The organism is Nonomuraea sp. NPDC051941 (genome assembly GCF_044593615.1).
This window is the reverse complement of the sequence record NZ_JBIUCF010000069.1, coordinates 1-57,671: the sequence shown is the minus strand read 5'-3', so window position 1 is coordinate 57,671 and position 57,671 is coordinate 1. Positions and strand designations below refer to the sequence as shown.

45 protein-coding genes and 1 riboswitch (1 of these 46 running past the window's edge) are annotated in these 57,671 nt (G+C 67.6%); of the genes, 23 read left to right on the top strand and 22 right to left on the bottom strand.

The features are described 5' to 3' along the window. The 3 genes from ACIHFD_RS60890 to ACIHFD_RS60880 form a co-directional block, all read right to left on the bottom strand. A protein-coding gene (locus ACIHFD_RS60890) for a flavodoxin family protein (protein ID WP_397374761.1) crosses the window boundary here: on the bottom strand, positions 1-17 show its beginning. It extends 709 nt beyond the left edge of the window; the window shows 17 of its 726 coding nt (coding positions 1-17); its start codon is at positions 15-17; its stop codon lies beyond the left edge, outside the window. A gap of 307 nt (positions 18-324) precedes the next feature. Next, positions 325-1,176: a universal stress protein gene (locus ACIHFD_RS60885; RefSeq protein WP_397374760.1), complete on the bottom strand. Its 852-nt coding sequence runs from the start codon at positions 1,174-1,176 to the stop codon at positions 325-327. Positions 1,177-2,380: 1,204 nt separating this feature from the next. Then, positions 2,381-2,525, top strand: a riboswitch (TPP riboswitch). Between the two features lie 145 nt (positions 2,526-2,670). Further along, entirely contained in the window at positions 2,671-2,769 is a 99-nt protein-coding gene (locus tag ACIHFD_RS60880; RefSeq protein WP_397374759.1) for a universal stress protein, read from the bottom strand. Between the two features lie 371 nt (positions 2,770-3,140). Here ACIHFD_RS60880 and ACIHFD_RS60875 point away from each other — a divergent pair, with 371 nt between their 5' ends. After that, positions 3,141-3,863, top strand: coding sequence for a hypothetical protein (locus ACIHFD_RS60875; protein ID WP_397374757.1), 723 nt, complete (start codon positions 3,141-3,143; stop codon positions 3,861-3,863). A 101-nt stretch (positions 3,864-3,964) separates the two neighbouring features. Then, the gene (locus ACIHFD_RS60870; protein WP_397374755.1) at positions 3,965-4,828 is read left to right on the top strand and encodes an alpha/beta fold hydrolase; all 864 of its coding nucleotides are present in this window, start codon (positions 3,965-3,967) and stop codon (positions 4,826-4,828) included. Here ACIHFD_RS60870 and ACIHFD_RS60865 read toward each other — a convergent pair. The 5 genes from ACIHFD_RS60865 to ACIHFD_RS60845 form a co-directional block, all read right to left on the bottom strand. After that, positions 4,748-5,164, bottom strand: a complete 417-nt coding sequence (locus tag ACIHFD_RS60865; protein WP_397374754.1) for a hypothetical protein — start codon at positions 5,162-5,164, stop codon at positions 4,748-4,750. The genes ACIHFD_RS60870 and ACIHFD_RS60865 overlap by 81 nt on opposite strands. Positions 5,165-5,208: 44 nt before the next feature. After that, entirely contained in the window at positions 5,209-5,643 is a 435-nt protein-coding gene (locus ACIHFD_RS60860) for a CBS domain-containing protein (RefSeq protein ID WP_363983001.1), read from the bottom strand. Positions 5,644-5,761: 118 nt separating this feature from the next. Then, the gene (locus tag ACIHFD_RS60855) at positions 5,762-5,956 is read right to left on the bottom strand and encodes a DUF1918 domain-containing protein (protein WP_318787210.1); all 195 of its coding nucleotides are present in this window, start codon (positions 5,954-5,956) and stop codon (positions 5,762-5,764) included. Positions 5,957-6,046: 90 nt separating this feature from the next. Further along, positions 6,047-6,448, bottom strand: coding sequence for an archease (locus ACIHFD_RS60850; RefSeq protein ID WP_397374753.1), 402 nt, complete (start codon positions 6,446-6,448; stop codon positions 6,047-6,049). A gap of 3 nt (positions 6,449-6,451) precedes the next feature. Then, the gene (locus ACIHFD_RS60845; protein WP_397374752.1) at positions 6,452-7,843 is read right to left on the bottom strand and encodes an RtcB family protein; all 1,392 of its coding nucleotides are present in this window, start codon (positions 7,841-7,843) and stop codon (positions 6,452-6,454) included. A gap of 174 nt (positions 7,844-8,017) precedes the next feature. On the opposite strand from ACIHFD_RS60845, the gene ACIHFD_RS60840 reads away from it, so the two are divergent. From ACIHFD_RS60840 to ACIHFD_RS60815, 6 genes are all read left to right on the top strand, one after another. Beyond that, on the top strand, positions 8,018-8,350 hold the full coding sequence (locus ACIHFD_RS60840; RefSeq protein WP_397374751.1) for a hypothetical protein: 333 nt from the start codon (positions 8,018-8,020) through the stop codon (positions 8,348-8,350). Positions 8,351-8,421: 71 nt separating this feature from the next. Next, entirely contained in the window at positions 8,422-8,577 is a 156-nt protein-coding gene (locus tag ACIHFD_RS60835) for a hypothetical protein (RefSeq protein WP_397374750.1), read from the top strand. Between the two features lie 338 nt (positions 8,578-8,915). Next, positions 8,916-9,257, top strand: coding sequence for a hypothetical protein (locus tag ACIHFD_RS60830; RefSeq protein ID WP_397374749.1), 342 nt, complete (start codon positions 8,916-8,918; stop codon positions 9,255-9,257). Next, the gene (locus tag ACIHFD_RS60825; RefSeq protein WP_397374748.1) at positions 9,250-9,744 is read left to right on the top strand and encodes a TetR/AcrR family transcriptional regulator; all 495 of its coding nucleotides are present in this window, start codon (positions 9,250-9,252) and stop codon (positions 9,742-9,744) included. The genes ACIHFD_RS60830 and ACIHFD_RS60825 overlap by 8 nt, the downstream gene beginning before the upstream one ends. Before the next feature lie 642 nt (positions 9,745-10,386). Then, positions 10,387-11,502 (top strand): lectin, encoded by a 1,116-nt coding sequence (locus ACIHFD_RS60820; RefSeq protein WP_397374746.1) that lies wholly within the window; start codon positions 10,387-10,389, stop codon positions 11,500-11,502. Between the two features lie 64 nt (positions 11,503-11,566). Continuing rightward, positions 11,567-13,138: an RICIN domain-containing protein gene (locus ACIHFD_RS60815; protein WP_397374745.1), complete on the top strand. Its 1,572-nt coding sequence runs from the start codon at positions 11,567-11,569 to the stop codon at positions 13,136-13,138. A gap of 306 nt (positions 13,139-13,444) precedes the next feature. Here the strand turns inward: ACIHFD_RS60815 and ACIHFD_RS60810 are convergent, their stop codons facing one another. The 3 genes from ACIHFD_RS60810 to ACIHFD_RS60800 all read right to left on the bottom strand — a co-directional run bounded on the left by ACIHFD_RS60810 (position 13,445) and on the right by ACIHFD_RS60800 (position 18,183). Beyond that, on the bottom strand, positions 13,445-14,443 hold the full coding sequence (locus tag ACIHFD_RS60810; RefSeq protein WP_397374744.1) for a glycoside hydrolase family 43 protein: 999 nt from the start codon (positions 14,441-14,443) through the stop codon (positions 13,445-13,447). Between the two features lie 135 nt (positions 14,444-14,578). Beyond that, complete coding sequence (locus ACIHFD_RS60805) at positions 14,579-17,002, bottom strand: glycoside hydrolase family 2 TIM barrel-domain containing protein (protein ID WP_397374743.1); 2,424 nt, start codon at positions 17,000-17,002, stop codon at positions 14,579-14,581. A 185-nt stretch (positions 17,003-17,187) separates the two neighbouring features. Further along, positions 17,188-18,183: a LacI family DNA-binding transcriptional regulator gene (locus ACIHFD_RS60800; RefSeq protein WP_397374742.1), complete on the bottom strand. Its 996-nt coding sequence runs from the start codon at positions 18,181-18,183 to the stop codon at positions 17,188-17,190. Positions 18,184-18,496: 313 nt separating this feature from the next. Between ACIHFD_RS60800 and ACIHFD_RS60795 the strand changes: the two genes are divergently transcribed. From ACIHFD_RS60795 to ACIHFD_RS60770, 6 genes are all read left to right on the top strand, one after another. Next, entirely contained in the window at positions 18,497-21,496 is a 3,000-nt protein-coding gene (locus ACIHFD_RS60795) for a glycoside hydrolase family 2 TIM barrel-domain containing protein (RefSeq protein ID WP_397374741.1), read from the top strand. Between the two features lie 7 nt (positions 21,497-21,503). Next, positions 21,504-22,415, top strand: a complete 912-nt coding sequence (locus ACIHFD_RS60790) for an ABC transporter permease (RefSeq protein WP_397374740.1) — start codon at positions 21,504-21,506, stop codon at positions 22,413-22,415. After that, the gene (locus ACIHFD_RS60785) at positions 22,409-23,344 is read left to right on the top strand and encodes a carbohydrate ABC transporter permease (RefSeq protein WP_397374738.1); all 936 of its coding nucleotides are present in this window, start codon (positions 22,409-22,411) and stop codon (positions 23,342-23,344) included. The genes ACIHFD_RS60790 and ACIHFD_RS60785 overlap by 7 nt, the downstream gene beginning before the upstream one ends. 38 nt (positions 23,345-23,382) lie before the next feature. Beyond that, a complete protein-coding gene (locus ACIHFD_RS60780; protein WP_397374737.1) occupies positions 23,383-25,044 on the top strand; it encodes a hypothetical protein in 1,662 nt (553 codons plus the stop codon). Positions 25,045-25,052: 8 nt separating this feature from the next. Then, complete coding sequence (locus ACIHFD_RS60775; RefSeq protein ID WP_397374736.1) at positions 25,053-27,356, top strand: glycosyl hydrolase family 95 catalytic domain-containing protein; 2,304 nt, start codon at positions 25,053-25,055, stop codon at positions 27,354-27,356. Between the two features lie 357 nt (positions 27,357-27,713). Next, complete coding sequence (locus tag ACIHFD_RS60770) at positions 27,714-27,923, top strand: hypothetical protein (RefSeq protein WP_397374734.1); 210 nt, start codon at positions 27,714-27,716, stop codon at positions 27,921-27,923. Positions 27,924-28,072: 149 nt separating this feature from the next. On the opposite strand, the gene ACIHFD_RS60765 is transcribed toward ACIHFD_RS60770, so the two are convergent. From ACIHFD_RS60765 to ACIHFD_RS60750, 4 genes are read right to left on the bottom strand one after another with little or no spacing between them, the layout of a single operon-like run. Beyond that, positions 28,073-29,689: a beta-xylosidase gene (locus tag ACIHFD_RS60765; RefSeq protein WP_397374733.1), complete on the bottom strand. Its 1,617-nt coding sequence runs from the start codon at positions 29,687-29,689 to the stop codon at positions 28,073-28,075. 42 nt (positions 29,690-29,731) lie between these two features. Continuing rightward, a complete protein-coding gene (locus ACIHFD_RS60760) occupies positions 29,732-30,616 on the bottom strand; it encodes a carbohydrate ABC transporter permease (protein WP_397374732.1) in 885 nt (294 codons plus the stop codon). Next, positions 30,600-31,553 (bottom strand): carbohydrate ABC transporter permease, encoded by a 954-nt coding sequence (locus ACIHFD_RS60755; protein ID WP_397374730.1) that lies wholly within the window; start codon positions 31,551-31,553, stop codon positions 30,600-30,602. Before ACIHFD_RS60755 ends, ACIHFD_RS60760 begins: the two co-directional genes overlap by 17 nt. Before the next feature lie 41 nt (positions 31,554-31,594). Next, positions 31,595-32,911 (bottom strand): ABC transporter substrate-binding protein, encoded by a 1,317-nt coding sequence (locus tag ACIHFD_RS60750; RefSeq protein WP_397374729.1) that lies wholly within the window; start codon positions 32,909-32,911, stop codon positions 31,595-31,597. A gap of 185 nt (positions 32,912-33,096) precedes the next feature. Between ACIHFD_RS60750 and ACIHFD_RS60745 the strand changes: the two genes are divergently transcribed. Together ACIHFD_RS60745 and ACIHFD_RS60740 are read left to right on the top strand one after the other, a co-directional pair. Further along, entirely contained in the window at positions 33,097-34,140 is a 1,044-nt protein-coding gene (locus ACIHFD_RS60745) for a LacI family DNA-binding transcriptional regulator (RefSeq protein ID WP_397374728.1), read from the top strand. A gap of 295 nt (positions 34,141-34,435) precedes the next feature. Beyond that, positions 34,436-35,866: an endo-1,4-beta-xylanase gene (locus ACIHFD_RS60740; protein WP_397374727.1), complete on the top strand. Its 1,431-nt coding sequence runs from the start codon at positions 34,436-34,438 to the stop codon at positions 35,864-35,866. Positions 35,867-35,954: 88 nt separating this feature from the next. On the opposite strand, the gene ACIHFD_RS60735 is transcribed toward ACIHFD_RS60740, so the two are convergent. The 3 genes from ACIHFD_RS60735 to ACIHFD_RS60725 all read right to left on the bottom strand — a co-directional run bounded on the left by ACIHFD_RS60735 (position 35,955) and on the right by ACIHFD_RS60725 (position 41,337). After that, the gene (locus ACIHFD_RS60735; RefSeq protein ID WP_397374726.1) at positions 35,955-38,663 is read right to left on the bottom strand and encodes a glycosyl hydrolase family 95 catalytic domain-containing protein; all 2,709 of its coding nucleotides are present in this window, start codon (positions 38,661-38,663) and stop codon (positions 35,955-35,957) included. Positions 38,664-38,948: 285 nt separating this feature from the next. After that, positions 38,949-40,304, bottom strand: a complete 1,356-nt coding sequence (locus ACIHFD_RS60730) for a lectin (protein ID WP_397374724.1) — start codon at positions 40,302-40,304, stop codon at positions 38,949-38,951. A 343-nt stretch (positions 40,305-40,647) separates the two neighbouring features. Then, positions 40,648-41,337: a FadR/GntR family transcriptional regulator gene (locus ACIHFD_RS60725; protein ID WP_397374723.1), complete on the bottom strand. Its 690-nt coding sequence runs from the start codon at positions 41,335-41,337 to the stop codon at positions 40,648-40,650. A 193-nt stretch (positions 41,338-41,530) separates the two neighbouring features. On the opposite strand from ACIHFD_RS60725, the gene ACIHFD_RS60720 reads away from it, so the two are divergent. From ACIHFD_RS60720 to ACIHFD_RS60705, 4 genes are read left to right on the top strand one after another with little or no spacing between them, the layout of a single operon-like run. Then, positions 41,531-42,808, top strand: coding sequence for an ABC transporter substrate-binding protein (locus ACIHFD_RS60720; protein WP_397374721.1), 1,278 nt, complete (start codon positions 41,531-41,533; stop codon positions 42,806-42,808). Between the two features lie 4 nt (positions 42,809-42,812). Further along, a complete protein-coding gene (locus ACIHFD_RS60715; RefSeq protein WP_397374720.1) occupies positions 42,813-43,775 on the top strand; it encodes a carbohydrate ABC transporter permease in 963 nt (320 codons plus the stop codon). Further along, positions 43,775-44,602, top strand: a complete 828-nt coding sequence (locus tag ACIHFD_RS60710; RefSeq protein ID WP_397374719.1) for a carbohydrate ABC transporter permease — start codon at positions 43,775-43,777, stop codon at positions 44,600-44,602. Before ACIHFD_RS60715 ends, ACIHFD_RS60710 begins: the two co-directional genes overlap by 1 nt. Before the next feature lies 1 nt (position 44,603). Beyond that, positions 44,604-45,767: a mandelate racemase/muconate lactonizing enzyme family protein gene (locus ACIHFD_RS60705; RefSeq protein WP_397374718.1), complete on the top strand. Its 1,164-nt coding sequence runs from the start codon at positions 44,604-44,606 to the stop codon at positions 45,765-45,767. Positions 45,768-45,940: 173 nt separating this feature from the next. On the opposite strand, the gene ACIHFD_RS60700 is transcribed toward ACIHFD_RS60705, so the two are convergent. Beyond that, complete coding sequence (locus ACIHFD_RS60700) at positions 45,941-47,443, bottom strand: arabinofuranosidase catalytic domain-containing protein (RefSeq protein WP_397374717.1); 1,503 nt, start codon at positions 47,441-47,443, stop codon at positions 45,941-45,943. Between the two features lie 286 nt (positions 47,444-47,729). Then, positions 47,730-48,467, bottom strand: coding sequence for a FadR/GntR family transcriptional regulator (locus ACIHFD_RS60695; protein WP_397374716.1), 738 nt, complete (start codon positions 48,465-48,467; stop codon positions 47,730-47,732). A 337-nt stretch (positions 48,468-48,804) separates the two neighbouring features. Between ACIHFD_RS60695 and ACIHFD_RS60690 the strand changes: the two genes are divergently transcribed. Genes ACIHFD_RS60690 through ACIHFD_RS60680 form a run of 3 tightly spaced genes read left to right on the top strand, consistent with a single transcriptional unit; the run spans position 48,805 to position 55,766 of the window. Next, the gene (locus tag ACIHFD_RS60690) at positions 48,805-51,189 is read left to right on the top strand and encodes an RICIN domain-containing protein (protein ID WP_397374715.1); all 2,385 of its coding nucleotides are present in this window, start codon (positions 48,805-48,807) and stop codon (positions 51,187-51,189) included. 60 nt (positions 51,190-51,249) lie between these two features. After that, a complete protein-coding gene (locus tag ACIHFD_RS60685; RefSeq protein WP_397374713.1) occupies positions 51,250-54,069 on the top strand; it encodes a carbohydrate-binding protein in 2,820 nt (939 codons plus the stop codon). 11 nt (positions 54,070-54,080) lie between these two features. Beyond that, complete coding sequence (locus ACIHFD_RS60680) at positions 54,081-55,766, top strand: ThuA domain-containing protein (protein WP_397374712.1); 1,686 nt, start codon at positions 54,081-54,083, stop codon at positions 55,764-55,766. Positions 55,767-55,848: 82 nt separating this feature from the next. Here the strand turns inward: ACIHFD_RS60680 and ACIHFD_RS60675 are convergent, their stop codons facing one another. Both ACIHFD_RS60675 and ACIHFD_RS60670 read right to left on the bottom strand, forming a co-directional pair. Next, entirely contained in the window at positions 55,849-56,781 is a 933-nt protein-coding gene (locus ACIHFD_RS60675) for an aminoglycoside phosphotransferase family protein (RefSeq protein ID WP_397374710.1), read from the bottom strand. A 56-nt stretch (positions 56,782-56,837) separates the two neighbouring features. Continuing rightward, a partial coding sequence (locus tag ACIHFD_RS60670; protein ID WP_397374709.1) for an alkaline phosphatase family protein occupies positions 56,838-57,671 on the bottom strand: 834 nt, incomplete at its 5' end.

Below are 57,671 nucleotides of genomic sequence, written 5' to 3'. Positions count from 1 at the left end.
CCGTTGACTGTCATCATGACGGTTCCCTTCGATGCGGGCCAGGTGCCTCCGCAGGCAAGCTTCGGGCCATGACCTGTTCTTCGGCCAGCAGGCTCGCCGCGACCAGCGGGCGGTCTCGAGCACAACGCGAGTGCCGTCGACTTACTCGATCTCGGTAGTGGCTCCGGCGATCGCGTCGGGGTAGAGCCGCCCGATCACCGGCCCAGCTCCCGTAGCGTCGTCGAACCGCTGCCGCCAAGCACCTGATAGCGGTCACGAGCCGCCGTTCATGGCGTGGGAAGCTGGTTCATCGCCGGCGTCGGCGAACCACTCAACAAAAGAGGGTCAGTGGCCAGGTTGATCGTCGCCACGGCGGCGGACCACGGCGACCGGGCAGTGAGCGTGGTGCAGCACGCCGTGGCTGACGGAGCCGAGCACCGCTATCCCACGCCCGCGATTGCCCACCACGAGCAGGTCCGCGTCTTTGGACGCCTCAGTGAGCGCCGCGACCGGATGTACGGAGGTGATATCCGCGATCGCGTCGACGTCAGGGTGTTCGGCCCGCCAAGGGGTGAGCCGATCGTGGACGAAGTCGTACTGGGCTCGTTGCAGCCGGTCCCAGTCGAGCGAGACCGCGTGAATGGGGACGGCGTAGGCGTAGAGGACGTGCAGCGGCACTCCGCGCAGGGACGCTTCGTTGAAGGCGTGGGCCAGGGCGGGCTCTGAGGAGTCGGTCTCGTCCAGACCTACCACGAGCCGCCCATGGTCAGCCGCGATCGAGCGTACGACGACGATCGTGCCGTGGGCGTGGCCCGCCAATCGCAGGCTGACCGAGCCGAGCAACGCGCTGGCGAATCTACTCCGGCCGCGCGAGCCGACCACCAGTTCGGCGGCCGGCTCCGCCTGCGTCCGCAGCTCGGCCACCGGCGATCCGATCTTCACCTTGGTGGCGACCTCGATGCCGGGCCAGCGGGCCATGACAGCCTGGGCCTTCTTCTCCAGCATGGCCTCGGCGGCCTCCCTGAGGTCCTCCAGCAGGCCAGGGATCGGGAAACGCGGAAGTTCGTAGGAGCCGTGTTCGATCACATGTACGAGCTCAAGCCGGAGCCTTTTGCGCGTGGCATCGGCAGCAGCCCAAGCGATGGCGGTGTCGGCGCCCGGCGAGTCGTCAGTCCCCACGACGATGACGTCGTTCATGGTTGCGCCTTTCGCTAGCCGTTGAGGACGTCGTACGGGCCCTCTGCCCGAAGCGTGGCAAAACCACGGCAAAGATCCTCAAGGCCGGCCGTTCACCCGGAGTCGTCCGCCTTCGGTGAGCTGAGGCCTGATCTCCCTTGTGAACAGGAGGTCGAAGGGCCCGCTGAGGTCGGGTCATATGCCCCTGTCGTGAACCGTTGCCTCGCCGGAGGCTGAACAATAGGGGGAGGTGCATGATGAGGCGCGCGAGTCAGTGGGTGTTGCTTCGAGTGCGCCGGTACTGGCTGGGACGGAATCCGCTGCGTCGTCGCTCCGATCGGCTGGAAGCGGCAGCTGTGGCTGCCACGTTGATTCTGCTGCTGTTCAGCGTCTGGCCGGCCGTCGTCGTGGGGCGGTCGGTCTATGAGAGAGGCCTGCAGGCCGAGCGAGCCGGCCAGGGCGTCCGCCAGTCAGTGACGGCGACTCTGACCCGGGATGCGCCGTACACCCTTCCTACCGGAGGTGGCGAGGATGGCGCGGAGCCGGGATCACACGCTCCCGCGCGGTGGATGGCTCCGTCCGGTCACTGGAAGATGGGCGAGGTGGCCGTGCCCGCGGGCACCAGGGCGGGTACGTCCGTAAAGGTATGGATCGACGGTCACGGCGAGTTGACCACTCCTCCGACGAGCCACGCGGAAACACTGACGGGCGCCACGGTCGCGGCCTTCCTGGTCGTCGTGGGATCAGCGGCTACCCTGTCGTTGGCCTTCCGGGCCTTCAGAGGGTTGCTCGACAGAGGGCGGTACGCGGCGTGGGACGCCTCCTGGGCGGAGGCGTGCGCGCGGTGGCGCCGCCACAAACCTGACGGGTAGCGCCGTTACGCCTCACTCGGCGTACAGCGAGAGTCGAAGATCAGGTTTGTCCGCCACGGCGATCACGACCAGCGGGCCCTTGGCGTACTGGACGAGGGCATGGCTGACCGATCCGAAGAACGCGCTGACGTACGGCGATCCCGCTCGAGATCGGAGAGAACGACGTGGAAGTCCTCTCCGGAAAGCCCAGATCGCTAGCCCTGATGCCCAGATCGGCGGGTGCCTTACCGTCCCTGAGGCGTTCCCGGCCGACCCGGGCTTGGGCCGCGGCGCCAGGGCCATTGGTCCTCAAAGAGAAGGACTTTCGTCCCTAGCGAGACGAACCGGACGGCGGGAGGTTGGTTTTAGGCCTGTGAGACGAGCGAGGGAGTCCGACCTGAGAGCCTCGATGGAGGATCAATGGAAGGGCTGAGAGGTCGGAAAGCCGAAAGACTGACCGGCGACCCCTAGCCACCTGATCCGGACCATACCGGCGAAGGGAGAGCGCCTCACAGGTCTTTGTCGTGTGCAGCCCGGCGACCCCTAGCCACCTGATCCGGACCATACCGGCGAAGGGAGAGCGCCTCACAGGTCTTTGTCGTGTGCAGCCCGGGGAACGCTGACCACCGGCTCCATTAAGCAAAGCAACGACCCCCGAACGTGTTCAGTCGGCTCGGACACGTGGCCGTACGACGGCGACCGGGCAGGATGCGTAGTGCAGGACACCGTGGCTGACCGAGCCGAGCATGGCTGAGCGGATCACCCCCCGGCCTGCTGTGGAACGAACGCCATCTGCGTCACGCCCTGCGCGAGTATGAACGGTTCTATAACCAGCACAGAGCCCACCAAGTCCTGAACCAAGCGGCCCCACTGCGTCCCCTCCCGGATCCGATCACGAATCCCGAGCGATTCATCGCGCTGAACATATGCCAACGGGACCGGCTCGGCGGGGTCCCCTACGAGTGCTCACATGCGGCTTGAGCTGCGTAGATGGGGTTTACGGCAGGCGCAGAGGGGTAGGTTAGGCTGGCCCAAGAGCGGCGGAGAATCATGCTGTATGCCCTCGTAGATCTGCGGCATGCTGATTTTCCCTGGCCGCTGATAATGAGACGTCGCAATCCATGTGGGGATGGGATGAACGACCTGCTGAATCATGTCCTCACGGCCCACGGTGGTTTGGAACGCTGGTCGCAGATCGGTGAACTGAGCGTTGATGCGCAATTCCACGGCCCCTTCTGGAAAGTCAGAGGATTCTCGGATGAGCCTTTTCATGCGAAGCTCACCGCCGAGACGCGGCAGGAGTGGATACGGTTTTCTCCTTGGGCGGCCCCAGGCCAGGATATGATCTTCGATCGCAGTGAGGACCAGGTCTCGCTGGTGGCGGAGGACGGCGGCACCCTGGAGAGCCGGACCGGAATCCGCTCCACTTACGGCGGGTACGACCTGGCATCGCCGTGGGAGTCCCTTCAGGTGGGCTACTTCCTCGGGTACGCCATGTGGAACTACCTGACCACGCCATTCCTCTTCACGTATCCAGGGATGGAGTCGCGCGAGGGAGCGCGGTGGGAGGAGAGCGATGAGACGTGGCGGCGACTGCACGTCAAGTACCCCGACAGCATTGCCTCGCACAGTTCGGAGCAGACCTTCTACTTCGCTGAAAACGGTATGCTCCGACGCCTCGACTACAACGTGGATGTGAATGTCGGCGTTGCCGTTGCTCGGTACGTCGGCGAATACAAGGATTTTCACGGAATCATTTTCCCGACTCGACGGCGAGTCCATCGGAGGAATCCGGATAATTCCGCTTCGGAGAATTGGTCGATCGGGATCGAGCTTGAAAATGTCACCATGAGCTGAATCACCTAGAAGCGGCGATCCCTGGATCGTTACCATTCAGATGGCGATCGATTTTTCAACGTGACGTGGGGGGTGCGTCGCGTGCTCCTGGAAGGCCTGACATGTCCACACTTTATGCAAATACTCCCATCCAGTATGTTGAGGTCGAAGGCACGCGCCTCGCGTACCGGGAGTTCGGGGACCGCACCGGCGTGCCGCTCGTCCTGTTCAGTCGTTTCGTCGGCAGCATCGATGACTGGGATCCCATGGTCATCGAGCGACTCGCCGCCCAACGCCACGTCATCGTCTTCGACAACGCGGGCGTCGGATTCTCCGACGGCAAGGTCGGGGCTGATATCGCGGAGATGGCCGGCACGGCGATTCACCTCATTGAAGAGCTCGGCATCTCCCAGGCGGACCTGCTGGGATTCTCGATGGGTGGCTACATCGCGGAACGCCTGACGCTCACGCGGCCGGACCTCGTGCGCTACCTGATCCTTGTCGGCACGGGCGCAGGCGCCGGCGAAGGAGCGGTGCTCCAGGGTCCCGAGGTCGAGGAGTGGACCAAGTTCGCCCGCAGCATGCAGGAGACGTACGAGGCGATGTGGTTCAGCAGCTCCGAAACCGGCAAGGCCGCCACCGCGAACTACCTGGGGCGCATCTACACGCCTGAGCGACCCGAGCGAGCCAACGTCACCGACGAGGCCGGGGTCGCGCTCCGCAAGGCGGTCAACGACTGGTGGGCCGGCAAGGGCTCGACACTGGGCGAACTGCACAACATCAAGCAGCCCACGCTCATCGTCAGCGGCATCCGGGACGCGATGGTCCCGACGCCGAACTCGTTCCTGATGGCCCAGAAGATCCCCAACGCACAGCTCATCATCTACCCCGACTCGGGCCACGGCTCACTGTTCCAGTACCCGGAAGCCTTCTCGCGGGCGGTGCTCGACTTCATCGCAACCCAGGAGAGCGGCGGCCTTCGCTAACCGCGACCGATCCGCTGGCCGACGGCGCGGCGCGCTTGGTCGCGCCCGGTCGGGCGCGACCACCACGGTCCCGTCCCGCGGCTCCTGCTCACCGAGTGATCCCGTACCAAGTTCCCGGGTGAGCAACGGCACGGCGGTCAGCATCTCCACTTCGACAGCGCAGATGGCCTCCAGCGCGACCGTGTGCGGATCGACCACGATCAGGCGCCACGTCCTGACCGAAGCAAGCGCCTGGAACCGCTCCGCCGTCACCGGGGCCGGCTCGTTGCCCTGGGCCTCGGCGACGGAATCGGCCAGTGCACGGTTGGCCGTTCCCGCCACGATCTGCAGAGTCATCAGTGTCCACCGCCCCGCTGGCAGCGGAGTATCAGGCCGGCGTGTCAGTCGAGTGCGTAAACGCGATGAACGAACTCGGCAAGCTTGTTGTCGGGCAGTTCTTTCGCGAGATCGGCCTCGCTGATGATGCCGGCAAGGCGGTGACTTTCGATCACGGGCAGGCGCTTGACGTGGTTCTGCTCCATCTTGAACAGCGCCTCCTCGAGGCTGGCATCGGCGTCCACCCATACCAGCCCACGAGCCAGTTCCCCGGCGGTGGTCTGGTCGATGTCCCCGCCGTGGGCGCAGCACTGGACCACGATGTCCCGGTCAGTGACGATGCCCTTGAGCCGGTCGTCGTCCCCGCAGATGGGCAGCGCGCCGACGCCGAGATCGCACATCATCTGCGAGGCGACGCGCAAACTCTCGTGTTCGCCGATGCACTGGACCCCCTCGTGCATCACGTCCCGGGCTTTCACTCCGGTTTCGCCTATATCCATCGCTCGCCTCCCGAACAGGGTACGAAGCGCTCTCATCTGCCCCTACCCGTGCTGGTCCGAGCATGGGCAGGCGTGTCGCCGGAAGATGTAAAAATCGTTCGACGAACTTTGGGGTGCCTCATGCGTTCACGTGCTCGACCCTCGCATCGGGCCCTGGGAACACCAGGGTGTCGTGCTCTGAGTCGAACCAGTGCACCATGTAGGGCGGCGAGCCGTCCGTGTGTTCCACCTCGGTGATGACGCCGATCCGGCGCGGATCACTCTCGTGACGGCCCTCGATGACCAGCTTGTCTCCAACGACAGCCTTCATCATGCACCTCCGTTGGTCCTCTCCCCTCAAGGGACGCTCTTCCCACATTCGGCATGCCGACTCCGGAGGCAGGACCCGAGCGTCGGCCGGCGGTCACACGTCAAGGGTGACCGTGCACATCCATTGGTCCCCGCGCTGCTCGAAAGCCAGCCGGTGCAGGGTGACCGCCTTGGGAACCGCCCCGGTCTGCGCCATCGTCTCGACCTCTGCCGTCGCCAGCAGCAGCCCGTCCTCCTCCGGCGTGGCGCGGATGGGAACCTGGCCGGTGGTGTCCATCCGGTAGATCACCTCATCGAGCACGGCGACGAGCCGGTCTTCCGGGCGGCCCGGCGCGAGGCGCACGCGCTGCTCGGCGCACGCGACCCCACCTGCCGTGTCCAGGAAGCTGTCGCTCATGGCGAGGACCGCCTCGGCGATGCACTCCATGACCGTCGGCGCCCAGGCCTGGATGCGGGTGTCGGCCGTGTGTGGCAGCGTACGATGCCCGCGGGTCATCTCTCACCCCTTGACCACGCCCAGCGGCACCAGCCTGGCCACCTTGCGGCACAATCCCGCGCACTCGGCGGCGGTCACGACCTCGTCGACGTCCTTGTACGCGGCCGGGGTCTCCTCGGCCAGGCCGCGCCAGGTGGAGCCGCGCACGGCGATGCCGCGGGCCTCCAGCCGATCGCGCAGTTCACGGCCGCTGATGGAGCGCGCCGCCCGGTGGCGGCTCTGGGTACGGCCCGCGCCGTGGCAGGTGGAATGGAACGCCTCGCCGCCGGGGACGCCGACCAGCACGTACGACGCCGTGCCCATGGTCCCGGGAATCAGCACCGGCTGCCCGACGGCCGCCAGGTCGGCGGGCAGATCTGGATGGCCGGGCGGCAGGGCGAGGGTGGCGCCCTTGCGGTGCACGCACAGCAGCCTGCCGTCGTGCTTCTCGATCTTGGCGAGATTGTGCGAGACGTCGTAAACCAACTCCAGTTCCGCGCCTGTGACCTCGGCGAACGCGCGCCTCACCGCCTGGCCGAGCAACTGACGGTTGGCCCGGCCATAGTTGGCGGCAGCGGCCATCGCCCCCAGGTACGCCCGGCCCTGGGGCGAGCCGACCGGCGCGCAGGCGAGCTGCCGATCCGGAACCTCGATGCCATAGCGGGGCATGGCCACCTCCATCGCGCGTACGTGGTCGGTGCATATCTGGTGCCCGAGCCCGCGCGATCCGCAGTGGATCATCACGCACACCTGGCCGGCGCGCAGCCCGAAGGCGGCTGCCGCCTTCTCGTCGTAGACCTGGTCGACCGCCTGCACTTCCAGGAAGTGGTTGCCCGAGCCCAGGCTGCCCACCTGACCCTGGCCGCGTTCCATGGCCCGCGTGCTCACGTGAGAGGCATCGGCGTCGGCGACCGCTCCGCGGTCCTCGCAGCGCTCCAGATCGCGGGCGACGCCGTGGCCCTGCTCGACGGCGTAGCGGGCGCCGCCGTACAGGATGTTCTCGAGCCGGGCACGGCCGGGCGACTGCCAGACCGCGTCCCTGCTCGGGCCCCGCGGGATCGTGACGTCGAGGAGATCCATCAGCCGGTCGCGGCGCAGCCCTTCACTGTCCACGTCCGCGGCCAGCAGCCGCACCCCACAGGAGATGTCGAATCCGACCCCACCAGGCGAGACGACACCACCCGCTGCCACATCGGTGGCCGCCACGCCGCCGATCGGGAAGCCGTACCCCCAGTGGAGATCGGGCATCCCGTACGAGGCGCCGACGATCTCTGGCAGGGTCGCCACGTTGATCACCTGCTGGAGCGCCTCGTCCTCAGGCAGCAGCGCGCGGGAGGTGAACACGATCCCGGGCACTCGCATGGCCCCATGCCTGTCGACGCGGAATCGATGGGAGGTTTCCTCGACGAGCTCCATCCGGGCTCCTCATGAGGGTCTGGAGACGAAACCTGTCAGACCCGCGGAGCGAGTGACTCCCTCGCCCGCCTCGCGGGCAATGTCCATTCTCCCTCCCGCCGGCTGATCCCCTCAGGGGCGAAAGACCTTTAACCCCGGCCCGTTCGGCCTGATCTGGTCGGCGCAGACGGCTCGGTGCGTGCCATACCGGCGATTTTCGACGCAGACGCCCTGACGCCCCGCTCCTTCTCGAGCGAGCTGGGGCAGGACCGTACGGTCGGAGAGGGCGGCGTACGCGTGATCAATGCGGATGTCGTCCGATTGGCGGATGTGACGCATGAGGAGATGTCCGAAGTGGAGAAGCGCGAGCAGGCCGAGGTGTCGCGCCGTGCTCGCCGCTTTCGTGGCGATCGCGCACCGATCGACCTTGCGGGTCGTACGGTGATCCTGGTTGACGATGGATCGCCACGGGCAGCACCGCTCGGGCCGCCTGCCAGGTGGCTCGTGCGCGCGGGGCCGCGCGAGTGATCTTGGCGGTCCCTGTCGGAACGCCGGACACGATTGAGGGTCTGCGCGAGGACGCCAACGAGGTGACCTGCTTGGAGACGCCTTCCACTCTGTGGGCCATTGGCTCCTGGTACATCGAGTTCACCCAGAACACCGACGAGCAGGTGATCGAACTGCTGCAGCGGGCCGCACCGCCTACCGCCGAGGGCACGGTGTGCAGGATCCGGTCGAGGCGGACGGCGGCGTAGCCGAGGACCCGCTGCAGCTCACGCAGCCGCAGGTAGCGGGCGACGGAGATGGTCTTCTGCGCGCGGCCGACCTCCTGCATGGCCTGGTAGAACCGCCCTGGTCGTGGCCGTGAGGTCGATGAGCCGGTAGGCCTGGGCACGAGAGATCCGAAACTCGCGGCGGCGCACTCATCCCGAGATCCATATCCGCCTGCGGTGCGCACGCCGCACCGCTCGGCCAGGACCGTGACCGCCTGCCGTGCCTCGGCGAGCGGCTGCCCGACTCTAGAAAGGCTAACGGTGTTAGCTTATGATGTCGATATCAGCTAACACCGTTAGCCATTGCGAAGGGAGACGTCATGAGCGTTGAGGCCATGCGGGGCCGGGGATGGGGCGCGTGGGTGCGGTGGGCGGGGTGGGTGCTGCTCGCCGGATTCCTCGGAGCGTTCGCCGTGTTCGAGTCGGCGAAGTACGGGCTGCCGACCACGGCGGCGGCGGTGGCGTTCTTCCTGCTGCCGGATCTGGCCGGCAAGGTCGCGGGCGGGCGGCGCTGGATCGTCGCGGTCGCGAACTCCGGCTGGATTCCGGTCGTGATCCTGGTCGGCTACTCCTTCTCACCGATCGGCTGGCCGCCGCTGTTCACCGCCGGGCTCGGCTGGGCGACGCGGCTCGTAGTCGGACGGGTGGTGCGGCGTGGTTGAGCGTCGCGAGCAGATCGTCGCGGCCGCGTTGGAGCTGCTGGAGGCCGACGGCCGCGAGGCGATGTCCATGCGGAGCATCGCCGAGCGCGTCGGCATCCGGGCGCCGTCGCTCTACAAGCACTTTCCCGACAAGGCGGCCGTCGAGCTGGAGCTGACCGTGATCGGGCTGACCGAGATGACCGAGGCGCTCGAGGCCGCCGAGCCCGGGCTGCTGCCCTGCGCACGCGCCTACCGGAGCTTCGCATTGGCGCGGCCGCACCTCTACCGGCTGACAACCACCAATCCGCTGCCGCGGCTGTTGCTGCCCGAAGGACTCGAGGACCGGGCCGCCGGTCCCATCCTGCGCGCCATGCACGGCCGCGCGGATCTGGCGCGCGCGGTGTGGGCGTTCGCGCACGGGATGGTGATGCTCGAACTCGACGGCCGGTTTCCGCCCGGAGCCGACCTGGAACCCGCCTGGACCGCGGGTTGCACGGCCTTCCAATGAGACATCGGGGAGGCGGCCACGATCCACGACCGGTCCATCGCCGGACGCGTCACCGTTGAGGACTCCTGCCGTTCACCACCGACTCCGGCAGGAGGTAGCCGCCTTGCGGACTCAGTGTGGAGACGGCTACGAAACACGTCAAGACGTAGGCGAATCGGTTCGATTGGGTGGTCGGCGCCCGGGAGGCCTGTGCGCTGGTGCGTCCTGGTCATGCCATGCCGCCACCGGATGAACGTTTCATCAGCTCGCCCGCCGTGACAGTGCGACCGCGCCCGGTCGGCTCTGATCGGCCCGCTTCGGCACGCGGCGGAAGAGAGCGAGCCCTTGACGGATCTTCTCGCGTCATGTTTGCTCCGCCACACCACCACCTCAGCAGGCCGGTGTGGAAGGAGTCCCGGATTGACCAAAACGATGTTAACGCTAACAACGATATCGGGAACCGCCGCCGGCATGCCGAAGGGGACAGCACCCGACCGTGCCCACCGTGGGCCGGTTACGGCGACCACTCAGCACGATCCCAAGTCGCCGATCCACCAAAAGGAGGTCCTCGTGTCCACAACAAGTGGGCCGGAGCGCAAGTACGTTAGCGCGAACATTGCTACTCGATTCGACCCGCTTCCTGACCGCCGCGCCGGATTGAGCATGCGTACGTGGGGACGATGGTGCGCCGCCGCGCTGATGGCCGTGGCCTTGGTGGTGGCGGGTACGGCGATGGGGGCGGGGGTAGCCAGCGCGGAGTCCAACGGCGGGGTGCGGGTCATGCCGCTGGGCGACTCGATCACCGAGGGCACGCAGGTGCCGGGCGGGTACCGGATCGGGTTATGGCAGCGCCTGGCCGCCGGCCGTTACACGGTCGACTTCGTCGGGTCGCAGTTCAACGGGCCGGGCAGCCTGGGCGACCACGATCATGAGGGCCATCCCGGGTGGCGGATCGACCAGATCGACGCGAACATCACCGGCTGGCTGCGTACGTACACGCCGCGCACGGTGCTGCTGCACATCGGCACCAACGATGTCCTGCAGAACTACAACGTGGCCGGTGCCCCGCAGCGGCTGTCCACGCTGATCGACCACATCACCACAGCCGTGCCCGACGCGGACGTCTTCGTCGCCACCATCATCCCGCTGTCCAACTCCGGCCAGGAGTCCGCCGCCCGCACCTTCAACGCGGCGATCCCCGGCATCGTCCAGAGCAAGGTGAACAGCGGCAAACGTGTCCACCTGGTCGACATGCACAGCAAGTTGACCACCTCCGACCTGATCGACGGCATCCACCCCACCGCCGGCGGCTACGACAAGATGGCCGCCGCCTGGTACGGCGCGCTTCAATCGGTATCGGGCAGCATCGGCCAGCCGGGGAGCGGCACCCCTGGTGCGGGCGCGATCAGGGGTGTGGGGTCGGGCAGGTGCCTTGATGTCTCCGGCGCCTCGCAGGCGAACGGCGCGCAGGCGCAGATCTGGGACTGCAACGGTCAGGCCAACCAGCAGTGGACGCCGACCGCGAGCGGTGAGCTGCGGGTCTACGGCGGCAAGTGTCTGGACGTATACGGCGCCGGCACCGCCGACGGCGCCAACGTCATCATCTGGGACTGCAACGGCCAGACCAACCAGCAGTGGCGCTTCAACTCCGACGGCACCATCACCGCCGTGGGTGCGAACAAGTGCCTGGACGTGCCGAACTACTCCACCGCCAACGGCGTGAAACTCCAGATCTGGTCCTGCGGCGGCGCCGCCAACCAGCGCTGGACCCGCTCTTGACGCATGACATTCCGGTGGATCGCCCGGAGATCTCCCCCGACACCCCGGTAGGTAAAGGAATCAGATGCGCAGAATCCTTGGCTTAGCAGTGGCGGCGGTACTCGCGGCCGGCTCCGTCGTCGCGATCGGCAGTGAGACGTCGCCGGCCGCCGCGCTGGACAACGGCCTGGCCCGCACGCCCCAGATGGGCTGGAACGACTGGAACAGCTTCGGCTGCAACGTCAACGACTCCCTGATCCGTCAGACGGCTGACGTCATGGTCTCCAGCGGCATGGCGGCGGCAGGCTACACCTACGTCAACATCGACGACTGCTGGTCCACCAAGAACCGCAACTCCAACGGTGACCTGGTGCCGGATCCGCAGAAGTTCCCCAACGGCATCAAGGCCGTGGCCGACTACGTCCACTCCAAGGGACTCAAGCTCGGCATCTACTCCTCGGCCGGAACCACGACGTGCGCGGGGTACCCGGCCAGCCTGGGCAACGAGCGACGGGACGCGGCCCTGTGGGCGTCCTGGGGGATCGACTACCTGAAGTACGACAACTGCGGTGATCACCGGGGCCAGAACGGGCAGCAGCGGTACACGGCCATGCGGGACGCGCTGGCCGCCACCGGGCGTCCGATCGTGTACAGCCTGTGCAACTGGGGCCAGGAGAGCGTGTGGACCTGGGGGATGCCGGTAGGCAACTCCTGGCGCAACTCCGGCGACATCGCGGCCAACTGGAACTCGATCACGGGCATCCTGGACCAGCAGGTCGGGCTCGACGCGTACTCGGGCCCCGGCGGGTGGAACGACCCGGACATGCTGGAGGTGGGCGTCGGCGGGGTGACGGGGACCGAAGGCCGCGCGCACTTCAGCCTGTGGTCGTTGCTGAACGCGCCGCTCATCGCCGGAAACGACATCCGTACGATGAGCGCCGACACGCGTACGATCCTCACCAACACCGAGGTCATCGCGGTCAACCAGGACTGGGGCGGCAGACAGGGCTACAAGATCAGCGACAACGGCAACCTGGAGGTCTGGCGCAAGCCGATGTCGAACGGCTCGGTCGCGGTCGTCCTGCTCAACCGGGGCACCTCGACCTCGACGGTCTCCACCACCGCCGCCGCCCTGGGGCTGGGGTCCGCGTCCTCCTACTCGGTGCGCGACCTGTGGGCGCACACGACGTCCTCCTCGTCCGGGACGATCAGCGCGTCGGTCCCCGGACACGGGGCGGCCATGTACGTCGTGACCGGCGGGGGCATCGTCACGCCCCCGCCCGCCGGGACGATCAGGGGCGTGGGGTCGGGCAGGTGTCTTGATGTCTCGCAGGCGAACGGCGCGCAGGCGCAGATCTGGGACTGCAACGGCCAGGCCGGCCAGCAGTGGACGGCGACCGAGGGCGGCGAGCTGCGGGTCTACGGCGGCAAGTGCCTGGATGTGTACAACCGGGGCACCGCCGACGGCACCAACGTCATCATCTGGGACTGCAACGGCCAGGACAACCAGAAGTGGCGCTTCAACTCCGACGGCACCATCACCGCCGTCGGGGCGAACAAGTGCCTTGACGTGCCGAACAACGCCACCGCCAACGGCACCAAGCTGACCATCTGGTCGTGCAACGGCGGCGCCAACCAACGCTGGACCCGCGCCTGAGCCTGGCGAAGACGCCCAGGCCACAACGCACGATCTGTCCCCCACGTCAACCGGCGAGCACCGTCCACTCCGTCGACCGACGGCCCTGCGCCGCGACCTACCGCACCACCGACCTGTGGTCCGGCGGCTACCAGGGCGAGGGTCACGGTGATGGCTGTGGCCTGTGCGCGACGACGCCATGAACGGCCGCGTTGGGTGCACCGCTGTGGTGGTGCGCCCAACGCGTCTTGTCCGCCCGGAAGCTCAGCGCCACCATGACCGGCGCGTGGCAAGGGGGCGGAGAGGACTGCGGTCGATCGTGCGTGATCAGGAATCGCTCTCTTGGCCGCCGTAAGCACTCAGCAGCCGGTCGTACTCCGCCCGGGTGAGGGGGAGCACCGAGCCGTGCTTGGCTCCAGGGGGCAGTCGGTAGCTCGTCGAGGGCATCCATTTTCCGGAGTCGAGATCGGTGGTCTCGAACGGGACGTAGTTGCGCCTCCCGAATTCGTCGATGAACATGTACCACCTCTCTTCGGTGTTCGACTTGAACACGGCCGGGCCTTCGCCACGGTCGATCTCCCCGTCGCCGATGCGGTCGGCCAGGAAGTCATAGGTGGTGGAGGTCAGTTCTCGGGACTTCTCGGCGGTGATGAGCTTGGCGCCGGGCACGGAAGGCGTCTGGTCCCGCTCGTCCTTGGTGTAACGGTAGTAGACGCCGTTGTGCTTGATCACGGCCGAGTCGATGACCGCATGCCCTGGATCGTGCCAGATCTCGGGTTCGCTGAACTTACGGAAGTCGGTGGTGGTGGCGTACAGCATCCGGTTGTAGGTCGTTCCGGTGTGGTCTGGGTCGTCCTGGGCGTAGAGCTTCGAGGCCCAGAAGACGACGTACTTGCCGAGTTCTTCGGCGTAGCACGCCTTCGGCGCCCAGGTGTTGCCCGCGGTGTCGCCGGACACCTTGACAAGGCGCTGACCGGTCCAGTTGACCAGGTCCGTGGAATCCCAGACCACGATCGACTTGCTGCCGGTGCGCTCGGCTCTGTCCCAAGTGAGCTGTACCGGGTCCTCGTCGCCGCCGGACGTCAGCAGATCCGTGGCGATCAGGTGGAACCTGTCGCCCTCGGGGGAGCGGATCAGGAAAGGGTCGCGCACTCCCTTGGTGCCGAGGTCGGAGGTCAGGATCGGCTTTCCGGCGTTCAGTTTCCGGTAGTGCAACGGATCGTTGCCGAGGCTGAGCGCCATCCGGATCCGTTCGTCGTCGGAGGCGGGGCTGCCGACGAAGTAGACGAGCAGGTAGCCGGCGTAGACCGGTTTCGGCTGATGCACTAATGCTCCTGAGTGGAGGGAAAGGTCGGGTGCGCAGGGAAAGTCGCCACCACGAAGCGCGGCATATGGCCGTACATCGCTTGGACAGGCCTCGCCTGGTTGACGGGATCAGACGCCGCCCGGTCCCAGGGGTGGTCAGCGACCATGGACTCTCACCTCCTTGACCTCGGCCGGAGCCTCTGGGAACACGAGCTTCACCGCGTGCAGGGAGCGGCCTCGCAGGTCGAACGACATCCGGCGCTCGGTGGTGCCGGTGGCCACCTCCTCGGTGGCCTGTCCATCGGAGACCTTCAGCCGGTACGGCACGGCGTCCGGCTCGCCGAGGAGCACCGTGACGGTGTCCACTCGCCACAGGCCCTCGAGGTCGACGCGGATCCAGGCGCCCGGTCGGTTCGTGGCGCTGATCCAGCCCTCGCCGGTGGAGTAGTCGGTGATCAGGTGCGCCGGACGGTCGGCCAGTGAGCCGCTGCTGAAGACGGGCCGTTTGGCCGACAGCAGGCGCGGGGCGTCGGAGGAGGGCACGAACGAGCGCGAGGGCGGGCCGGGGGCCAGGCGGCGAGGCAGGCCACGCCATGGTTCCCCGCCGACGGCCTCGATGGTCAGCTCCGCCGGGGGCAGCCCGTCCGCGATGGCCCGCAGCGTGTTGGGGCCGGCGAAGTAGGAGCGGAACTCGATCGCGCCGATCCCGTCGAGCAGGCCGCGGTTTTCGGGGGACAGCGTGATCGAGGTTCCGGTGGGGAAGAGGCCGCCGCCCTCGACGACCTCGATGCGCACAGGGCGTTCGTCGGCGACGACGTGGCCCGACGCGTCGAGGAGTTCCACCATGATCTGGGTGTCGTCGGTGCCGTCGGTGGCGATCGTCATGCGGTCCGCGCTCAGCCGCAGGGCGGTCGCGGTGCCGGGGAGCGGCCACGGGGGCGGTTCGATGCCCCGAAGCTCGCGGCGGTACCAGTACCAGGACCGCAGCGGGAGGCGGAAGTAGTCGATGAAGCCCATGCGGGCCATGTCGGGCACGATGCTGCCGTGGTGGATGCCGCACCACAGGGCGATGCCCGACCGCCAGGGGTGCGGGGTTTCGACGCCGTGGGCGTAGCGCGGGCCGTAGGTGCCGGGGCGGTCCTCGACGAGGCTGCCGTACTCGGAGACCAGGTTGGGCCACGGTGGCTTGTGGTAGAGCGATGCCCCGTCGCCGTTGTAGCCGGCCACATCCCCGAGTTCGTCGAAGCCACGGCGCTGGGCGCCGCCCACCGCGGCCGGTCGGGTGGGGTCGAGCTCGTGCACCAGGTCGACCAGGCGACGGGTCAGGTCCTTGGCTTGCGGGATCACCTCGTCGTCGCTGAAGAACACCTCGTTGCCGGTGCTCCACGCGATGATGCTGGGGTGATTGCGGTTGACGCGGATCATCTCTGTCATCGCGCGCAGGCAGCTGTCCTCGAATTCCGCGCGGTCGGCTTCGTGCGGTGGGTAGGCGCTGGCGGTCCAGAACCCTTCGGCGCTCTCCCCGCCGATGCCCCAGAAGGCCAGCTCCGACCAGAACAGCATGCCCTGGCGGTCGCACTCGGCGGCGAACTGCTCGTGGTGGGGGTAGTGCGAGCCGCGGATGAAGTTCATGCCGCTCTCGCGGATGAGCGCCACATCGCGGCGGATGCCGCTGTGGGTCGCGGCGTCGCACCATCCGGCGCGGTCCTGGTGCACGTTGGCGCCGTGGATCGGCAGGTGCTCGCCGTTCAGGAAGAAGCCCTTGTCGGTGGTGAACTCGACGGTGCGCACCCCGAAGGTGGTGACGGCCTCGTCCAGGCAGCGCTCATCCTGGGTCAGGCGCTGCTCCAGCGTGTAGAGGTGCGGCGTGTCGGGGTGCCACAGTCGCGCGCGAGGCAGGGTGAACTCCTGGCGGCACGTGCTCGTGGCTCCGGCCTGTACCGACACGCTCTGGCGTAACCGCAGGGTCGGTTCCCCGGCCAGGTGGATCTCGGCGGTCAGGTCGCCCTCGAAGTCCGCGTCGCCGTCGTTGACCAGCTCGGTGGCCACGTCGATGACGGCGTCGCCGTCCAGCAGCTGTCGAGTGGTGACGAGCGTGCCGTACCAGGCGATGCGGGTGCGCTCGGCGACGATCAGCGCGACGTCGCGGTAGATGCCGCCGTTGAACGTGTGCTCTCCGGCGCGGGGCGCCAGCCGCGGGTTCCATTCGTTGCTGACCCGTACGGCGAGCTGGTTGGCCCCGGCGCGTACGGCGGTGGAGATGTCGATCGCGAAGGCCGTGTAGCCGCCGAGGTGCCGGCCCACCTGCCTGCCGTTGACGTACACCTCGGCATCCTGGAACACGCCCTGGAACTCCAGCGCGAGATGCTTACCGAGATCCTCGGGACGTATGTCGAGGACCCGCCGGTAGACGCCGCGGCCGACGTGGAAGCCGGTCTCCATGAAGTACGGGATGCCGAAGGAGTGCGGCAGGCCGACGTCGTAGAGGTCTCCGTCGTCGAAGTCCTCGGCGACCGCGCCGGCGGGGTCGCCGTAGGCGAACTTCCACGCCCGGTTGATGAGCTCTCTACGACGGGTCATGACGCGTCCGTCCCGGTCTTGACGCGCACGTGCGGGAGAACCCGATGCACGCGACGGACTGTGCTGTTGGGCAAGGGCACGATGAACAGCTCTCCAAAGGGGAATCATGGTGGCCGTGAACGTTCACGGCTACCGTGCGAAGCCTCACCGTAAAGAGCGGGTGCCCATGTGTCAATAAGCGTGCGTCAAGCGGATTCGCGCCACAGCATGTGCGGGCGCACCGTACGCCGCATGGACGGCAGCTCGCGGAAGTCGGCGGCGGCCAGCGCGTCGGCGATGTCCAGTGCGTTGCTCACCAGCGCGTGGCGATCGATGGACATCGTCGTCAACGTCGGATGCACGGCCTCGCCCAAGGTGAGACCGTCGATGCCGCAGATCCGCACCTGGCCGGGGACGTCGATGCCGAGGGCGTGCGAGGCCTGCACCGCGCCGATCGCCATGAGGTCGTTGAAGACCAGCACCGCGTCCGTCTCCGGATGGGCGCCGACGAGTTCGGCGAACGCCCGGCCGCCACCGGCCATCGATTCCTCGCCGATGACGACCATGTCCGCCGATTCGGCCCCGGCGAACTCCTCGAAGTACCCGCGCCGCGGGGAAGGCATGTAGGTGGGGGAGAAACGCAGGGAGTAGGCGGAATCGATCATGCCGATGCGCCGCGCGCCCTTGCCGCGCAGGGCCTCGATCGCTTCACGCACGCCTTCGCGGATGTCGACCTCGACGGAGTGCATGCCGGGCAGGCTGCCGGTCCGCTCCAGCATCACGAGCGGGATGCCGCGGCTGGTCTTGACGAGATCGTCGTCGTCCTGGCCGAAGTGCCCGACGAACAGGTCCACCTGGCCTGACAGCATGTCGAGCGCGCTCGCCTCGTCCTCCGTCTCGGTCGAGGCCATCACCACGTGCCAGCCGCGCTCGGCCGCGGTGTTGAGCAGGTCGCCGGCGATCTCGGTGAAGTACGGGTTGCGGAAGGAGGCCACCAGATACCCCATCGCGCGGGTCTTCTTCCGCACGACCAGGTTGCGGGCGAACCGGCTCGGCCGGTATCCGAGCCGCTGGCAGGCTTCCAGCACGCGCTGCTTGGTCTGTTCGTTGATCTCCCCCATGTCGTTGATGGCCCGGGTCACGGTCTGCCGGGAGACCCCGGCGGCCTGGGCCACGTCGTTGATCGTCACGCGTTTCGCCATCGCCGTCCTAGGTTCGTTGCCTGGGTTGATCGTACTGACGGAACAGGGCCACAAGCCGTCGTTACTCGTGACAACCTGCGGAATCTGCCCGAATACCGACTATTGACAGCCAAACCACCGATGTTTAGGTTGTGTTTCACGCCAGTGTCGTGAACGTTCACGGTACCTGCCTCGTGAACCTTCACGGCACCGGCCCCGCCCCTGCAACCTGTGCCACGGCAGCCCCAGCGCTCCCCCACCCGAAGGGGTGGTTCACCAGGTAGCGGGCGAGCGTGCGGATCCCATCCATCATCTTTCATGGGCCGGTGGAACATTGTCCTTCAGCGAAGCAGACCGTAACGTCTCATCCTTCGAGCCAGGCGCAGGCCGACAGAGACCCCGCGCCAGCTCGGCCAGCAGTGCCCGCTCCATCCCCCTGGACGGTTATTGGACATTTCACCTGGCTCCCCGCCTTCGGGAAATGAGCGACGGCTTCGAGAGTCCTGACTTCGACGATTCCGCCTGGGCCGCGCTGCGGGTGCCCGGGTCGTGGCAGATGGAAGGCCTCCGCAGTCCCGACGGCACCCTGCTGGAGCGCGGGCAGGCGCAATGGGGAAGACCCGCGTACACCAATGTGATCTACCCGTTCCCGATCGACCCGCCTCACCCGCCGGACGCCAACCCGACGGGGGAGTACCGCCGGACCTTCGAGGTGGACAGGCTTGGAGTCACCAGCTGGGTGTTGCGGTTCGAAGGCGTGGATTCGCACTTCACGGTGTGGCTCAACGGCGTGGAGCTCGGCTGGGGCACCGGCAGCAGGCTGCCGACCGAGTTCGACGTGACGCACGCCCTGCGGGAGGGACCGAATCTCCTGGCCGTCCGGGTGCACCAGTGGTCGGCGGCGAGTTACCTGGAAGACCAGGACATGTGGTGGATCTCGGGGATCTTCCGCTCGGTCTCCCTCCTGGAACGTCCAGTGGGTGCGATCGGCGATCACTTCGTCCAAGCCGACTTCGATCACGAGGCAGGGGAAGGCATCCTCCGCGTCGAGAGCGACGTCCCGGCCGTCGTCGACATCCCGGAGCTGGGCGTCACCGGCCTGCCGGCGGGCGAGAGCCTCCGCATACCCGGGGTCAGCCCATGGAGCGCCGAGACCCCGAGGTTGTATGCCGGGGTGCTCAGAAGCGAGGGGGAGTCCATCGAGCTCCGGATCGGATTCCGGACCGTTCGGGTCGTGGACGGGATCATCACCGTCAACGGGTCGCCGGTGCGCTTCCGCGGCGTCAACCGGCACGAATGGCATCCGGAGACGGGCCGCACGCTCGACCCCGAGACGATGCTGGCCGATGTCCTGCTGATGAAGCAGCACAACATCAACGCGGTGCGGACCAGCCACTACCCGCCGGACAGCCGCTTCCTCGACCTGTGCGACGAGTACGGCCTGTGGGTCATCGATGAATGCGATCTCGAAACCCATGGCTTCGGTCAGGTCGGCTGGGATCGCAACCCTTCCGCGGACCCGCGGTGGAGACCTGCCTACCTGGATCGGGTCGAGCGCATGGTCGAGCGCGACAAGAACCATCCGTCCGTGATCATGTGGTCGATGGGTAACGAGTGCGGCGTCGGCGACAACCTGCGGGCGATGGCCGAATGGGCCCGCCGCCGCGACAGCACCCGGCTGATTCACTACGAGGGCGACTACGACAGCTCTTACGTCGACGTCTACAGCCGGATGTATGTGGACATCGGCGAACTGGAGCTCATCGGCAAGGGCGCCGACGAGCGCACGGTGGATGCCCAGGCGGACGCCCATCGTCGCGCGCTTCCGGTCATCCTCTGCGAGTACGCCCACGCCATGGGCAACGGCCCGGGCGGCCTGGCGGAGTACGAGGAGCTGTTCGACCGGTACCCGCGGCTGCACGGTGGATTCGTCTGGGAGTGGATCGACCACGGCATCCTGCAGCGCGCGACCGAGGGCCCCAACGCCGGGCAACCGTTCTACGCCTACGGGGGCGACTTCGGGGAGGTCGTGCACGACCGCAACTTCATCGCCGACGGCCTCGTCTTCCCTGATCGAACTCCGTCTCCCGGGCTGCTGGAGTACAAGGCCGCGATCGCGCCGGTCGTCCTGTCCATCGACGACGACAGCACGCTGACCGTCCGGAGCAGGTTCGATCACATCGACACCTCCGGCCTGGACTTCCGATGGCTCCTCGAAGAGGATGGCGCCGAGCTGGGCCACGGCATCGTCGAAGTCCCACCGGTTCCTCCCCGCGGCACGACCCGGGTCCGGCTCGACGACACCATCGCCGAGCTGGCCGGCGACGCCTCGGGCGAGGTCGTCCTCACCGTTCAAGCGTCGCGGGCCAAGGAACGTGACGGCGTGCCCGCCGGCCACGAGATCGCCTTCGCCCAGCGGATCCTGGCCGAAGCCCGGCGGCAGGAGCACGGCTTCACCGAGGGCCTTCCGATCGAGGTGTCCCACCATGGGTACCGCCTGGGCACCGCCGAATTCGACTCCGACGGGCGACTTGTCATGCTCGGCGAGCTGCCCGTGCTCGGCCCTCGGCTGGATCTCTGGCGTGCGCCCACCGACAATGACCGGGCCTGGCTGGGGCAGGCGAAAGCCTGGCGTGATCTCGGCCTGGACCGGCTCGAACACCGTACCGCCCGGGTGCAGCCAGGGGATGGCGAACTTGTCGTCGAGACGGTGAGCATGGCCGCTGGACGGGAGGCCGGGATGCGGACCCAGATGATCTGGTCCGCGAGTCCCGAGGGCGACCTCCAGCTGCGCCTCCACCTGAGCCCGGTAGGCCGGTTCGACACCGATCTGGCCGCGCTCATGCACGACTCCAGCCGTGTGAAGCGAGGCACCGTACCTCGCCTGGGCCTACGCATCGGGCTCCCCGGCGGTGACGGAACTCTCGAATGGTACGGACTCGGCCCGGGGGAGAACTATCGCGACAGCCGGATGGCGGCCCGGCTCGGCCGTCACCGGGCCAAGGTGGCGGAACTGCAGACCCCTTACGTCTTTCCCCAGGAGAACGGCAACCGCGGGGCCGTCCGATCCGCGGAGATCTCCTGGCAGACCGGCGAACGATTGCGTATCACCGCACCCTCCGGCATTGACGTGACATTGCGGCCCTGGACCAGCGAAGCGCTGGACGCGGCCCGGCACACCACCGACCTGGTCCCGGACGGCAAGCTCTGGCTCAACCTCGACATCGCCCACTACGGGCTCGGCTCGGCCTCCTGCGGCCCCGACGCATGGCCGGCCCACCGGTTGTACCCCCACACCTGCTCACTCCTGGTCCGCCTCGCCCAGGTGCGGTGACGCGGCTATGAAGTGGAGTGCCGCCAGGCGGAGTTTCCGGCGCTATTGGCAGCTCTACCTGCTGATCGTCGTGCCGCTGGCCTACTTCGTGATCTTCAAGTACATCCCGATGACGAACGCGGTCATCGCGTTCAAGGACTACAGCGTCGTCGACGGGATCTGGGGCAGCGAGTGGGTCGGTCTCAAGCACTTCTCGGCATTCTTCGCCAACCCCGTCTTCTGGAAGCTGGTCGAGAACACCTTCCTGCTGTCGGTGTACTTCCTCCTGGCCGGCTTCCCCATCCCGATCATCCTGGCCCTCGCGCTGAACGAGGTCCGGCTGCGTGCCTTCAAACGCACGGTCCAGCTGGTCACCTATGCGCCCTACTTCATCTCCACCGTGGTCGTCGTCTCCATGGTGATTCTGATCCTGTCGCCACGGATCGGGCTCATGGACAAGGCCTTCGGCTTCTTCGGCGTGGACGCGCCCGACCTCCTGGGTGACGCGGACTACTTCCGCCACATCTACGTCTGGAGCGATATCTGGCAGACGGCGGGCTATTCGGCCGTCGTCTACATGGCCGCGCTGTCGGGCATCGACCCCAGCCTGTACGAGGCGGCCCGAGTCGACGGAGCGACGCGCCTGCAGAAGATCGTCCATGTCGACATCCCGGGCATCATGCCGACGGCGATCATCATCCTGATCCTGGGCGTGGGCAACATCATGGCGGTCGGGTTCGAGAAGGCGTTCCTCCTGCAGAACCCGCTCAATCTCGGCAACTCAGAGATCATCGCCACTTATGTCTACAAGGTCGGCCTGCTGAACGCCGACTTCAGCCAGGCCACCGCGGTGGGACTGTTCAACTCGTTGATCAATCTGGCGCTCCTCATCGGGGTCAACTTCGCCGCCAAGCGTGTTACGGGGAGTGGTCTGTGGTGATCGTCACAATGACGCGGATCGCGAACAAGCAGCGTCTCCGTCCCGGCCGGGTCAGGGACTCAGGTGTCGACCGGCTCTTCATGGCCTGCGTCTACCTGCTGCTCGTCACGTTCCTCGCAGTCGTCCTCCTGCCGTTGATGTACATCGTGGCGAGCTCCTTCAGCAGCCCGAACGCCGTCTCGTCCGGCCGGGTGTGGTTGTGGCCGGTCGATTTCTCGCTCCGGGGCTATGAGGTGGCGCTGGGCAATCCGCAGATCGTGACGGGGTTCGCCAACTCGCTCTTCTACACCGTCGTGGGCACGCTCGTCAGTGTCGTTCTCACGATCGCCATCGCCTATCCGCTCTCCCGCAAGGACTTCTACGGCCGCAACGTCATCACCGCGTTCATCGTCTTCACGATGATCTTCGCGGGCGGGCTCATCCCCACCTACCTCGTCGTACAGAAACTCGGCCTGCTCGACACCCGCTTGGCGCTGATCGTGCCGGGGGCGATCGGCGTCTGGCAGGTCATCATCGCCCGTGCCTACCTGCGCAACAGCATTCCCGACTCGCTCTACGAGGCCGCCGAGATCGACGGTGCGAGCAGCCTGCGCGTGCTCTGGTCGGTGGTGCTGCCGCTGGCCAAGCCCATGATCGCGGTAGTCGCCCTGATGTACGCGATCGGGCAGTGGAACGCGTACTTCGACGCGCTGCTCTACCTCAAGAGCGACGAGCTGTACCCGCTCCAGCTCGTACTCCGCAACCTGATCATCCTCAACACCCAGGCCGGCGGCCAGATGGACGCCGCCATCATGATGCAGCGGCAGCAGCTCGCCGACCTGCTCAAATACTCCCTGATCGTCATCTCCACGGTTCCCGTGCTGCTGATCTACCCGTTCGTCGCCCGCTATTTCACCAAGGGAATCATGATCGGCGCGATCAAGGGCTAGCCCGGCGGCCGTCCTTCACCCCCCGAAAGGCATGACCCATGTCCACCCTGCCCAGAAAGCAAGCGGCCCTGCTGGCCGCACTGTCGCTGGCCGCCCTGCCCATTGCTGCCTGCTCGTCGTCCGGCGAGAAGCCCGCAGCCTCGGCAAGCCAGGGAGGAATGACCGAGCTCACGGTCTTCATTCCGCAAGGCGCCGACCAGAATCTCCAGACCAACGCCTACACCAAGCTGCTCAGCGGCAAATTCAAGATCAATTTCAAGTTCCAGACGACGACCTACGACGCCGCCCCTGCGGCGGAGAAGCGGCAGATCTCGCTGGCCAGCGGCGACTACCCCGACCTCTACCTGCTTGTCCCGTGGGTGGATCAGTTCGCCCGGCCCGAGTTGCTCAAGCTCTCCAAGCAGGGCGTGATCCTGCCGCTCAACGACCTGATCGCCAAGTACGCGCCCAACATCCAGAAGGCGCTGGAGACGACCCCCGCCTACAAGACGATGGCCACCGCGCCCGACGGCAAGATCTACGGCCTGCCGGAGTGGAACGACTGCTTCCACTGCTCCTACCAGGCCAAACTCTGGCTCAACACGGCCTGGCTGAAGAAACTCGGACTGTCCATGCCGAAGACGACCGAGGAGATGCGCACCGTCCTGCGGGCCTTCAAGACCAAGGACCCCAACGGCAACGGCAAGGCCGACGAGATCCCGCTCACGGCCGCCACCGGCGATCCGCTCCTGACCTACTTCATGAACGCCTTCATCTACGACCCGCGCGGGGCCGGCGTCGCCGCCTCGACGCTCGCGTTGAACAACGGCAAGGTCCAGCTCCAGGCCGCGCAGGCCAAATGGCGTGAGGGACTGCGCTACATCGCCTCCCTCTACAAGGAGGGACTCATCGACCCGGGTGCCTTCACCCAGAACGGGGACGCGCTGAAGGCCAAGGGGGACAACGCCGACGCAGTGATCGTCGGGGCCGGGACCATGCTCCACCCGGCGCTCATGGTCACCCTGGGCCAGAAGGACGGGCGGGACAAGGACTACGACGCGGTGCCCCCGGTGACCGGCCCCGAAGGAGTCGGCTACACGTCCTACAGCTCGCCCAGCCTTCCGGGCGCTACGTTCGTCCTGACGAACAAGGCCACCGAGCAGGACCAGATCGCCGCCATCAAGATGCTCGACTACATCTTCACCGACGAGGGGCAAGTGCAAGGCCAGTTCGGCCAGGAGGGCGTCGGCTGGAAGAAACCGGATGGCGGCGACGTGGCCCTCGACAAGAACCTGAAGCCCCTGTACGAAGTGATCCCCGCCAAGCCGGGTGCGGCGCCCTCCAACGCCGGATGGGGAGCGCTCACGCAGTACAACAGCACCAGGGCGTTCCGCGACGCCCAGGTCCAGCCGACCGACACCGACAAACCAGAAGGCTACGAGCGAAGGCTTTTCGACGCCACCAAGCTGTATGAGGGCAAGGTGCCGAAGGACCAGATCTTCCCGTCCTGGAACCTGTGGCTCGGCACCGACGTCACCGCCGAGGCCGCGACGCTGCAGACCAACATCCAGAACTACGTGGGCCAGTCCAACCTGGAGTTCGTGACCGGCAAGAAGAACATCGACAGCGACCAGGACTGGACCGCTTACCTGGACGGTCTCAACGGCCTCGGCCTGCAGCGATACCTGCAGATCCAGCAGCAGGCTTACGACGCTCAGTGAGAAACGACATGGACGAACGACACCGCATCCGGCTGGCCGCTCCCGCCGCCGCGTTCCACGATGCCTTCCTCCTGGGGAACGGCAGCCTGGGCGCGACGGTACACGGGCGGGCCGGGGTCGAGCGCGTCGACCTCAACCTCGACACCGTCTGGTCGGGCGGTCCCGGGAGCCCGGAGAGCGGCCCTCCGGCCGGCGAGCTGCTTCCCGAGCTGCGGCAGGCGATCCGCGAGCGCGACCACCTGCGCGCCGACCAGCTCGCCCGCTCCCTGCAGGGGCCCGGCTACACCCAGTCCTACCAGCCACTCGGGTGGCTGGAATGGGGTTACGCCGCGGACCGTCCCCTTGACGGCTACCTCCGCGAGCTCGACCTGGCCGAGGCGGTCACGACCACGACCTATGGGCCGGTGCGGGTGGAGAGCTTCGTCTCGGCACCCGACGCAGTCCTCGTGATGTCGGCCACGGGTGGGGACGAGGTCGCCGCGCCCGCGTTCCGCTCGGAGCACCCGACCATGGAGATCGAGCAGCGGGAGGAGAAAGGCGTCCACTGGCTCGTGGCCACCGGGCGCGCGCCGGCACACGTGCTGCCGAACTACGTCGATGCGGAGCCGGCCGTCGTCTACGCGACCGAGGAGGGGATGGGGTTCGCCGTGGCCGTGGCGGTGCACCGGACCGGCCCCGGAGAGGTGCGGCTCATCGCCGCCGCGGCGAGCGGTTTCCGCGGCTACGACCAGCGGCCCAGCACCGATCGCCGGTCGATAGCCGCCGAGGCCGAGCAGCGGGTCGCGCGAGCCCTGTCCACCGAGACGTCGAAGCTGCGGGCGCGACATCGCGAGGACCACCGCGGCTACTTCGACCGGGCCGATCTGGACCTCTCGGGATCCGGGTCCGAGGCAGCCGGGGCCGAGCTCTTCTTCCACCTCGGCCGGTACCTGCTGATCTCGAGCTCACGCCCAGGTACCCAGGCGGCCAACCTCCAAGGCATCTGGAACGTCGACGTCCGTCCCGGCTGGAGCTGCAACTACACCACCAACATCAACCTCCAGATGAACTACTGGGCGGCGGAGTCCACCGGGCTCCCCGAACTGCACGAGCCGCTGTTCCGGCTGACGCGCGAGCTCGCCCGGAGCGGAGAGCAGACGGCCCGCCGGTACTACGCGGCCCGCGGCTCGGTCGTGCATCACAACACCGACCTCTGGCGGTTCTCCACGCCGGTGTCCGGCGATCCCCAGTGGGCCAACTGGCCGTCGGGGCTCCTGTGGCTGTCGGCTCACCTCTGGGACCACCTCGACTACGGGGCGGACGACGTGTTCGCCGCGGAGACCGCTCTGCCTGTTTTTCGGGCGGCGGCGCGATTCGCGCTGGACATGCTGGTTCCGGACGGGCGAGGCGAGCTCGTGATGAGCCCCTCCACCTCGCCCGAGCACCACTTCCTCGTCAGCGCCTCGGCTCACGCGGCCGTGTCCGAGGGAACGGCGATGGATCAGGAACTGGTCCGCGAGGTGCTGGCACGATACGTGAGCCTGGCCCGGCGCCACTCCTCTGAGGAGCACGAACAGGTGGAGCGGGCCCGGACCGCGCTCGCCGACCTGCGCGATGTGGCGGTCGGATCGGGTGGCGAGCTGCTCGAGTGGTACGACGAGCGCCCACCGCGCGAGCCGGGCCACCGCCACCTGTCCCACCTGTACGGCCTGTATCCAGGTACCCGCATCACCGAAGCGGCCACACCGGACCACTTCGCGGCCGCTCGCCGGGCACTGCGGCACCGCCTGGAACACGGCAGCGGCTACACCGGATGGAGCCAGGCGTGGATCCTCTGCCTGGCCGCCCGCCTGCGTGACGCGGGGCTCGCCGAGCGGGCGATCTCGATCCTGCTCAACGAGCTGAGCTCGGAATCTCTGCTCGATCTGCACCCGCATGGCGACTGGCCCGGTGGCAACATCTTCCAGATCGACGGCAACCTGGGCGGTGTCGCCGGGATGACCGAGCTGCTCGTGCAGAGCCATGAGGGAGCGATCAGCCTGCTCAAGGCGCTGCCGCCGAGCTGGCACACCGGATCAGCACGAGGCATCCGCTGCCGCGGCGGACATCAGGTCGAGCTCGCCTGGCGGGCGGGGACCTTGGCCCGTGTGGACGTCACGGCCGGCCGGCCCGGACGGATAGTCGTCGAAATACCCGGGGACACCCCGCCCCTGAACGTCGTCGACGAAAACGGCACGCAAGTACCTCTTGCCGAGGTGGGGGGAGCGATCCCCGGTCGGCTCCGCCTGGCGTGGAACGGCCTGCCCGGCCGTCGTTACACGGCCCGCACCTGAGCGGCTGTGGCGTCCCCTCACGCACGTGCTTCGCGTGTCTCCGGCGCCCTTGCCCACTGCGCGCGCCGCATGGGTGCACCGCTGTGGCGGTGCACCCATGCATCAGACGTACGACGCTACGTGGCGAGGGCCCCCGCACGTGCGACTCGGCCGGCCAGGAGTCGAAGCAGTTGCCCTTCTTGGAGGCCGACGGGTAGATGACGATGAAGCCGTAACGGTCGGCGAGGGAGGCGAACTCCGAGCCGGAGTAGAGGCCGGGGCCGGATCCGCCGCCACCGTGCATGGCCAGCGCGCGGCCGCATCGACGTCGGTCGCGGGACCATAGGAGCCGCCCCGCCCGACCCCCTGACGCCGCGGGTGAGCTATCTGGTGTTCCGGCTGGAGCGCTACATCCGGAGCCGCCTGGACGAAGCGCTCACCCGGCACGGCGTCACGACCACCGAGTACATGGCGCTCAGCGAACTGCGGCTGCGTGACGGGCCGTCCTCGGCGGACCTGGCACGCATCGCCTTCGTCACGCCGCAGGCGATGAGCCTCGTCATCCGGACCTCGAACGACGCGGCCTGATCCGCCGGGACCCGCAGCCCGGTGCGGGCCGGGTGCTGCGTGCCCGCCTCACCCGCAAGGGCCTGTCCACCCTGCGCCCCCGCGTCAGCCTGAGCGGCCGGCGAGATGCCGATCGGCACCGGGGCGTGCTTCAGCGGGCTGCGACGCGGTCATGCCGACTGCCTCAACGACATCACGGCCCATGGCGCGAGTTCGACGTCGAGGTCCAGCACACCGCTGTCGGGCACGGTCAGCGTGAACCTGAGGAGCGAGTCGGCGACTCCGCTCAGGTACTCGCTCTCGGCTCGGGACAGGTTGAGGGGGGACCCGAGCCGGTACCAGGCCTCGGCGGCGTTCCCGTGCTCCCAGTCCACGATCTCGACGAGGAACGTCGTGCCGGGCTCCAGCCCGCCGATCGAGTGGTGGATCCTGCGGCTCGGCCCCATCTCGGCCAGCGCGCGTGCCGCCGGGTAGGAGTTCTCCGAGCCGACACCCCTCGTGCCCATGTCCTCGGGATAGTTGAAGAACACCGCCGACACGGCCGACGTCCGGCTGTCACGGGTCACGACCCCGTCGGATGTCGCGAGGAGCAGCCGGTCGCCGAGCCGTTCCAGCATCGTGAAGGCGTGGAACGTGGGCTTGTGAATGCCGCCCTCGTTCACCAGGCCGAACCCGCCGTGGAACGGTCCCATTCCGGCGCCTCCCTCCTCGAACACGTCCGTGAAGGTCCAGTAGGAGATCGAGTCGGCGAGGGTGGCGCACTTCAGATACGACCGCGTGATGGAGGTCGCCGCGAACGGCGTGTCGTGGATGAAGTCGCGGGCCGACGGCGACGTCGACCACTCCGTGATGTGGATCTCCGCATCGGGATACGCGCTGTTGTTCACGAGCTTGCGCAGGAGGGTCAGGTCGTCGAACGTCGCATCGGCGTACCGGGTGATCTGCACGGCCTCGCCGTTGGTGCCGTACGCGAAGTCGGTGGGGTACAGGTGGGTGGAGATGAAGTCGATCGGGAGCTCGCGCTCGGCGCACCAGGCGATGAAGTCCTCGATCCATACCGGGCGCCAGTCGAGCGCGTCCACGTCGGCCGCGGCGGCCGTCTCGTGCATCGCGGAGCGGTCTTCGGCCTCGCCCTTGTAGCGGTCGTCGGGCACGAATACGCTGGTTGCGGGCCCGCCCACCTTCAACGCGGGATCGATCTTCTTGATCGCCGTCACGGTCTGCTCGTAGAGCTCGAAGTACTCGGTTTTCGTGCCGGTCCAGAAGTGGGGAACCAGGTTCGGCTCGTTCCACACCTCGAACCGCCACTCCCGCACCTCGGCGAGGCCGTACCGGTCGATCCAGTGCTCGACCGACCTCGTGACCAGCTCGACCCAGCGCGCCATGTCCTTGGGCGGGCTGCAGTGAGCGCCCCACCAGAACACCGTCTCCGTCTCCGTCGCCAGCTCGCGCGGCATGAAGCCCAGCTCGACGAATGGGCGGACCCCGCAGTCCACAATGAAGTCGAACACCTTGTCCACATAGCTGAATGTGTGCACGGGCGTGGCAAGGGGCGTGTTCGGGCCGAAACCGCTGCCGTAGCTCTCCCGGTACACGAACATGTCGTCGTGAAAGACGCCGTGAAAGCGGACGTACTGGAATCCGCATGCGGCGACGGCCTCGGCGAATTGCTGCCGCCAGTCCGCGCGCAGTGCCTCGTTCGCCCGTCCGGCGCCGATACATCTGCTCCAGACGTGCGGAAGCGCACTCTCGTCGCACAGCCTGCCGTCGATCCGGAATCGGGTCATGGTCTCACTTCTCTTCAGGAAACGTTGGTGAATGGAGCGCTGCTAGCCCTTGACGGCGCCCAGCGACAGGCCCGACTGCCAGTACCGCTGCAGGCTCAGGAACGCGATGATCAACGGGATGATGGTCAGCAGCGCGGACGTGATCACGAGATTCTGGATGAGGGCGCCGTTCCCCGCCGTCGAGCCCAGCTTGTTCCACTGGTTGATTCCGACGGTCAGCGGATACCAGGCGGGATCCTTGAGCATGATCAACGGCAGGAAATAGTTGTTCCAGATCGACACGAACGAGAAGAGCAGGACCGTCACGCTTGCCGGGGCGAGCAGCGGGAGCGCGATCTGGAGAAAGGTCCTGAACTCCCCGGCGCCGTCGATCTTCGCGGCCTCCAGCAGGCCGGTGGGCACGGCTTCGGCCGTGAACACCCACATCAGGTACAACCCGAAGGGGTTGATGAAGGACGGGATGAGAATCGCCCACGGGGTATTGGTCATGCCGACGTGCGCGAACAGCAGGAACTGCGGGATCGCCAGGGCGATGCCGGGGACGGAGATCGATCCCAGCACGACGAAGAGAAACACCCGCTTGCCCCTGAAATCGAGTTTCGCCAGCGCGTACCCGCCGAGGGCGGCCAGGAAGGTCGACACGGTCGCACCCACGACGACGTAGAGAACGGTGTTGAGGAGCCAGCGGGAGAAGATCCCGTCCTGGTAGCTGAAAACCTGCACGATGTTGTCCCACAGGGCGAACTCGCGACCGGGTGCGAGCCCGAACGACGACACGAAGTCGGCCTGCGACTTGGTCGCGTTGATGACCAGCCACACGAGCGGCAGCAGGCAGTACACCATGAACAGAGCTGTCATCACGGTGAGGGTCGTGCTCTTCTTGGGATTCTCCACCGTGTAGAGCCGGCGGCTACTGATCGGGTGCATTCCTCAACCCTCTGATCTGGACGACGTAGGCGACGGTGATCGTGATCGCCGCCATGACGAGCGCGAGTGCGGCCGCATAGCCCTGCTGGGACCCGGTGAACGCCAGGTTGTACGCGTACAGGTTGGGCGTGTAGAAGGTGGTGACGCCGCTGTTGGCCACCATCGAGGGCAGGATCTGCGGTTCGTTGAACATCTGGAAGGTGCCGATGATCGAGAAGATGATCGTGACGACCAGGGATCCGCGAAGTGCCGGCAGCTTGATCGCGCGGACGATCTGGAGCTCGTTCGCCCCGTCGATCGCGGCCGCCTCGTACAACTCGCGCGGGACGGCCTTGAGCGCGGCGTAGAAGATGAGCATGTTGAAGCCGGTGAACGCCCACGTCACCATCAGCCCGATGGAGATGAGCGTGGTACCGGGGGCGAAGGGATCGATGTCCGTGCCCAGAGCGTCGTTGAGGCTGCCGAACAGGCCGTACTTGACGCCCAGCAGGAATCCCCACATGAGAGTCGCCACGATCGCCGGCACCGCGTAGGGGAGGAAGATCGTCACCCGCATGAACCTGGTGCCGTGCACCCGCATGGAGTCCAGCGCCAGCGCCAGCGCCATGGCGAAGAGCAGCATGATCGGCACCTGGACGAGCGTGAACCGGAAGACGCGTCCCACCCCGTCCCAGAACTGGGGATCCTGGAACAGCTTGCCGTAGTTGGCGAATCCGACGAACGTGTTGCCCCCGACGAGCTTGTCCTGGAAGAGGCTGAGGTAGGCGGCGTACAGGATGGGCACGATGAACACCAGGGCGAACAGCGCCCCGAAAGGTGCTATGAACGCCAGCCCGATCTGTGACTTGCGGCGCTTGCGAGTCGGCGCCGAACGCTGTGCGGCATCCGGCGACGCCATGGCCGAAGCGGTGACGTCGACCCGACGTGCCAGGCCCATGTCCGTGTTCCTTCCGATTCGTTGAGGCGGCCGAGGGCTCGCTAGTCCACCTGGAAGCCCTGCTCGTTGCCGTACTGGATGCAGCGCTGCTTCCACTGCTCGAGGATCTCGGCGAGCGAGCCCTTGCCCGTGGTGTAGAACGGCGATGCGAGGTCGCCGTAGACCGAGCGTGCCCACTCGAAGAACGGCGGGTACTGCCAGCCGCTCCCGACGATCTCCGAGGCCTCGGCCAGCACCGCGCCGACCTTCTGGTCGCCGAAGTACTGGTTGGCCTTGCTCTGGAACGCCTCGCTGTCCAGGACCGAGGTGTTCGGCACGAAGGCACCCGCGTCGACGCGGGACGACAGACCACCGCCGTGCGTGAAGTACTCGAGGAACTTGAAAGCGGCGTCCTGGTGCTCGGCCGCGGCCGGGATGCCGAAGGAGCTTCCGCCGTTCGCCGCTCCGACCTTGTCTCCCTGCTTCCACTGGGGCATCAAGGCGACTCTGAAGTCACCGGCGGCCTTCGGCGCGCGCTCCGGCAGCGTGGAGGTCAGCCAGCCGCCCATGGTCTGGGTGGCGAGGCTTCCGTCGTTGAGCGTCCGGTTCCAGTCGTCGGACCATCCTGTGATCTTGGTGTTGATCAGGCCCTCGTCGAGCATCTTCTGCCAGAAGGCCACGGCCCTGGTCGTGCCCTCGTCGGTGAAGTCGATGTGCACCTTGTTGCCGTCCACCTTGAACGGGCGGCCACCGGCCTGCCAGATGAGCGAGAGCAGGAAGAAGATGTCTCCCGTGTCCTGGGCGATGTAGTGGTCGCCGCCGAGCGCCCGGACCTTCTTGGCGGCCTCGTGGTACTCGTCCCACGTCGCCGGGGCCTTGTCGACGCCGGCCTTCTTGAGGGTGGCCGTGTTGTAGAACAGCGCCGAAGGACCGTAGTCGGACGGCAGCGCGTAGACCTTGCCGTTGACCGTCACGTCGCTCCACGCGCCTGGGACGTAGTCCTTCTTGAAGTTCTCGACGCCGTACTTGCCGAGATCGGCGAGCTTGCCGGGAATGGCGAAGTAGGGCACGGCGAAGTACTCGAACATCACGACGTCAGGTACACCGGAACCGGCCTGGATGGCGTTGTCGAGCGCCTTGTACTCGTCCTGGGAGGAGCCCGCGTTGACGACCTCGACCTTGATGTTCGGGTTCGCGGCCTGGAAGCCCGGGACAGCTCCCGCGACGGTGCCGTCCCAGCTCCAGACCGTGAGCTTCACCTGTTGGTCACCGCCGCTGCCGGTCGAGCTTCCGCCGCCGGAGCCGCCCGAGCAAGCGGTCAGCGCGAACATCGGCACGAGTACCGCGGAAAGGACCCTTGCCTTCTGGGAGAGCCGCATCGAGCCTCTCCTCTCGTCCTGGGGGATGGGTTCGAAATTATTTCGCAACTTGTTCGGTGCTGCCAGGACACTAGGTGGCGTGTCTGTCCCGTGTCAACGGGAGGAGCAGCGAGGATGTCGGGCGGCAATGAGGGGAAGGGTTCGTGGTAGATTCGAAATAGTTTCGAAGCCCGGAAGGAGCCCTGATGTCACGGCGAGGTCGTTCGGAGCGAGCTACCTTGGCGGACGTCGCCCGACTGGCCGGCGTCTCGCCGGCGACCGCCTCGAAGGTCCTCAACGGGCGGAGCGATGTGGGCGCGAGTACGCGTGAGCATGTCCTCGGGGTCATGGCCGAGATCGGCTACATGCCGACGGCGGTGCGACATGAGCGAACCCGCGACCGGACCCTCGTCACTGTGCTCGACATCGTGGAATCCCGTTATGCCGGAACGGTGCTCCAAGGGGTCCTCGTGGCCGCGACCTCCGCGCAGGCGGAGCTTCTCCTTCGCCTGCCGCCGGACGAGCCGATCAGCGCGAGCCGTGTGGCGGCCCGTGCCTGGATGGAGGAGCAGAAGGCGTCCGGTGTCGTCGGTGTCATCGCGCTCGCCGTGGCCGTGCCGGACTCGGTGCTCTTCGCCGCGGAGGAGCTCGAGGTGCCTGTCGTGTCGATCGACCCGATCGATACGACTGAATCGCGTCTCGTGAGCATCGGCTCGACCAACTGGGCGGGTGGTCGCTCGGCGACCGAGCACGTCATCAAGCTCGGCCACCGCAGGATCGCCTGGATCGGCGGCCCGCTGGGCTCTGCCCCCTCGCTGGAACGCTTCCACGGGTACCAGGCCGCGCTCGACTCGGCCGGCGTCGCGCCGGATCGTGCACTGATCCGCCACGAGGCGTTCTCCGTCGAGGCGGGACTGCGGCACGGCCATGACCTGCTCGCGCAGGACGAGCGGCCGACCGCGATCGTCGCGGGCAACGACGAGATCGCCGTCGGGGTCCTCGCCGCGGCCAAGGAGCTTCACATCAACGTGCCGGGAGAGCTGTCGGTCACCGGGTTCGACGACACGCCGCAGACCCAGTGGACCACGCCCCGGCTCACGTCCGTCCGGCAGCCTCTCGTCGGCATGGGCCGGATGGCGGTCGAAACCGTCCTCGGCATGGCGGACGGCGTCCAGCCCGCCTCCCGGCACCTCCAGCTGGCGACGACCCTCAGCGTCCGCGACTCGACGAGCCCCGTCCCTTCGTCCTGATCCGCCGTCAGGACAAAATATGAAACTTTCATGGCCTGCCGTCCCTCGCAGGAGGACCTGACGAAAGTTTCGGTGCGCATCATGGGTGGCTGAGCCCCTGTAGCGCCGGATCAGGCAGCCGAATGTGTCTGAAACTTTTCAGATCCACCTTGACATGTTTCGGAAGCATTTCCACACTGAGTCACCAAGCGACGCCTTGATGGCGTGTCCCCGCGTGTTCCCGTTTCCGTATCTCAGACATGGAGGCTCAGGCATGGGCGCAAACGCCATACCCTCGTCTGAAACCAGGCGGCCCTTGAACGGCTTACGCTGGTCCCTGATCGTCGGTGCTCTCGGCGTGCTCGCCGTGATCATGGCGCTGATGGCGCCGCTCCGCGCCGATGCCGCGGCGAGTACGCTCGGCGCGGCCGCCGCGCAGAGCGGGCGGTACTTCGGCGCCGCCATCGCCGCGGGCAGGCTCGGCGACTCGCAGTACACCACGATCGCCGGCCGCGAGTTCAACATGGTGACGGCCGAGAACGAGATGAAGATCGACGCCACCGAGCCGAACCGGGGCCAGTTCAACTTCACCAACGGCGACCGCGTCTACAACTGGGCCGTGCAGAACGGCAAGCGGGTGCGCGGCCACACCCTGGCCTGGCACTCCCAGCAGCCCGGCTGGATGCAGTCGCTGTCCGGCGGCACGCTGCGCCAGGCCATGATCGACCACATCAACGGCGTCATGGCCCACTACAAGGGCAAGATCTACGCCTGGGACGTGGTCAACGAGGCCTTCGCCGATGGCAACTCCGGCGGCCGGCGCGACTCCAACCTGCAGCGCACCGGCAACGACTGGATCGAGGTCGCCTTCCGCACCGCGCGCGCCGCCGACCCGGCCGCCAAGCTCTGCTACAACGACTACAACATCGACAACTGGACCTGGGCCAAGACGCAGGGCGTCTACAACATGGTCCGCGACTTCAAGCAGCGCGGCGTGCCGATCGACTGCGTGGGCCTGCAGTCGCACTTCAACGGCAACAGCCCGTACAACAGCAACTACCGCACCACCATCTCCAGCTTCGCCGCCCTCGGGGTGGACGTGCAGATCACCGAGCTGGACATCCAGGGCGGCTCTCCGCAGACCTACGCCGCCGTGACCAATGACTGCCTGGCGGTGGCCCGCTGCGCCGGCATCACGGTGTGGGGGGTGCGCGACCAGGACTCCTGGCTCGGCGCCAACGCCAGCCCGCTGCTGTTCAACGGCAGCAACAAGAAGCCCGCCTACGACGCGGTCCTCAACGCCCTGAACGCCGCCAACCCCGGCCCCACGCCCACGGTGACCCCGACGCCGCCCGGCGACAATGGCCAGATCAAGGGGGTGGCCTCCGGTCGCTGCCTGGACGTGCCCAGCGCCGGCACCACGGATGGCACCCAGGTGCAGTTGTGGGACTGCAACGGCCAGTCCAACCAGCAGTGGAGCTCGACCTCCGCGGGTGAGATCAAGGTGTACGGCAACAAGTGCCTGGACGCCGCCGGCACCGGGAACGGCACGAAGGTGCAGATCTACAGCTGCTGGGGCGGCGACAACCAGAAGTGGCGCGTCAACTCCGACGGGAGCATCGTCGGCGTGCAGTCGGGACGCTGCTTGGACGCCGTTGGCACAGGCACCGCCAATGGCACGCAGATCCAGCTGTACGACTGCTCAGGCGGCGGCAACCAGAAGTGGACCTGGAGCGGGCGTTCCTGAAACCGCGCGTCGGTAGGCCCATGGCTTCGCCGCAACCGGTGGCCGGTTGCGGCGAAGCGCGCGCGAGGGTCTGCGAGCGTCGTCGGGCTCACACGCCCGTGATGGTCCATTGGTTGTTGGTGCTGTTGTTCGGCGTCCACATGGCGACGGTGGAGCCGGCTGTGCTGTTGCCCATGCCGTCGAGGGCCGTGCCGGTGCCGCGGTTGATGATCTGGTAGCGGCCGTTGCCCGTGCTGTTGAGGCGCCACTGCTGGTTGTTGCCGCCGCCCCACGCCGCCTGCCTGGCGTTGGCTCCGTTGGCGGTGTTGCCCCAGCTGTCGACGACCATGCCGTTGGTACGGTTGACGATGCGGTACCACCCGCCGCCCAGGTCCACGAGCTGCCACTGCAGGTTGGTGCTGCCGTCCCAGTTCCACTGCTTGAGGTTCGCCCCGGAGGCGACGTTCCCGCCGCTGTCCAGCGCCAGGCCGGTGGTCGCGTTCGTGATCCGCACGTAGGTCGCCGGCGGGGGGCCGCCGGACCCGGTCATGCGGTACGTACGACCGGCCTGGCCGGTCAGCCCGATGACGTCGTTCTCGGGTTTGGCGACGCTGACGGTGTCGCCGGTCGTGGTGTCGACCACCTGGTAGGTCCCGGCGAAGATCCGGCTGCGTACGTTGACCGTCCCGTCACGGTCGAACCTGATGAGGATCTCGGTGGCCCCGCCGGAGCTCCACGTCGCGTCCACGGTGTAGCCGCCGCGCCCTCGAAGACCCTGCGCCTTCCCGCTCGGCCAGGCCGCCGGGAGCGCCGGCAGCACGTGAAGCTCGCCGTTGTGGCTCTGCAGCAGCATCTCGGCGATGCCGGACGTCGCGCCGAAGTTGCCGTCGATCTGGAACGGCGGGTGCAGGTCGAACATGTTGGGCGCGAGCCGGGCCGTCGTCACGAGGGCGCGGATCAGGTCGTGGGCCCGCGTGCCCTCCTCCATCCGCGCCCAGTAGTTGATCTTCCATGCCAGCGACCAGCCCGTACCGTCGTCACCGCGCAGTTCGAGGGTCCGCCGCGCGGCGGTGTACAGCGCGGGGGTGCCGCGCTTGGTGATCTGGTTGCTGGGGTGCAGGCCGTAGAGGTGGGAGATGTGCCGGTGGTTCTGCTCGGTCTCGACCCAGTCGTACAGCCACTCCTGGATGTTGCCGCGTGAGCCGGTCTTCATCGGCGGGAGCCGGTCCCGGGCGGCCAGGACCTGCGCCCGGAAGCTCGCGTCCGTGCCCAGGAGCTCGCTCGCCTTGGCGCAGCCGTTGAACAGGTCTCGCAGGATCTGGTTGTCCATCGTCGGTCCGGCGCAGATGCTGACGCCCGAGTGGTGGGGAAGTTCCGGCGAGTTCGACGGGTTCGTGACCAGATATTTGAGGTTCGGTTCTTCCACGAGGGTCTCCAGGAAGAACTGCGCGGCCCCCTTCATGGCCGGGTAGTACTGCCGGAGGAAGTCGAGGTCGCCGGTGAAGAGGTAGTGGTCCCAGATCATGGTGGCCAGCCATGCGCCGCCGGTCTGCCACATGCCCCAGGTCGCGCCGTCGACGACCGAGCTGCCCCGCCACCCGTCGGTGTTGTGGTGGGTCACCCAGCCGCCGGCGTTGTACTGCACCCGGGCCGTGCGGGCGCCGCTGACCGTGAGGTCATTGATCATCCTGAACACCGGCTCGTAGCACTCCGACAGGTTGGTCGTGTCGGCCGGCCAGTAGTTCATGGGCAGGTTGGCGTTGAGGGTGTACTTCGAGTCCCAGGACGGGGTCAGCGAGTCGTTCCAGATGCCCTGCAGGTTGGCGGGCTGGGTGCCCGGCCGCGAGGAGGAGATCAGCAGGTAACGGCCGTACTGGAACAGCAGCGCCGAGAACTGCGGGTCGTTGCCGCTCGCGTGCTGCGCGATCCGTACGTCGGTCGGCTGGTCGGCCGCCGAGGTGCGGCCGAGGTCGAGCGTCGTGCGCCCGAACAGCCGCTGGTAATCGGCGACGTGTCGACCGCGCAGGTCGTCGTAGGTCCTGCCGGCGGCGGCGTCGAGATGGCGCCGGGCGATGCCCTGATAGTCGCCGCTGACGTCCTTGTAGCTCACGTAGCCGGAGCCGATGGAGATCAGCACCGTCACGCTGTTGGCGGACCTCACCTGCAGGGTGCCGCCGGAGCTGCTGACACTGCCGCCTTCGGCGACGGCCCGGGCCAGCGCCAGGAACTTGACCTTGCCGGCCAGGCCCCTCTGGTCGCCGGAGATGCCGTCGAGCGCCACCGTCGTGCCGTCCGGGCTGGAGCGCGTCGTCCGCTGCGGGCTGCCGAACGTCGCGGAGAACGTGATCGAACCGGGCTTGTCGGCGGTCAGGCGGACGGCGATCACCTGATCCGGCGCGCTCGCGAGCACCTCGCGCCGGTACCGTACGCCGTTCTGCAGGTACGTCACCGTCGTGGTCGCCGTGGTCAGGTCCAGGAAACGGTTGTACTCCGAAACCCCGGCGGCGCTGCCGAAGGTCAGTCGCAGATCGCCCACGGGCTGGTAGGCCAGCTGAGCCGAGGGGTTGCCCAGCATGTTCTGGTCGACCAGGGTCTGGGCCTGGCTCCACTGGTTCTGGAAGACCAGCTGCCGGATCTGCCCCAGCGCCGCCGCGCCCTTCGTGTTGCTCTGGTCGTACGGCCCGCCGGCCCAGATAGTGTCCTCGTTGAGCTGCAGCCGCTCGGTGTCGACGTTGCCGAACACCATGGCGCCCAGGCGGCCGTTTCCGATCGGAAGCGCGCGCAGCCACTCCGTGCCGGCGCTTTCGTCGTACCACAAGGCCAGATCGTTCGCGGCTCTCACCTCCGCAGGCGCCATCGACGCGGCCCGGGCCGCGGCCGTCCATGGTAAGGGCAACAGCGCGGCTCCGGCTCCAGTCGCGCCGAATCTCAGCACTTGTCTTCGCGATAAATCAGCCATTTCGGTTCTCCAAGCCCCTGGGGATTTCGCGGGCGGTCGGCCTCCGTCGGGTACGAGCACGAGCCCCGCACCCTGCGTGCTCATGGCCATCGCCGGGGCGATGACTCGTCCCGGCGATGGCGCATGGTCAGCTGTCACGGGCTGTCAGGCGCGGGCCCACTTCTGGTTGGTGGCGCCGGTGCAGGTCCAGATCTGCACCTTGGTGCCGTTGGCGGTGCCGTACCCGGATACGTCCAGGCACTTGTTCGCCCCCACCGCCGTGATCGTGCCGTCGGCGTTGAGGCGCCACTTCTGGTTGTTCTGGCCGTTGCAGTCCCAGATGATCACGGCGGTGCCGTCCGCCGTCCCGGCCCCGTTCACGTCCAGGCACTTGCCGCCGTAGACCCGCAGCTCACCGGAGCTGGTGGAGGCCCACTGCTGGTTGGCCTGGCCGTTGCAGTCCCAGATCTGCGTCTGCGCGCCGTTGGCCTGCGAGGCTCCGCTGACGTCCAGGCACCGCCCCGACCCCGCGCCCTTGAGCGCGCCCGCCGCCGGCGGATCGACCGTGGGGGTCGGCGTCGGGTTCGGGTCGCCGCCTCCGAACTGCGTGAAGAAGTTCCACACCACTGGCCTGGTCCAGGACTTCTCGCCGGGCTCGAGGTCGCCGGGCTTCCCGTCCACGGGACCGGGGGTGTGGCCGGCGTCGAACGCCGCCCATGCGACCGGATACCCCGCCCGGCACCCCGAGTAGTTGGTGACGACGTGCGTCAGGCTGCCCTGCGCCGGCTCCGGCGGGTTCTGGGGGGTGCAGCCGTTGTTCCTGACGAACCTGTCACGCAGCGACCGGCCCGTGGAGATGTTGAGCACCGGATCCCTGAGGCCGTGCAGCCCGATGTACGCGATGGGCTCGTTGCCGCCGCTGCACCCGCTGAGCTGCCCGCCGGAGTAGACCGCCACCGCGCGGAAGACCGTCGCCCGGACGCACGCGAGCGCGTAGCTCATGCCGCCGCCGTAGCTGAAGCCCATGGCGAAGCGCTGGGAGGTGTCCACACAGAGGTCCGCCTCGATCCGGCGGATCATGTCGTCGACGAAGGTGACGTCCTCACCGCCCGAGTTGGCCCAGCCGTTGTTGAAGCCCTGAGGCGCGACGAAGATGGCGGTGTTGTTCGACAATGCCCTGAGCCCGTAGTAGGACCAGGGGTACCCGCTGGTCCCGCCCCCGTCGACATCGTTGGCGGTGCCGCCATTCCAGTGGAATCCGAAGATCAACCGGTAGGGCGTGTTGTTGTTGTAATTGTCCGGGATTCTCAGAATGTAGCTGCGATTTTTCCCGCTGGTCGTAATCGACTGCGTACCGCTTCTCAGCGTCGGGGTCTTGCCGCATCCCGCGGTGCCCGCGAGGGCGCTCCGTTGTGCGAAGGACGGGGGCGCGCTGTCGCCCAGCGCCGTATGCACCGTGGCCAGGACGATGAGCAGTACAGCGGACGCGATAGCGGTGAAGAGGTACCTGAGCCTCGACATCACGCAAATTCCTTTGCCGTTCTTGGGGTGAAAAACGCAAAAGGGAAGCCACTTCCACCACCTTTTCCGGGGGTGCGGGCGTTGGAAGTGTTAGCGCTCACTCAACGCCGCAGTAATGGGATCTCCTTTCTTCCTGGCGGCTGGAGGCGATGGTGCAGCGGAGCAAATATGACCGTGACAAGACCTGTCAAGGCTCGGCCTTCTCGACGTTGTGGGCCTGTGCCTGAGACGACCCCGTCGCTCCGGCGTCTGACCAGGAGAAGCGGCCGTGGCCGCCACTGACGTGCCGCGATGAAACTTTCACAGCCCTCGATCGAATCGGTTCCGAGGACGCGAACGGGCGCTAGCGCCGCAGCCGCACGGGGTCGGCCGGTCCGCTGCGGCGGACGATCCAGGCCTCGGTGATGTGATTGAACATCGCCTCGGCGGCGCCCCCGGGATCGTGGGCGGCGATGCGTTCGTAGATGCGGCGGTGGCCGAGGTTCGACGCCACGCAAAGCGCCCGCTCGGTCCGGCCCAGGTATCGGGCGGTGTTGATGACCTGGCTTTCCAGCGCCCGTACGACGCCCCGGGCGATGCGGTTTTCCGACGCCTGCATGATCGTGTCGTGGAAGGCGCGGTCGCTTTCGGCGTACGTGACCGGGTCGTCCACGAGCTCGTCCATCCGATCCACCAATGCCCGCATCTGCTCCACGGTGTCCGGCCCGGCCAGGCGGGCGGCGACGTTGGCCATGTCGGACTCCAGCACGCGCCGCGTGACGACGAGGTCGTCGAGGATCGCCAGGCCCTCTTCCTCGGCGATGGTCGCGGCGAGGACGAGCTCGTCGAGCATGTCCCACATCGCCGGCGGGGTCACCATGGTGCCGGAGCCCTGACGGACCCGTACCAGTCCCTTCTCCTGCAGGAGTTTCACCGCTTCCCGGACGACGGTGCGGCTCACGGAGAAGGCCTCGCACAGCGCGGGTTCGGGGGGCAGCGATGTCCCCGGCGGGTGCACGCCGCGAACGATGCGCTCCACCAGCTCGGCTGTCACCGCTCTGGCGAGACTGGCAGGACGTCGTACCCAGGCCGGTGGCGCCGGGACGCTGCCAGGCGTTTCCTGCGATGTCGTCATAGACCCCTCCTGGCGCGCCACCGCGTCAGTATACGTGAGCCCTATTGACGTTATACGTCATACGAATTATGTTTGCGCCTGGTCCAGCGGTCCTCTCGGAAAGCGGGCAGGAATGAAGCAGCGAGCATTGTGGTCGGCCTTGATGGTCGCCGCACTGGTCCTGGCCGGTTGCGGGAGCGCGGCCCGGACCCAGTCACCCTCCGGAAACTCGACGCAGAAGCAGCAGAAGATCGTGGTCTGGGACTGGAAGTCCGGTGAACCGGCCGCCGCCGCCTACATCGAGAAGGCCAAGGCCGACTTCGCCAAGCGGCATCCGGGAGTCACCGTCGAGTTCGTCTCCCAGCCGTTCGACCAGTACTACACCCTGCTCGGCACGGCCATCCAGTCCAGCAAGGGGCCCGACGTCATGCTCTTCAACGGGGGAGGGCAGATCCGCGACCGGGTTACCGCACTCCTTCCGCTGGACCAGTACGTGGCCGAGGACAAGAGCCGGCTGGCGGGCTGGGACGCGTTCAGCAAGGACGGCAAGACCTACGCCGCACCGGTGACCCTGCAGGGACACCCGATCTACTACAACAAGACGCTCTACGAGAAGGCCGGTCTCGACCCGGCGAACCCGCCCAAGACCTGGAACGAGTTCGTCAGCGGCTGCGCCGCCATCAAGAAGGCGACCGGGGCCACCTGCTTCGCGCTCGGCAACAAGGAAGGCGCCGGAATCCAGTTCTTCCTGTCGGGCCTCGGATCCGGCATCCTGACGCCTCAGGAGTACGACGACTGGATCGCCGGGAAGCGTGACTGGACCTCTCCGCACGTGAGGCGGATCTTCGAGCTGTGGAAGGACGCCGGCGACAAGGGGCTGAACAACGACGGCGCCAACTCCACCGCGATGTTCACCGACATCTTCAGAGTCTTCGAGACCGGTAAGGCCGCGCACATCATCGGGCTGATGTCGGACATCGGGCACTGGAAGGATTTCGGCGAGTTCCTGCCGCCCGACAAGATCGGCGTCATGCCGGCCCCCGTCGTCACCGGCGGAGCCACTCCGAGCCTTCCGTACGACGGCGGCATCGGCTACGCGGTGGCCAAGTGGACGAAGGACCCCGCGCTGGCCGCCGATCTGGTGCGATCCCTGACCTCGACCGACGCCTTGACGGCGTTCTACTCCAAGGCCGGCGCGATCGCGTCCGACACGACGATCGACTTCTCGCAGGCCGGCCCGGCCGTCGCCACGATCGCGTCCGAGATCAAGACCGGCAAGCCCGCCCTGCACGTGGCGCTGTCCTCCAAGACCCTGGACCTGATGGGAAGACTGTCGCAGCAGCTCCTGAGCGGGTCGACCACCGTGGACAAGGCTGTGGAGCAGCTGGCCGCCTCCGACCGGGCGGGCTGACCGCGTGCCGATCGGAAGTCCGTCCCCGTTGGTCCGCCCGGCCGGCTCCGTGCCGGCCGGCGGAGGGACCGTCAGGCACCGGGGACGCCGCCGGGACACCCGTAGGGGGCGCGCGGAGCGCCTCGCGCCCTACGTCCTGGTGGCCCCGGCCGTACTGATCATCGTGGTGCTGCGGCTGTGGCCGCTGGTCCTGGGGGTCAACTTCTCCTTCACGGGTGACGGCGAGCTCAACGGAACGCCCGTCGGCCTGGGCAACTACCTGGAGCTGGCCGGCGACCCGTTGTTCCGCACCTCGCTGCGCAACGTCGGGCTGCTGGTGCTGCTGCTTCCCGTGGCGGTGGCGATTCCGGGGCTGCTCGCGACCTTCATCTATCTGCGCGTGCCCGGTCACCGGGTCTACCGCAGCGTCTATTTCTTCCCGGCCGTGCTCTCGCCGGTGATCGTCGGTGCGATCTTCAACCTCATGCTCGGGTTCGACGGCCCGTTGAACGCCGTCCTCGGGGCGGTCGGCGTCGGCCCGGTCGACTGGCTCGGCGATCCGGGCGTCGCCATGTTCACGGTTGTCGGCGTGCACGTATGGGCGACGTTCGGGATGGCCCTGGTGGTGTTCCTCGCCGGATTCAGCACCCTGGACGCCTCGCTGCTGGACGCCGCCCGTGTGGACGGCGCGTCGCTCCGCCAGATCATCTGGCACGTGATCATCCCGAGCCTGACGCGCACCATTCAGTTCGTCTTCGTGACCACGATGATCGGGATGCTGACATCCATGTTCGGCCTGCTCTTCGTCATGACCAGCGGAGGCCCGGAGGGATCGACCTACCTGCCGGAGTACTACATCTGGCACCAGCAGGGACAGATGAACCGGCCTGCGCTCGCCTCGGCCGCCTCGACGGTTCTCTTCGTCGTCATGCTCGTGGTGGGGCTCCTGCAGATCACTCTGCTCCGCCGCACGGGGAGGCAGGACTGATGCCCGGCAGGCGCCTGGCCAGGTGGGTGGCCGCTGTCCCCATGGCCGTGCTCGCGCTGGCGACGATCTATCCTCTCGTGTTCACCGCCAACGTCGCGATGAAGACCCGCCGCGACTACGTCCTCGACCGGTTCTCCCCGGCGGGTTCCCTGCGCTGGGACAACATCGCCGAGGCGTGGGCCGGCGCCGGAATGGCGCGGTTCTTCGTCAACTCGTTCGTCGTCGTGGCATTCGCCGTGGCCCTGCTGCTGCTGTTCGGGTCGATGGCGGGCTTCGCGCTGAGTCAGCTGCGGTTTCGCGGTTCTTCGGTGATCTTCCTGGGCTGTCTCGCGGGGCTGTTCGTCCCGTTCCAGGTGATCATGGTGCCGCTCACCAGGGTCATGGCCGACAGCGGGCTCATCGACACCTATCCGGGACTGATCCTGGCTTACGTCGCGCAGTTCCTCCCGTTCACCGTCTTCCTGATGACGAGCCACTACAGGACCATTCCGGCGGAGATCGTCGACGCGGCCAGGATCGACGGGAACACGGTGTACGGCGTGTACCGGCGGATCATGCTCCCGCTGGGCGTTCCGGCGCTGCTGTCGGTCGGCATTCTCGACGCCCTGTTCTGCTGGAACGACGTGCTCATCTCCCTGCTCATGATGCCGTCGCCCGAGCATCGCACCCTCATGATCGGGGTCAACGCGCTGCGCGGACAGTATTCCGACGACATCCCCACCTTCGCCTCGGGGGTCCTGATCGCGGCGATACCCGTGGTGATGATCTATCTGTTCCTCCAGCGCCAGATCGCCGACGGCGTCACCGCCGGTTCCACGAAAGGCTGACATGCGGATCACGGGGTATCGGACCACGACGACGGTCCAGGAATGGGGCCGTCCCGTCGGTGACGCCAACGGCGTCTTCGCCGACGGAGTGGTATCGGTGCCGCTCGTCATGGTGGACACCGACGAGGGGATCACCGGCATCGGGCTCGGGCCGCACGTGGAGATCGAGGCCGTCTTCGCCGCGATCGAGGGCGAGGATCCGCGCGGGGTGACGGCGCTCTACGACCGCATGCTGCGGCAGACCTTCAAGGCGGGCCACGCCGGCGCCGTGTTCGGCACGATCGGCGCACTCGACACCGCCCTGTGGGACATCAAGGCACAGTTGGCCGGTGAACCGCTCTGGCGGTTGCTGGGTGGACGCGACCGGCGGGTGCCCGCCTACGCCTCAGGCCTCGACATCGGCCTGACCGACGACGAACTCGTCTCCGTCTACCAGGTCTACGCCGAGCACGGTCTGCGTGCGGCCAAGATCAAGGGTGGCCTCGACATCGAACGCGACCGGCACCGCCTGACGCTGGTACGGGACGTCCTGACCGAGGCCGGGCACGGATCGCGGCCGGGCCTGATGCTCGACGTGAACGAGGCCTGGACCCGCAAGCAGGCGGTCCGGCACGTCTGCGAGCTCGAACGCACGCTGGATCTCACGTGGATCGAAGAGCCGGTCCGGCGGTGGGACGCCGAAGGCCTGGCCGTGGTCGGCCGCGGGATCCGCGCCTCCGTCGCCACGGGGGAGAACCTCACCGGGCTCGAGCAGTTCCGTCCGCTGCTGGCCGCGGGGGCCGTCGACATCGTCCAGACGGCCGCGGTCTGGGGGGTGTCCCACTTCCTCCGGGTGTCCACTCTGGCGCACGCTCATGAGCTGCCGGTCAGCCCGATCGGGACCACGCCGGTCGCGCTGCTGCACGCCGCGACGTCGGTGCCGAACCATCTGGCCAGCGAGTTGCAGGACCTGCACCCGCCACTCGGACTGTCACTCGACCTGTACGTCGAGGACGGCGCGTTCATCCTCGGAGACGCGCCCGGTCTGGGCATCACGATCGACGAGCACGCGATCAACGCGTGCACCCGCAAGCCGAACGCCAGGGCCGCCGAGGGCCCCAACATCCGCCCGGAACCCGCCGGACGACGGCTGCTGGCGGTCAACGGCGGCTTCCATCAGGTCTAGCACCCTGGCCGACGTCGGCGCGGCTCCGGGTGGCTGAACTCGCGCGACACCTACCCCGAAGGCACGGGCGCGGGCTCGGGCTCGAAAGCCCGGATGCCGGCCACCGCCTCCCCTCACTGGGCGGAGTGGGTGGCCGGCGTTCGATTTGCCGAGGGTCTTGCCCCGGGACCGGGTCAGCGGTAGCCGGCGGTGATGATGTTGGCCTGGACGGCGTTCTCGGTGGCGTCGGTGGGATAGCCGGCGACCATGGCTCCTTCGTAGAAGGTTCCGGCGCTGAGGTTGGCGCCGCCGTCAGGCTTGCAGCAGTCGCCACCGCTGCCCAGGATGATGGCCCCCTGCTTCTTCATCGGGCTGTAGCCGTTGGGGAGTGGCCCGTCGTACAGGGTGTACAGGCTGCCGGACTGCGCGTTGCTGCCCTTGATGGCGAATCGGCTGGTGCCGTTGTTCTTCAGCGTGGCGGTGACGAACTTGTGGGGGAAGGCCCGCTGGTTGGGGTTCCAGGACTGGCTGCCGCCGGGGTAGAGCCCCCATTCGAGGTCGGCCTGGACCCAGGGGCCGCTTCCCTGGCAGCCGCCGAACCAGCACTGGGTGCTGAAGTTGATGGCGTCCATGGCGCCGGCGGCGTCGGCCTTCCTGGTCGTCTCGCTGTTGCCGTAGTCGAAGCAGCAGCCGCCGTTGACGTGGGTGCCGCTGGTGACCATGTACATGCCCTCGGGTGCGCTGCCGGTGGGCACGCCGGTCAGGTGGCCGTCCCGCCAGTAGCTGTTGCCGGGGTTGATGTAGAGCGAGTACGCCTTGCCGCCGCCGACGGTGAGCGACTCGGTGGTCGCGATCGCGGGCCTGCTCTGAGGGGAGCCGGGGACCACGCTGGATCCCTGGTACCACAGGTCGTTGCCCCGCCCGGACTGGTCGTACACGACGGTCATGACGCACGTGGTGCCGGTGCAGAACGAGTCCTGGGCCGCGGCGTCGGCGACACCGCCCGCGGTCAGCACGGCGATGTTCCTCGTCGTGTTGTCGGAGGAGCGCCTGACCTGGTACAGGTTGCCGTTGTACGAGCCGTAGAGCGCCCGTGTCGTGCTGTGCGCGGCCACGCACGGCGTGCCGCCGGAGGCGTAGATGTCGCACGGGCGCGCGCCGGGCGGCGGCGGGGTGGGCGTCGGAGTGGGCTCGGCTCCGGTGGTCCATTTCTGGTTGGTGCCGCCATGGCAGGTCCAGATGTGCACCTTGGTGCCGTTGGCGGTGCCGTACCCGGAGACGTCCAGGCACTTGTTCGCGCCGACCGCGGTGATGGTGCCGTCGGCGTTGAGGCGCCATTTCTGGTTGTTCTGACCGTTGCAGTCCCAGATGATCACGTTGGTCCCGTCGGCGGTGCCGGCGCCGTAAACGTCCAGGCACTTGGTGCCGTACACCCGCAGCTCACCCGCGGCGGTCGACGCCCACTGCTGGCCGGGCTGGCTGTTGCAGTCCCAGATCTGCACCTGCGCGCCGTTCGTCTGCGAGGCGCCGCTGACGTCCAGGCACCGCCCCGACCCCACGCCCACCAGCGGCGTGGTCGCTGCCGAGGCCGGTGCCGACCAGGTCAGGGCGGTGGCCAAGAGGATCGCCAGCGCCGCCACCACGGCTGCGACGACGGCCGCCCGGGAGCCCGATAAGGGAACGGATGAAGGCTGCATGTCGTACTCCTTGGGGGTAGGGCGAGACGGAGACAGCCGCGCTCGGAGGCCGGTGCGAATCGATTCGCCAACGTAGTGCGTTCACTCAGGAGGGGGAGGCAGCGGTGTACAGCGAAGCACATACGACGGGTTGACCGCCTGTCAAGGCTCCGTCCTGTCCGGCGGCCTGCCGGAGGCCCTGCTCGGCGGCACTCGTGGTGGCGCTCGATGAAACGTTCATCCGCCGCAGGCTCGGCTGATCACGTCCGTCGACTGCCGGCGGGGCGAACCGGTTCGGCCCGCCGGATCACTGGGATGAGAAAAGGCGCTGCTGGATCTCTCTCCGGTAGTCGTCGAGGGTGTTGTCGATGTGCGTGGCCGCGGCCTGGGCGGCCGCTTCCGGGTCACCGGCGCGGATGGCCCGGTAGATGGCGTCGTGCTCCTCGACGGCCTTGGCGGCATGCCCGCCCACCGAGCCGCTCAGCCCAATGAGATTGGACTGCGCCTGCAGCCTGCGGGCCTCCCGCACCGCCACCTGGAGGAACATGTTGTGCGAGGCCGTGGCGATGGCGGTGTGAAAGGTGTCGTCGCCCTGGTTGAACAGGTCTTCTTGGCCGGTCTCGAAGCCGTGGCGGCACAGGCCGGCCGCCTCCTCGATGGCCCTCAGCTCCGCGGGGGTGGCGCGGCGGGCGGCGAGCCTGCTGGTCTCCATCTCCTGCGCCCGGCGGAACTCGAACAGCATGTAGACGTGGTCGAGGTCGGTCGGGAGGAAGAAGGAGGCCCAGCGCCCGGTGCCGAACATCCCCTCGTCGTCGGCCACGTACAGGCCGCGGCCCTTCTGGGCGCGTACCCGGCCGAGCGCGGAGAGCAGCTTCACCGCTTCGCGTACCACCGTGCGGCTGGTGCCCAGTTGCCGGGCCAGCTCGATCTCGGTCGGCATGCGGTCACCCGGACGCAGGCCGAGCCGGACGATCAACTCCAGCACCTGCTCGGCCGCCACCTCGTAGCCCGGCCGGTATCCGCTCTCGCGCGGGGTGTCGGTCACCGTGCTTCCTCCTCGCCGTTCCCTGCAAAGTATGACTGATGAGGGTGCCCTCCCAGGGCCTCAGGCGCTGGGAGCATGAGTACGACACATCTGAACGGTTCATAGGAAACAGATCGGCGCGGGTGTGCGCGGCGCAGGAATTCATGCTGGTAAATGGCGCAAATCGGCTAACCATGGCCGGAGCCTCGGTGTGCAAATGGTGAAATAAGCGGGCTTAAGGTCTTGACGGACATCAACACTCACAACGTAATTAGAGGCGAAGACCCCCAGAAGGGCGTCACCTGCCCGAGCAGCAGGGCGTGACCTGGCCACACCCGTACCCCCCAAAGGAACCACAGTGCAGTCATCTTCGCCCGTCACGGCGCTGAGACCGTTCCTGATCGGCATCGTCGCGGCGCTGGCCGCGGCGTTCGCCCTCGTCGCCCCCGCCACCCCGGCCCTCGCGGCCACCACGACCCTCTACGCGTCACCCACCGGCACCGGCACCGCCTGCACCTCCACCCAGCCGTGCTCGCTGTCCGCGGCGCAGACGGCGGTGCGTTCGCTGAACGGCGCCATGTCCGGGGACATCGTCGTCGAACTGGCCGACGGGGTGTACCGGCTGTCCGCGCCCTTCCGGCTGACCGCCGCCGATTCCGGGAACAACGGCTACGCCGTCAAATGGCAGGCCGCGGCGGGTGCCCGTCCCGTCATCAGCGGAGCCAAAGCGGTCACCGGATGGACCGTGGCCGATTCAGGGAAGAACATCTGGCGCGCCGACGTCGGCGCGGGGATCGACACCCGGCAGCTGTACGTCAACGGCGCCGTCGCCACGCGGGCGCGCACGACCGTGAACCGGTCCGACTTCACCGCCACCACCACCGGTCTGAGGTTCGGCAACAGCGCCCTGAGCTATCTGAACAACCTCGCCAACCAGAACCGGGTCGAGATGGAGAGCGTGGGCTCGTTCACGGACCGCTACGTGACGGTGCAGGGCATCAGCGGGAACTTCATCACGATGCAGCAGCCCGGCTGGAACAACAACACCTTCGGGTACGACACTTTCACGCAGCCGCACCGGGCGGGTCCGCTGTACCTGGAGAACGCCTACGAGTTCCTGGACGCGCCGGGGGAGTGGTACATCAACCCCGGCACCGGCGTCCTGTACTACATCCCGGCTGCCGGGCAGAACATGAGCAACGTCAATGTCGAGCTCCCGATTCTCCAGTCCCTGGTGAACGTCGGGGGCACCTACGACGCGCCCGCGCACCACATCACGTTCAGCGGGATCACGTTCTCCGGCACGACCTGGCTCGGGCCCAGCGGCAACCAGGGCTACGCGGACCAGCAGACGGGCGCCTACATCGCGGGTAACTGGAACTGGCCCGCCGACAGGCTGACCTCCTGCCAGGAGGGGTGCCAGCAGTTCGAGGCCGCGCGGCCGAACTGGCAGCAGATGCCGGCAGCCGTGCAGGTGTCCGCGGCCGGCAACATCACCTTCACCGACTCCCGGTTCGTCAACCTCGGCCAGACGGCCGTGGGCATCGGCAACGACGCCAACGCGCACGCCAGCGGTGTCGGCCTGGGCGCCGGCGACATCACGGTCACCCGGTCCGAGATCGCCCAGAGCTCGGCGGGCGGCATCGTGGTGGGCGGCGTGCGCGCCGACGCGCACCACCCCAGTGACCAGCGGATGGTCAACCGGAACATCACCGTCAGCAACAACCGCATCCACGACCTCGGCCTGGACTACCGAGGCATCGTCTCGGTCCTGACCACCTACGTCACCAACACCGACGTGTCACACAACGAGGTCTACAACCTGCCGTACACCGGCATGTCGATCGGGTTCGGCTGGGGCGCCAACGAGCCGGGCGGCAGCAACAACTACGCCAACCGCGGCCTGTACAACTACCAGCCGCGCTACACCACTCCCACCACCGCATCCGGCAACAAGCTCGTCGGCAACTACGTGCATGACGTCATGCAGCAGATGACCGATGGGGGCTGTATCTACACGCTGTCGTGGAACCCGAACGCGGTGATCAGCGGCAACCACTGCCTGCGGACCAACGGCTGGTTCGGGATCTACTTCGACGAGGGCTCCAAGTACTACAGCGTCACCGGCAACGTGCTCTCGAACACCGGCACCTGGGCCACCGCCAACTACTGGGGCGGCGAGAACATGGGGAACTTCACCGTCACCGGCAACTGGTCGACCAACGGCAGCACCAACGTGACCAACGGCGACCGCGGCAATGTGGTGAACAACAATGTCACCGTCACCAACGGCGCCTGGCCCGCGGGCGCCCAGGCCGTGATGGCGTCCGCCGGGCCCCAGGGCCAGCCTTCGGGGAGCACGAGTGCGTTCAAGGGTGCGGGGTCTGGGCGGTGCCTGGATGTCAGCGGAGCCTCGCAGGCCAACGGCGCGCAGGCGCAGATCTGGGACTGCAACGGGCAGCCGAACCAGCAGTGGACGTCGACCGCCGCGGGTGAGCTGCGGGTCTACGGCGGTAAGTGTCTGGATGTGAGCGGGGCCGGGACGGCGGACGGTACTGCAGTGATCATCTGGGACTGCAACGGGCAGGGCAACCAGAAGTGGCGCCTCAACGCCGACGGCACGATCACGGCGGTCGGCGCGAACAAGTGCCTGGACGTGTCCGGATACGGCACCGCCAACGGCACCAAGGTGCAGATCTGGACCTGCACCGGCGCCACCAACCAGAAGTGGACCCGCGCCTGACACCGTCCGGCGACGAGCCCCCTCCCTGACTCGAATCGATTCGACAGCAGAGGAACACTCATGTCCCGACGTCCGTGGCTCACCTTGCTGACCACGATGGCGCTGATCACTCCCGGAGCACTCGCGCTCGACGCCTCCCCGGCGAACGCCCTCGCCATCCCGGCGGCCGACTACCAGCAGGTGTCCCTCGCGTCGGGAGGTGCCGAGCTGGGTGAGGCGATGTCGCTGGCCGTGATGCCGAACCGGTCGGTGGTGCACACGGCGCGCGACGGCACGGTGCGCGTCACCGATGTCAGCGGCAACACGAAGGTGGCCGGCAGGCTCAACGTCTACAGTCACGACGAGGAGGGCCTGCAGGGTGTGGCGGTGGACCCCGACTTCGCGTCCAACCGGTACCTCTGGCTCTACTACTCGCCGCGGCTGAGCACGCCGAACGGTGATGCGCCGACCAACGGCTCGCAGGCGCAGTTCGACCAGTGGAAGGGCGAGCTGCACCTGTCCCGGTTCGTCCTCAAGCCGGACGACACTCTCGACCTGGCCAGCGAGAAGGTGGTCCTGCGGGTCCAGAACGACCGCGGCCAGTGCTGTCACGTGGGCGGTGACCTCGACTTCGACGCCGCCGGAAACCTCTATCTGACCACCGGCGACGACAGCAACCCCTTCGAGTCGAGCGGCTACTCCCCGCTGGACGAGCGGACCGACCGCAACCCGCAGTTCGACGCCCAGCGCTCGGCCGGCAACACCAACGACCTGCGCGGCAAGCTCCTGCGCATCAAGCCGCAGCCCGACGGCACCTACACGATTCCCAGCGGCAACCTGTTCCCGCCCGGGACGGCGAAGACCCGGCCGGAGATCTACGCGATGGGCTTCCGCAACCCGTTCCGGATGAGCGTGGACAAGGCGACCGGCATCGTCTACCTCGGCGACTACGGGCCGGACGCGGGCGTGACCAACGCCAACCGGGGGCCGAGCGGGCAGGTGGAGTTCGACCGCATCACCGGTCCGGGCAACTACGGATGGCCGTACTGCACGGGCACGAACACCACGAGCGAGACCTACAACGAATGGAACTTCGCCACCAACAGCACCGGCCCGAAGTACAACTGCGCGGGCGGCCCGACCAACAACTCCTTCCGTAACACCGGCCTGACCACGCTGCCTGCGGCGAAGCCGGCGTGGATCAGGTACGCGGGGGACGCCGGAAGCCCGCCGGAGTTCGGCTCCGGGTCGGAGTCGCCGATGGGCGGTCCGGTCTACCGTTACGACCCCAACCTGAACTCGGCCGTCAAGTTCCCCCAGTCGCTCGACGGGCGGTATTTCGCCGGCGAGTACGGCCGGCGCTGGATCAAGGCGATCGAGGTCAAGGCGGACGGCGCCTACGGGGAGATCTCGGCGTTCCCCTGGACGGGGACGCAGGTGATGGACATGGCCTTCGGGCCTGACGGGGCCCTGTACGTCCTCGACTACGGCGACGGCAACAACAACCAGGCGCTGTATCGCATCGAGTACATCGGCAGTGCCAACCGCAACCCGATCGCCAAGGCGTCCGCCGACAAGACGTCGGGACCCGCTCCGCTGACGGTGAACTTCTCCTCGGCGGGCAGCTCCGACCCGGAGGGCGGCGCGCTGACGTACTCGTGGAACTTCGGCGACGGCACCACCTCCACGGCGGCGAATCCGAGCAAGACCTACACCACGAACGGCGCCTACACGGCGACGCTCACGGTCCGGGACCCGCAGGGTCTCACCGGCACGGCGAGCGTGATCGTGAACGTCGGCAACACCGCGCCGACGGTCACCCTCACCACCCCTGCCGACGGGCAGCTGTTCTCCTTCGGCGACACCGTGCCCTTCCAGGTCACCGTCACCGACCCGGAGGACGGCACGATCGACTGCGCCGGGGTCACCGTCGCCTACCTCCTCGGCCACGACAGCCACCGCCACAAGATCACGTCCCAGACCGGCTGCTCGGGCTCGATCTCAGTTCCGGCCGACGGTGAGCATGACACCGCGGCCAACATCTACGGCGTCTTCGAGGCCTCCTACACCGACAAGGGCGGTCTGACCTCCACCAGCGACCGTACGCTCCAGCCGCGGCACCGGCAGGCCGAGCACTTCGGCGCCCAGCAGGGCATCCAGACGGCCGACCACGCCACCGCGGAAGGCGGCAAGACGGTCGGCTTCACCGACGACGGCGACTGGATCTCCTTCCAGCCGTACAACCTGGGCAACGCGACGAGGATCACCGCGCGGGTCTCCTCGGCCGGCGCGGGCGGCCGGATCGAGGTGCGCGCGGGCTCGGCGACGGGCACACTGCTGGGAACGGTGAACGTGGCGAGCACCGGCAGCTGGGACACCTTCGCCGACGTCTCGGCGAACCTCAGCGGCGCGCCGGCCGGCACCACGACGCTCTATCTGGTCTTCCGCGGCCCGACCGGACAGGGCTACCTGTTCGACGTGGACGCCTTCACTCTCGACACCGGCACCCCGCCCTCGGGGAGCACGAGTGCGTTCAAGGGTGCGGGGTCGGGCCGGTGCCTGGATGTCAGCGGAGCCTCGCAGGCCAACGGCGCGCAGGCGCAGATCTGGGACTGCAACGGGCAGTCGAACCAGCAGTGGACGTCGACCGCTGCGGGTGAGCTGCGGGTTTATGGCGGTAAGTGTCTGGATGTGAGCGGGGCCGGGACGGCGGACGGTGCCTCGGTGATCATCTGGGACTGCAACGGGCAGAACAACCAGAAGTGGCGCCTCAACGCCGACGGCACGATCACGGCGGTGGGGGCGAACAAGTGCCTGGACGTCAACGGCACCGCCAACGGCACGAAGATGCGCATCTGGACCTGCACCGGAGGAACCAACCAGCGCTGGACCCGCGTCTGAAAGGACACCCCATGCTGCGACGCCTGTCAGTGACGGTGGCGGCGATCACCGCCGCCGCGACGATGATCCCCGCTATCCCCGCCCAGGCCGCCGCCTTCAAGGTGCTGGTGTTCTCCAAGACGGCCGCGTTCCGGCACGACTCGATCCCCAACGGGATCCAGGCCATCCGCGACCTGGGGGCCGCCAACGACTTCGCCGTCGACGCCACCGAGGACGCGAACGCCTTCAGCACGGCCAACCTGGCCCAGTACAAGGCGGTGGTGTTCCTCAGCACCACCGGTGACGTGCTGAACGACAACCAGCAGGCCGCCTTCCAGACATACGTGGACGGCGGGGGCGGTTACGTGGGGGTGCATTCGGCCGCGGACACTGAGTACAACTGGGCCTACTACGGGCAGTTGATGGGAGCCTGGTTCAACAACCACCCGGCCATCCAGCAGGCCACCGTGCGGAACGAGGACCGGGCGCACGCCGCGACCGCCCACCTGGGGGCGACCTGGTCACGTACCGACGAGTGGTACAACTACCGCACCAACCCCCGGCCGAACGTCCGGGTGCTGCAGAGCCTGGACGAGGGCAGCTACAGCGGCGGCGGCATGGGCGATCACCCGATCACCTGGTGCCACCCCCAGTCCTCCGGCCGCGCGTTCTACACCGGCCTGGGCCACACCAAGGAGTCGTACGCCGATCCGAACTTCCGCACGTTGCTGCTCGGCGGAATCCGATACGCGGCCAAGGCCACCAACGCCGACTGCCGCCCGGAGACCGGGTACACGACGTTGTACAACGGCTCGACGACGGGCTGGTCGCAGGCCGGGCCGGGGTCCTTCGCCAACAGCGACGCCACGCTGACCTCCCAGGGCGGCATGGGCATGCTGTGGTACAACGCCAAGGAGTTCCGCTCCTACTCCGTCAAGCTCGACTGGAAGATGACCGGCGACTCCAACTCCGGCGTGATCGTCGGATTCCCGGCCACCAGCGACCCCGACGCGGCGCTCAACACCGGATATGAGGTGCAGATCGACGCGACCGACACTCCGGACAAGACGACCGGGGCGATCTACGGGTTCAAGGCCGCCGACATCGCCGCCCGCGACGCGGCGCTGAACCCGCCGGGTCAGTGGAACACTTATGAGCTGCTGGTGGAGGGTGAGCGGCTGCAGGTGTTCCTGAACGGCACCAAGATCAATGATTTCACCAACACCGATCCGGTCCGCTCGCTCCAGCAGGGCTACGTCGGCATCCAGAACCACGGGTCCGGCGACGTGGTGTCGTTCCGCAACATCCGCGTCAAGGAACTGACCAGCACACCGGGCAGTACGGGCGCGTTCAAGGGTGTGGGGTCGGGGCGGTGCCTGGATGTCAGCGGGGCCTCGCAGGCCAATGGCGCGCAGGCGCAGATCTGGGACTGCAACGGGCAGTCGAACCAGCAGTGGACGTCGACCGCTGCGGGTGAGCTGCGGGTTTATGGCGGTAAGTGTCTGGATGTGAGCGGGGCCGGGACGGCGGACGGTGCCTCGGTGATCATCTGGGACTGCAACGGGCAGAACAACCAGAAGTGGCGCCTCAACGCCGACGGCACGATCACGGCGGTGGGGGCGAACAAGTGCCTGGACGTCAACGGCACCGCCAACGGCACCAAGATGCGCATCTGGACCTGCACCGGAGGAACCAACCAGCGCTGGACCCGCGTCTGAGGCCAACCGTCCACACCCTCGCGCGGCCCTGCTCGGGGGCCGCGCGAGCCACAGGGGCGCGGCGATCAACGAGTGGCCGTGGTCACGAGAACACGGTGTTGTGGCGCAGCTGTTCGGCACACCACCGGAAGTGCCCGTCCTCGTCGCCCATGCCGAACAGATCGTAGGTGGTGAGGGCGTATACGGCCTGGTAGGCGGTGAGGGCAGCGGGCGCGTAGCCGAGTTCTCGCACGAAGAACCGGGTGAGTTCCGCGGTGTGCTCCTCGGCGTACGGGCCGTACATGTCCCAGACGGCCGCGGTGACGGCCGCCTCGAAGGCCGGATCGCCCGCGGTCGTGTAGAAGCCGAAGTCCAGGACGGCGACGGGCCGGCCGGCGGCGTCGGTGTGGATGTTGGGCGGCACGAGGTCACCGTGGATCGCTGTGACCGGAGCATCGGGAAGCGACCGGAGGGCGTCCAGCGTGCGCTCGACCCCCGCGCTGAAGTCCGGCACGTGCACAGCCAGCGCGGAGCCGTGCCGGGCCGCGGCTCGAACGACCAGGGCCGCGAGCGCGTCCTGGAAACGGTCGTGCCCCTGCCACAGCGGACGGTCGTCGCCCTGGACGGTGAGCCGGCGCATGGCATCGGTACCCGGCACCGAGGCGAGGCCGCGCAGGACGGTGAGCAGCGCGTCCCCGTGATGAGCGGGCAGCTTGTGCCCAAAGTCGCCTCGCATCGGGACGCCCGGCAGCTCACGCTCGTACGTCACCACGACACCCTCGTGCTCCTGGACCTGGAGGATCTCCGGGGTGGCGAATGGCAGCCGGTGTCGCGCGATGTCCGCGTACACCTGGCGGGTGAGTTCGGTCGGCGGCCGGCCGGTCCACACCTTGGCGACCTGGCCGTCGCCCAGCCTGTAGACGACGCCCTCGACGCCGGCGCCGAGACGGCGGGCTCCTGGGTGTCCGCGCTCGGCGAAGTATCCGGGCCACGGATCGGCGACGCGGGACTCCCCGGCTTTCAGCGAGATCTCCATCCGCGCATTACATCAGTAGCTGTACCGGCCCTACCAGGCATTTTCGAGGTGCGCGGTCAGCGGCTTCGCCGGGCCAGGCCGGTCAGGAGTTCCTTGACCTCGGTCGCGTCGTAGCGGTCGCGGTCGAAGGGGCCGATGAGCAGTGGGCCGTCGTCGGGGCTGTCGGGCAGGCGGCCGTGGCTGCCCCGGACCGGTGCCGGGTCGAGTGGTACCACCGGCATCGTGTAGCGGAAGCCCAGTTTCTTCTTGGCCAGGGCGGTGGCGGCGCGGAGCTTGACGAAGGGGTCATTTGGGTTCATGAACAGTTCGGCGGGGTCGTAGCCGGGTTTGCGGTGGATGTCTACGAGCCTGGCGAAGTCGGGGGCGCGGTCGTCGGAGAGCCAGTAGTAGTAGGTGAACCAGGCGTCGGGTTCCGCGATGGCGACGAGTTCGCCGGCGCGTTCGTGGTCGAGCCCGTACTTGGTCTTTCCTGCGTGGTCGAGTACTTCGTCCACGCCGGTGAGTTCGGTGATGATGGTGCGGGTGCGGTCGAGGTCGGCGGGGTCGCGGACGTAGACGTGGGCTATCTGGTGGTCGGCGACGGCGAAGGCGCGGGATGTCCACGGGTCGAGGTATTCCATCCCGGCCTGGGTGTGGACCTCCAGGAGCCCGGCGGCGCGCAACGCCCGGTTGACGTCGATCGGGCGGGACGCCGAGGTGATGCCGTACTCCGACAGCACGACCACCTCGGCCTCCTCGGCCAGCAGCGGAGCCAGAGCGGCGTCGACGGCGCGGGCCGCGGCGATCGCCTCGGGCCCGGCGGGGCCGTACCGTTGCAGGTCGTAGTCGAGGTGCGGGATGTAGACCAGTAGCAGGTCGGGGCGTTCGCGGGTCAGGATGTGGCGGGCCGC

Coding starts and splice junctions, on each gene's coding strand:
- ACIHFD_RS60885 (WP_397374760.1), bottom strand. CDS start 1,176: ATGAACGACGTCATCGTCGTGGGGACTGACGACTCGCCGGGCGCCGAC.
- ACIHFD_RS60875 (WP_397374757.1), top strand. CDS start 3,141: ATGAACGACCTGCTGAATCATGTCCTCACGGCCCACGGTGGTTTGGAA.
- ACIHFD_RS60870 (WP_397374755.1), top strand. CDS start 3,965: ATGTCCACACTTTATGCAAATACTCCCATCCAGTATGTTGAGGTCGAA.
- ACIHFD_RS60865 (WP_397374754.1), bottom strand. CDS start 5,164: ATGACTCTGCAGATCGTGGCGGGAACGGCCAACCGTGCACTGGCCGAT.
- ACIHFD_RS60860 (WP_363983001.1), bottom strand. CDS start 5,643: ATGGATATAGGCGAAACCGGAGTGAAAGCCCGGGACGTGATGCACGAG.
- ACIHFD_RS60855 (WP_318787210.1), bottom strand. CDS start 5,956: ATGATGAAGGCTGTCGTTGGAGACAAGCTGGTCATCGAGGGCCGTCAC.
- ACIHFD_RS60850 (WP_397374753.1), bottom strand. CDS start 6,448: ATGACCCGCGGGCATCGTACGCTGCCACACACGGCCGACACCCGCATC.
- ACIHFD_RS60845 (WP_397374752.1), bottom strand. CDS start 7,843: ATGGAGCTCGTCGAGGAAACCTCCCATCGATTCCGCGTCGACAGGCAT.
- ACIHFD_RS60830 (WP_397374749.1), top strand. CDS start 8,916: ATGAGCGTTGAGGCCATGCGGGGCCGGGGATGGGGCGCGTGGGTGCGG.
- ACIHFD_RS60820 (WP_397374746.1), top strand. CDS start 10,387: ATGCGTACGTGGGGACGATGGTGCGCCGCCGCGCTGATGGCCGTGGCC.
- ACIHFD_RS60815 (WP_397374745.1), top strand. CDS start 11,567: ATGCGCAGAATCCTTGGCTTAGCAGTGGCGGCGGTACTCGCGGCCGGC.
- ACIHFD_RS60805 (WP_397374743.1), bottom strand. CDS start 17,002: ATGACCCGTCGTAGAGAGCTCATCAACCGGGCGTGGAAGTTCGCCTAC.
- ACIHFD_RS60800 (WP_397374742.1), bottom strand. CDS start 18,183: ATGGCGAAACGCGTGACGATCAACGACGTGGCCCAGGCCGCCGGGGTC.
- ACIHFD_RS60790 (WP_397374740.1), top strand. CDS start 21,504: ATGAAGTGGAGTGCCGCCAGGCGGAGTTTCCGGCGCTATTGGCAGCTC.
- ACIHFD_RS60780 (WP_397374737.1), top strand. CDS start 23,383: ATGTCCACCCTGCCCAGAAAGCAAGCGGCCCTGCTGGCCGCACTGTCG.
- ACIHFD_RS60775 (WP_397374736.1), top strand. CDS start 25,053: ATGGACGAACGACACCGCATCCGGCTGGCCGCTCCCGCCGCCGCGTTC.
- ACIHFD_RS60765 (WP_397374733.1), bottom strand. CDS start 29,689: ATGACCCGATTCCGGATCGACGGCAGGCTGTGCGACGAGAGTGCGCTT.
- ACIHFD_RS60760 (WP_397374732.1), bottom strand. CDS start 30,616: ATGCACCCGATCAGTAGCCGCCGGCTCTACACGGTGGAGAATCCCAAG.
- ACIHFD_RS60755 (WP_397374730.1), bottom strand. CDS start 31,553: ATGGGCCTGGCACGTCGGGTCGACGTCACCGCTTCGGCCATGGCGTCG.
- ACIHFD_RS60750 (WP_397374729.1), bottom strand. CDS start 32,911: ATGCGGCTCTCCCAGAAGGCAAGGGTCCTTTCCGCGGTACTCGTGCCG.
- ACIHFD_RS60745 (WP_397374728.1), top strand. CDS start 33,097: ATGTCACGGCGAGGTCGTTCGGAGCGAGCTACCTTGGCGGACGTCGCC.
- ACIHFD_RS60730 (WP_397374724.1), bottom strand. CDS start 40,304: ATGTCGAGGCTCAGGTACCTCTTCACCGCTATCGCGTCCGCTGTACTG.
- ACIHFD_RS60720 (WP_397374721.1), top strand. CDS start 41,531: ATGAAGCAGCGAGCATTGTGGTCGGCCTTGATGGTCGCCGCACTGGTC.
- ACIHFD_RS60710 (WP_397374719.1), top strand. CDS start 43,775: ATGCCCGGCAGGCGCCTGGCCAGGTGGGTGGCCGCTGTCCCCATGGCC.
- ACIHFD_RS60705 (WP_397374718.1), top strand. CDS start 44,604: ATGCGGATCACGGGGTATCGGACCACGACGACGGTCCAGGAATGGGGC.
- ACIHFD_RS60700 (WP_397374717.1), bottom strand. CDS start 47,443: ATGCAGCCTTCATCCGTTCCCTTATCGGGCTCCCGGGCGGCCGTCGTC.
- ACIHFD_RS60685 (WP_397374713.1), top strand. CDS start 51,250: ATGTCCCGACGTCCGTGGCTCACCTTGCTGACCACGATGGCGCTGATC.
- ACIHFD_RS60680 (WP_397374712.1), top strand. CDS start 54,081: ATGCTGCGACGCCTGTCAGTGACGGTGGCGGCGATCACCGCCGCCGCG.
- ACIHFD_RS60675 (WP_397374710.1), bottom strand. CDS start 56,781: ATGGAGATCTCGCTGAAAGCCGGGGAGTCCCGCGTCGCCGATCCGTGG.